Genomic DNA, 57,525 nt, shown 5'->3' with positions numbered 1-57,525 from the left:
AAGGATTCCATGTCAGTGCAATGGGCAGAAGCCATGACCATTTTTTAAAAATGATGGAAGAAATTTCTGTACCTGGAGACGTATCTTTTATACAAGCAGACTATTACAGTCCCGTCCAGTTCCAGGAAGGCTTGATCCAAGCTGTTCTGGACCGGGGGACGTTCGATTTGGCCGCCGTTTGGATGAGAAGCGATGCTTCGGACAGCTTCCAGTGGCTTTTGCAGTACATAGCGAAAGATGACAAGTTTACAGAGCTGTATGAGATTAAAGGCAGCCATGCTTCGAGGGAGCCTTTCAAAGGCCTGGAAACTTCCTCTCTCAAGTGGATGAGGATTATTCTTGGATTCCGTTTTGAAGGGGAAAAGGCCAGATGGCTTACCCATGAGGAAATTTCTGAGGGGGTGCTGAAGGCAATCAGCCTGAAAGCCTCCTTATTCACAGCGGGCGTGACGGAGCCTTGGGAGAAAAGGCCCTCATAGTGTAAATGCCATTAACATGCAGCGCGAATAAGAGGAGATGCAGACAGTATGTCAAAATTGGATTTGAGTAAATTTGAGAAGAAAATGATCATACGCAATACAAGGGCTGAAGATATTGATAAAATCATAGCCCTGCAGGAGCTATGCTTTCCCGGGATGGATCCGTGGAAGCGGGAGCATCTGGAGAGCCATCTGGAAGTCTTCCCGGAGGGCCAGTTTGTCGCAGAATATGATGGCGATATCATCGGGTCCTGTTCCAGCCTGATCATCAATTTCGATGAATATGATGACAGGCATTCGTGGAGCGATGTGACGGATAATGGCTATATTACGAACCATAATCAGGATGGGTATAATTTATACGGCATTGAAGTAATGGTGCACCCCGATTTCCGGCGCATGAAAATCGGCTACCGCCTGTATGAGGCACGGAAAGAACTGGTGCGGCAGATGAACCTGAAAAGCATCATCATTGGCGGCAGGATCCCGAACTATCATAAATATGCCGGGGAAATGAGCCCGCGCGAGTATGTAAGCGAGGTATCCCGCCATAAAATTTATGATCCGGTCCTCTCATTCCAGCTCCTGAATGAGTTCACTCTCATGCGGATCAATCCTAATTATCTGCCGGATGATGTCCAGTCCAACAAATATGCGACCCTGATGGAATGGAATAATGTCGACTACCTGCCAACAACGAAAAGATTCTATAAAACAAGCTATCCAGTAAGGATTTGTGTGGTTCAGTACATGATGAGGCAAATCAGTTCATTTGATGATTTTGCAAACCAGGTGGAATATTTTACAGACGTCGCCTCAGATGCAGGGGCCGATTTTGCGGTTTTCCCTGAGATATTCACCACGCAGCTGATGTCATTCCTTGATGAAAAGTCACCCAGCCTTGCAGTGCGGAGGGTTACAGAGTACACAGAAGAATATATCGAGCTGTTTACCGATCTGGCTGTCAGATATAATGTCAATATCATCGGCGGCTCCCATTTCGTCAAAGAGGATGATGATGAAATCTACAATATTGCCTATCTTTTCCGGAGAGATGGCACGATTGAAAAGCAATATAAGCTCCATATCACCCCGAATGAGCGTAAATGGTGGGGGATCAGCCGCGGGGATGAAGTGAAGGTATTCGATACAGACTGCGGAAGGATTGCGATCCAGATCTGCTATGATATTGAATTCCCTGAGCTTGCCAGGATCGCAGCAGATAAAGGCGCAAAGATTATTTTTACCCCGTTTTGTACAGAAGACCGCCAAGGCTATCTGCGTGTCAAGTACTGTGCACAGGCAAGAGCGGTCGAAAATCAAATCTATACGGTCATTTCGGGAACGGTCGGGAACTTGCCGCAAACGGAAAATATGGATATCCAATATGCGCAGTCAGGCATTTTTGCGCCGTCAGACTTTGAGTTTGCAAGGGATGGCATCGTCGGAGAGACCAATCCCAATATCGAAATGGTGCTGATCGGGGACGTGGACCTTGAAATCCTCAGGCGCCAGCGCCAGGACGGGACAGTCCGCCAGCTGAAGGACCGGCGCCATGATATCTATAAGATTCATTACAAAAAATAACATCAGCAGCCTGCCTTTCACTGGCAGGCCTTTTTCTATATAATATAATTGCGGAAAATTGTCGTGAAAGCTCGAAAGGTTTCAGGAGGAAATTCGCGGGCCGCAGCAGAATGTATAAAATAAACAGTCCCTGTGAAGGGATGAACAAGTACATAACAGAAAAGCAGAACGAGCGCCAGATGCTTTACTGCAATCAGCCTGTTGAGAGGCAGCCGGGAGGTAAAGAGATGGACTGGAAACAAAAAGCGGAAAAATGGCTTGGATATGCAAATATGGACAGCAGCCTGCAGCAGGAGCTGGCAGAGCTTCGCTTGGATGACAGCAGGATGGAGGATGCCTTCTATAAAGATCTGGAATTCGGCACAGGCGGCATGAGGGGAGAAATCGGCCCCGGCACGAACAGAATGAACATCTATACGGTCAGGAAGGCAGCAGCCGGACTTGCTTCCTATATTGAAACATACGGGGCAGAAGCTAAAAAAAGAGGCGCGGCAATCGCGTACGATTCGCGCTATATGTCAAAGGAATTTGCAATGGAGACGGCTAAAACGCTGGCAACGCGCGGAATCCGTGCTTATGTATTCAATGGTTTGAGGCCAACGCCTGAGTTATCCTTTGCGGTCCGCTATCTGCAGGCATTTGCCGGTGTTGTGATCACCGCAAGCCATAACCCGCCTGAATATAATGGCTATAAGGTATACGGCGAGGATGGCGCACAGCTGCCTCCTGAAAGCGCAGACATCGTCATAGAAAAAGTCAATGAAATTGAAAATGAGCTGCTGATAGAGGCGGCTGAAGAAGAAACTCTGCTGGAGCAGGGGCTCATTACGATGATCGGGGAGGAAGTAGACCAGGCTTATCAGGAAAAGCTCAAAACCATTTCTGAAAATCCGGCCCTCGGCAGTGAAACAGACATAAAAGTAGTATTTACCCCGCTGCATGGCACCGCCGGTAAGCCAGTGCAGGACATACTGGCAGCAATGGATTACAGGCATGTTTATACCGTTGAGGAGCAGGCTGTTCCGGACCCGGGCTTCTCAACTGTCAAAAGCCCGAATCCGGAAGAGCATGCCGCATTTGAACTTGCAATCAAGCTCGGCAATGAGGTTGGGGCAGATCTTCTGATCGCAACAGATCCTGACGCAGACAGGCTTGGAATCGCAGTCAAGGATGACAGAGGGGAATATACCGTTCTGACCGGGAATCAGACCGGCGCCATTCTGCTTCACTATATTCTGAACGAGAAGAAAGCAAAGGGAACGCTTCCTTCCAATGGAGCGATGCTGAAAACGATTGTTACATCGGAACTGGGTGCAAAAATTGCCGAGTCCCATGATGTAGAGGTCATGGATGTGCTTACGGGCTTTAAATTCATCGCTGAGAAAATCAATGCTTTCTATAAAGAAAACAGCTACAAATTCCTGTTCGGCTACGAAGAGAGCTATGGCTATCTGATCGGCGATTTTGCCCGTGATAAAGATGCCGTCCAGGCTGCCCTTCTGGCGACAGAAGCATGCGCTTTCTACAAGAAAAAGGGTATGTCGCTGTACGATGCACTGATGGCTATCTACAAGGAATATGGCTATTATCTGGAAGGGCTCAGATCTCTCACCCTTAAAGGGAAGCAGGGGGCCGAGCTGATCCAGGAAACGCTGGCTTCCTTCCGAAGAGATCCGATTGAAAGCCTGGGTGAATGGAAGGTCCTGAGGATGGAAGATTATCTGACAGGCCTTGCAAAGCCGGCCACAGGCGAGGAAGAACCAATCGGCCTGCCGAAGTCCAATGTCATCAAGTATCTTTTTGAGGACGGTTCATGGATCTGCCTGCGTCCTTCCGGAACAGAGCCGAAGATCAAATTCTATTTCGGAGTCAACAGCACAGGACTGGAAGAGAGCAGGGAAAAGCTGGCTAAGCTTGAAAACGAGTTCATGAATCTGATTGATGAAAAAATGAAAAAGCTTGAAGAGGCCAAGAAGGCCTGACCAAAGAAAAGGCGGCCGTTCTGCAGAGCAGAATCCGCCTTTTCTTCTGCGCATTTTTAATAAAGAAGCTGCAACTTTAGCCGCAGACGCTCCTCATCCAAAATGCGAAGGCCGAACTGTTCACAAAGCTTTATAATAAAGAGAGTAAAAATGGGAGGCACGACTATGACCATGGAAGACCGGCTTTCTGAAGTGAAAATATTAAAAGGAATCGCAGAGCTTCTCAATGAGGGGACGGATATAAAGTCAGTTTTGCCGGAAGTGCTGAAGAAGCTGCTTGAAGTGACAAATCTGGAAACAGGCTGGATCTTTCTGATTGATGGGGAAGGAGGATATCATCTTGCCGCAAAAGAGCGGCTTCCGCAGGCCTTGTCCTTAAATCACTATGCGCCAATGTGCCAGGGAGGCTGCTGGTGCGTTGACAGATTCAATAATGGCAAGCTGAATAAGGCGACCAATATTATCGGCTGCAAGCGGATTGAAGAAGCGATTGAAGAGGGGCGCGGAGATACGAATGGGCTGACCCACCATGCCAGTGTCCCCTTGAGGGCAGGGGAAGAGAGGTTCGGCATTCTTAATATCGGCTCCCCTCATAAAACCAGATTCTCTGATGGGGAGCTGGCATTGTTGGAATCAGTTGCGTTTCAAATAGGCACGGCCCTTAAACGGATTGCCCTGACCCAGAGGGAGCAGGAATTGGCTCTTACGGCTGAGAGGAACAGGCTTGCAAGAGACTTGCATGACTCTGTCAATCAGCTGCTGTTTTCTGTGAATTTAACGGCAAGGGGCGGGATGGAAATGGCCGAAGGGGCTGAAGTGAAGGAAACATTTTCTTACATACAAGATCTTGCCCAGGAGGCGCTCAGCGAGATGAGGGCACTGATCTGGCAGCTTCGCCCGCGCGGCCTTGAGAACGGGCTTGTCAGCGCCCTGAAGAATTATGGCCAGATGCTCGGCCTACAGGTAGAGGCAGAAGTAAAAGGAATCATTGCCCTCCCGGGGAAAATTGAAGAAGCATTGTGGAGAATGGGGCAGGAAGCCTTCGGAAACTGCAAGAAGCACTCAGGCAAGGATATGGTGCGGCTTTTTGTGGAGAAAGACAGCAGCAGAGTCACAATGATCATAAAGGATGCAGGCTGCGGATTCTACTATCATAAAGGAAAAGGCCTGCCTACTATGGGACTGAACAGTATGAAGGCAAGGACAGAAATGCTTAGCGGCAGTTTCTCTATCAAAACTGCGCCAGGCAAAGGGACAGAAATACAGATAAGCATACCAATTTAAGGGGGATTATGATGAAAGTGCGCGTGCTGGTGGCTGATGACCACAATGTTGTCAGAAGGGGTCTGATTTTTTTCCTTAAGACGCAGAAGGAGATTGAAATTGCGGGGGAGGCAAAGGACGGGCTGGAGGCAGTCGAGCAGACAGGGAGACTAAAGCCGGATATAGTCCTCATGGACCTGGATATGCCGAATATGAATGGGATAGAGGCAACAAGAATGATCAAACAGAAATACCCGGAAACAAAGGTTCTAATGCTAACCAGCTTTTCCGATCAGGACCATGTCATTCCGGCACTTGAGGCAGGGGCTTCCGGATACCAGCTGAAGGATATTGAACCGGATGAGCTTGTCAAGGCGATCGTCCAGGTTACGCAAGGGGAAAATCAGCTGCATCCAAAGGCAACCTCCCACCTGCTGTCACATCTGTCCAATAAGGATAAGAAGAAAAGCCCAATAGATGAACTGACAAAAAGGGAACTCGATGTATTGAAGGAGATAGCGAAAGGGAAAAGCAACAAAGAAATCGCTGCCTCCCTTTTTATCACAGAGAAAACGGTCAAGACACATGTATCCAATCTGCTGTCAAAGCTCGAGATCTCGGACCGGACGCAGGCAGCACTGCTGGCTGTGAGGGAGAAGCTTGTTTAATACGGCTCCATCCAAAGTTGTAGGTGCCTGAATTTTCAGTTAGACTAAATGTGTATGTAACATTAAAACAAAGCGACGATTTCCGCGGTGCAGTCTCTCCCTATAATAAGAACATAGAGAAGCTACAGAAAAGGAGAGAGAACTAGCATGAAAATTGCAGTATTTAGCGGAAGTCCACGAAAAAAGGGCAGAACAGGAATCGCTGCCCGTTATATTGCGAAAAAGTACGGAGCAGACCTGATTGATTTAAGCCTGGGTGAGATTCCCCTTTACAGCGGGGAGCAGCACCAGTACGAGCTGACGGCTGTAAAGGAGCTGCGCCAGAGGGCTGCAGAGGCAGACGGGATCGTTCTTGCTTCGCCTGAATACCACAGCGCCATGAGCGGCGTGCTGAAAAACGCCCTTGATTTTCTGAGCAGTGATCAGTTCGCACATAAGCCGGTTGCACTGCTCGCTGTATCCGGCGGAGGAAAAGGGGGCATTAATGCCCTGAATAATATGAGGACTGTTGGAAGAGGGGTCTATGCAAATGTGATCCCAAAACAGCTTGTGCTCGATCCTCACTGCTTTGATTATGATAATGACGGGCTGAACGAGGAGCCGGCAGCTCTCGTCGATCAGCTGATGGATGAACTGAAACTTTATGTAAATGGCTATGTCCAGATGAAAGGCAAGTAAGGAAAAAGCATGAATGGATTGTACCGCGATCGTCGCTTCTGCTTTATTGTTGCTGCCAATATTCTGTCTTCCATCGGGTCTGGGATTACCATGATTGCAATTCCCTGGCTGCTTGCATCCGGTGAAAACGGCGGGAAGGTTTTCGGTTATGCGGCCATAGCCATGACCATCATCAATTTTGCTGTTACACCGTTTTTTGGCCAGCTGATTGACCGCTTTTCCCGCAAAAGGATACTTTTGTTCGGGGAAGGAGCAGGCTTTATCATAATCGCTGCTTTTTCCGCAGCCGGCTATTTTGGACTCGATTATGAAACAGTCCATCTAATCATTCTGTACGGGGCTGGAAGCCTTTATTATACATTGTTTTATCCCGCCATCTTTGCATTCAACCAGGAAATTTTCGACCCTTCCCACTATAGAAGGCTCAATGGCGCCATGGAGATTCAGGGCCAGCTTTCAAGCGTGGCAGCGGGGGCGCTTGCAGCGGCCATCATATCCACTGTCCCTCTGGAGCGGCTGCTGCTGATTGATGCTTTGACCTATCTGGGAGCATTTGGGCTGTTTTGGCTGATTCCTTATACCTCAGGAGAAAATTCTGTTAAACAGCAGGGGAAAGTGAAAGCTGGAGGCGGTCTGCTGTTTCTTAAAGCAAGTCCGGTGCTGTTTGTCTTCCTTTTTGCTTCAATGATGCCTTTTATTGGCGTCATGGTGACCAATTATCTGTTCCCTGTTTATATCGCGGATATTCTGCAGGCTGATGCTTCGGTATATGGAACCCAAAGCATGATTTATGGGATAGGAGCCGCATTGGCCGGACTCGCTGTTCCGGCCATCGCTTCCCGGTGGGGCAATGAAAGGTCGATGATTCTGACGATCGGTGCCTATACAGCAGCCATTTCGGTCATTGTTTTTATAAAAGATGTTCCTGTCTTCTTGTCCTTAGCGATCTTCCTTGCCTTTGGCAATGCTGGAACAAGAGTGGCCAGGAATGCACTGATGATGGAAAGGGTGCCGAATCATCTGATCGGCAGGACAGACAGCCTTTTCCGGTCCATGGGGCTTTTAATCCGGACGCTGCTGCTGCTTGTTTTTACCGGGCTGTCAGGAGCCCCCAGCATAGCTTTCAGTTTTTATATTCTATCCTTCCTGCTTATTTTTTCCTTCGCAGCAGCTGTTATTGCAGGAAAGCTGCTCCAGGAAGGACAGCAGGAGAAAACAATAGGGGAAGCAAAGGAAAACACGGCCTGATTGACCGTGTTTTTTTTGGTGGAATTCTTTTTGTTATATTGACAAAGGCTCCTTGAACAGGCTGTCCTCTGAAATTTCATTTGCATGATCGATATATCTCAGCAAAGAATACAAATGCTTTTCGATCATGGAATAGTCTTTTTCAAAGTTATACGCATGCAGGAAATGCTCAATTTTCTTGGAAAGGAACTGGTCCTGGGTTCGGACCATTAATATCAGGAGATTATCCCATTCTGAACGGTGTGTGTAGTATAACGCCCGGTCATAATCGACTTTATTCATCTGGCTCACCCTCCTATGTTGAGGAGATGATATTAGTTTGCGCCCTTCAGTACAGATTTCTCTCAGCAAATCTTGGTCTTCCTGATACAGCGCGTCTTTCATCTTTTACCTGTATAGAACAAGCAGTGCAGGATACTTCTCGGCAGTAAATGACCATGCATAAAGTCTGCAGTTCTGAAGAAAGCTAATGAAAAAAGATGGAGGATTGAAAAATGAAAAAACATTTTCTTTCTATGCTGCTTTTTGGATTTTTATTATCAGCACTTGCTTCTCCGGCAGCCCTGGCTGTGCAGAAGCCTGATTATGAAAAATTCGGCCGCATAGCGACTTCCGTGATCAAAGAGGATTATCCCGGGGAAGAAGTCGTCGACTACCAGTACCAGGGGCGTCAGGCATTATCAGAGAATACGGCAGCAGATCTGTTCGAGTTTCAGGTAAAAGAAGGACAGAAAACAAAGACAGTTGTCGTAAGGGTGTCGCATGACACTGTCAATGATAAATTGATCAGCTTGTCGGTGGAAGAGAAAAAGTAGGCACTAAGGGACTCAGGATGCAGAGTCCCTTTTTATTGATTCATCAATCCCGTCCTTCTCTCATAAATTGAGATAAGAAGATGAAGGAGGAGAGATGATGAGAGACACCGACCGCAAAGGCCTTGAGCATGCCATACAGGAAATAACCGAGATTGCCACGGGTTTCGGCTTGGATTTTTATCCGATGCGGTATGAAATATGCCCTGCCGATATCATTTATACATTTGGCGCCTACGGGATGCCCACACGATTTTCCCACTGGAGCTTTGGCAAGCAGTTTTATAAAATGAAGCTTCATTATGACCTTGGCCTATCAAAAATATATGAGCTTGTCATCAATTCAGATCCCTGCTACGCGTTTCTGCTTGACTCGAATTCGCTTATCCAGAATAAACTGATTGTGGCCCACGTCCTGGCCCACTGCGACTTTTTCAAGAACAATATCCGTTTCCAGAATACAAAAAGGGACATGGTGGAGAGCATGTCTGCAACAGCAGAAAGGATCCGCCAGTATGAAATCGAGCATGGGAAGCATGAGGTGGAAACCTTCCTGGATGCTGTGCTAGCCATCGAGGAGCATATTGATCCAAGCCTGATGCGGCCGAAGCTTGCCTGGAGCGCGGAAGACTTTGAATATGAAGAAGAGGAAGCACCGGCTGCGACTCCTTACGATGATCTCTGGAATCTGGACAGCAGAAGCAAAAAGAAGCCTGAGAAGAAAAAGAAGCTGAAGAAAATTCCCCCGCAGCCTGAAAAGGACCTCCTGCTGTTTATTGAATCATACAGCCGGGAGCTTACAGACTGGCAGCGGGATATACTGACGATGATGCGCGAGGAAATGCTGTATTTCTGGCCGCAGCTGGAAACGAAGATCATGAACGAAGGCTGGGCATCCTTCTGGCACCAGAGGATCCTCCGCGAGATGGATCTGACCAGCGATGAATCCATTGAATTTGCGAAGCTTAACGCAGGGGTGGTGCAGCCTTCGAGGACTAATATCAATCCATATTATCTTGGCCTGAAAATTTTCGAGGATATTGAAGACCGCTATGACAATCCTTCAGAGGAAATGAAAAAGCGCGGCGTCCAAAGCGGAGCCGGCAGGGAGAAGATGTTTGAAGTGCGCGAAGTCGAATCAGATATCTCCTTCCTGCGCAATTACCTGACAAAGGATCTTGTCATGCGGGAGGATATGTATCTGTTTCAGAAGCAGGGGAAGGATTATAAGATCGTGGACAAAGGCTGGGAAGAGGTAAGGGATCAGCTTGTCAGCATGAGGGTCAATGGAGGGTTCCCATACTTAACAGTCGCAGACGGAGACTATCTGAAAAACGGGGAGCTGTACTTAAAGCACGGATTTGAAGGAATTGAACTGGATCTGAAGTACCTTGAGAAAGTCCTTCCTTATGTTCATCAGCTCTGGGGGCGCAGCGTCAATCTCGAAACGATCGTTGAGGGCAAGCAGATGCTGTTTACCTATGACGGGAAAGGGATACACAGGAAGTATTTGTAGGGATAAAAAAAACGGGGAGCCGTTCGGCTTCCTTTTCTTTTGGGCAAAATCCGTTTAAAAAAAAGGATTTACAGGGGAATTAAACGAAATGTGCTTCTAAGAAGAAAAATGGAGGTACAGATCCATGAGGAATAGGAGCTTATCTATTTTTGAAGCTGCAGTTCTACTGGCCATTTTATTCATCCTGACCAATCCTTCAAAACAGGACTATCTGGAATTTAGTGAGAAGCAAACTGGAGAACCGCCTCCGGCAATCGTTAAAGCAGAGAGAACGAATTTTCTTTTTTTCTCTTTCTATACGCCAAATGTCCACCATGAACAGGGTATCACACATTTGGGGATCTTCAGCGGTTTTCATCAGGTATCTGATGGTCAATTTGATGATCCATGGTGGATGAAGTTGCTTGATTTTTTCAAGTGAAATCCTTCTGCATGTCATTTCTTTTTTTCTGGCCCTCCATAAGGAAGAGGAAAGCATATTGACCAAAAATCCAACAAAACGAAAAAAGCTTCTATAAGTCCATCACTCATTTCCTCTCATGCTGCCGGTTTATTAAAAAGATATGAGAGCAATTGGCTGCTAAATACATCAGGGCCTGCTGGCTTTCTTTTTTTTTTTTTTTTTTTAAAAATACTTGTAAATTTCAACTAAAAGTATTATAAATTAATTATAAGTATTTTATTTATACATAAATTTACTCAATTTTGTAAACTAAAGGAGAGGTTATTATGTTGGATGTCATCATTATTGGTTCTGGGCCTTATGGAATTTCACTTGCTGCCCATGCATTGGGAAATGGTCTTTCTTATAAAATTTTTGGATATCCTATGGATTTTTGGAAAAATCAAATGCCGCAGGATATGTTTATCCGAACCCCGCATGATTTTGTGAGTTTTTCTGATCCTGAGGATAAGTGGACAGTACATCAATTTGCAGCGGAAACAGGGATACAGCTTGTGACTCCTCTTCCGCGTACGATTTTTACACAATATGCCAGCTGGTTTGCGGAGAAAGCAGGAATCATATTTACTCCTCAATTAATCACTCATGTTTCCTTTAAGGAAGGCATCTATGAAGTTGTTTCAGATTCAGGCGAAAAGCATTTTGCCAGAAATGTAGTTGTTGCAACGGGAGTTGAACATTATAAATACTTGCCGGAAATGGTTAAAAATTTTTCCCCGAAGCTGGTTTCCCATACTTCCGGATACACAGACTTCTCCGCTTTTAAGGATAAAAAGGTTATCGTGCTCGGAAGCGGACAGAGTGCATGGGAAGCAGCCGGTCTATTAAAGCGTGAAGGAGCAGAGGTGGAGCTGGTGTACAGAGCCGCATCACCTAATTATGCCGGAAGCAGAGAAGCTGAGATAGAACTGAGGGATCTGGGTAATGTATTCTTCCATCTCACTGAAGATGAAAAGAAAGAAGAATGGGGCCAGTCGCCAGGGAGTATTGCCCATTTCTTAAAACCATATGTCGACGGAATCGTTCCCCAAAGGGCAAATGTACAAATTCAACAGATAAAAGAACAGGATGGCCAGTTGCTGTTAAAGTTGTCTGATGGGACAGAAAAGCTGGCGGACCATCTCCTGTCAGCTTCAGGGTTTCATATCGATTTAGACAAAGCCTATTTTATCAATGCCGAATTGCGTGAGCAAATTGACAGGGAACAAGGTTTTTCCCAGTTCCCAAGATTGAGTGAGTCATTTGAATCGAATATACCTGGACTTTATTTTGCAGGTCCCCTTTCATCCCATAGTCATGGTCCGACATTCAGATTTATATTAGGCCTTAGAAAAACAGCTTGCTCCATCATTTCCGGCATCACGGAAACGAAGGAAAAAAAGATTGCATTGATATAGGGAGGGACTAGCATGAGAGAATCATTTCAATCCATTACCAGAAGCTTTGGACTGCTGAACAAAGTGTGCTGTTCTGTAGATGGAATAGATGTATCCGCGATTCAAAGCCATATCCTTTATGAAATAAGCGTCAATCATAATCCGTCCATGCAGTATGTCGCTGATCTTCTGGGTGTGGAAATTGCCACTTTTTCGAGGCAGATTCAGACATTAAGCAAAATGGGGCTGGTTGAAAAGCTTCCATCCAAAGAAGATAAAAGGGCGAGCATCCTTTCATTGACAGACTCAGGAAAGAAGGTTGCAGATGGCATTGATGAGCAGGTGAATACCTATCTGGAAGATGTCTTTGCCCGTATGAATGATTTTGAGCGGGATATTGTCCAGCGATCCGTCCGCCTTCTGGCGAATGTCATGACAGAATCCCCGGTATGCTGCGGAGACAGGAAAGACAATAAAGGCTGTTAAAAATTTTGCTTAAATAGAGGAGGACATATGATGAAGAGGGTTAATGAGGGGCAATTGCCTGTTGCGATTATTGGAGGAGGTCCGGTCGGTCTTGCAGCAGCAGCCCATTTAGTGAAAAAAGAAGAGCCATTTATATTATTTGAATCCGGTGATGGTGCGGGTTCCAGCATAAAGGAATGGAGCCATGTCAGAATGTTCTCCCCCTGGCAGTACAATGTGGATGCTGCAGCGAAGGAATTGCTGGAGGCATCAGGATGGGAAGCTCCGGATGATCAAGAGCTGCCTGCAGGCAAGGAGCTTATCGAGCGGTATCTGCTTCCTTTAAGCAGCCTTCCGGCCATAAAGAAAAACATTTTATTACAAGCAAAAGTCACCGGTATCGCAAGAAAAGCACACGATAAACTCAAAACGGGAAAGAGGGACAGCGCTCCATTTCAAATCTATGTGGATGTTGAAGATTCCACAGAATTATTCGAAGCGAGAGCCGTAATTGACTGCTCAGGTACATGGACTAATCCCAATCCTATATTATCGAATGGAATCTGGACGAAGTCAGAAAGAACGCTGAGAGACCGCATTCATTATGGTATCCCTGATATTCAAAAGCAGGGAAGCAAATATAAAAATAAAACCATTGCAGTGGTGGGCAGCGGCCATTCTGCCATTAACGGCCTCCTTGAACTGGCGAGGCTTAAAGAAGAATATCCTGATACAGCTATTCACTGGATACTTCGAAAAAAGCATATAGCTGAAGTGTATGGCGGGCAGGAAAACGATGGGCTGCCTGCCCGCGGAGAACTCGGTATCAGAATTCAGCAGCTTGTGGAGTCCGGGGCTGTGAAGGTTTTAACTCCGTTTCATATCAGCAAGGTCCAATCAGTCAACGGTAAACTAGCCTTAATCGGAGAACTGAATGGAGAAGAGATGTCCATTGGGGATATTGATGAAATTGTGGCGGGCACGGGGTTCCGGCCGGATACAGCATTCCTGCATGAGGTGAGGCTGCAGCTGGATGCTGCAGTAGAAAGTGCCGGGGAACTTGCACCGCTGATAGATCCGAATATCCATAGCTGCGGGACCGTCCGGCCGCATGGGGAAAAGGAACTGCGCCAGCCTGAGAAGGACTTCTATATTGCAGGCATGAAGAGCTATGGCAGGGCCCCGACTTTCCTGCTTGCGACAGGCTATGAACAGGTCCGTTCCATAGTAGCGTATCTAACCGGCGATAAAGAAGGCGCAAAAGAAGTGCAGCTTGAGCTGCCCGAGACAGGGGTATGCAGCACGAATATCCAATCAAGCTGCTGTGTGTCTGACACCATGGCTGCGAGCGCCGGCCAGGAATCTTGCTGCGGACCTGCCGTTGTCGCTTCGCTGGAATTAAAAAATTTATAAGTCAGCACAAAGGACCAGCCAAACATGACTGGTCCTTTTGAAAGGGGAGGGCAGAATGCAGACTGACAGGCAGACTATAATAGGCATGGCCCTTTTGACCGCAATCTGTATGGCTGGTGATTCTATGCTTTATATTGTTTTGCCGGTCCATTGGAAAGAAGCGGGGCTTTCATCTTTGATCCAGGTCGGCGTATTACTTTCTGTTAACCGCTTTGTGAGACTGCCGCTGAATCCGCTCATTGGTTTTTTCTTTAAAAAGGTCACATTTCGAAATGCGATGTACATAGCTGTTATTTTTAGCGGCATCACGACCTTAGGATATGGTGTGGTGAAAGATTTTGAATTGTGGATTCTTCTTCGGTCAATCTGGGGGTTCTGCTGGTCCATATTTAAGATTGGAGCTTATTTATTGATATTACAGCTTGCAGCGGACAGCAATCGGGGCCAGCTCATGGGGTTGTATAACGGGCTGTACAGGCTCGGAAGCCTGTTCGGCATGCTTCTAGGGGGTCTGTTTGCTGATTTGTTCGGGATGTCAGCCATCAGTATGATATTAGGGTTTTCTGTTTTCATCATTCTTCCTTTCCTGCATCTATTTCTTCCTGAGGCTCTGCATACAAATACGCCAAAACAAACAGGACCAACCATATATGAAAATGTGAAGCTGCTTAAGGAACCAGAATTAATCAGGATTTTTCTGACAGCCTTCCTGGTGATGATGCTTCTTGATGGGATGCTGACAGCAAGCTTAAGCCATTTGATTGAAATTCAATACTCAGATCAAGTCAATATCCATGGGCTGGCCATAGGGGCAGCTGCTTTAGCTGGCATTATGCAGGCAATCAGATGGGGAATTGCTCCTTTCGTCGTGTCAAAAGTAGGATCTGCATTGGACAGAACAGATGAAAAACACAAGATACTGCTGTCATTTTTAGGTGTGGCTGCGATTCTTCTGGCGGTGATTCCCCTGCATCTGCCGATTGCAGTATGGCTGCCTTTTTTACTTTTGCATCTGCTGACCTCTTCAAGTCTTATTACCGTGATGGATACACTTATGTCTCAATATTGTTCTAAGTCTTCAGGGAAAGTCTTTTTTATGACATCTTATACAATCGTAATTGATCTGGGAGCAGCTGTAGGGCCAATCTCTGGATATTCGTTAGAAAAAGCAATAGGAATGGCAAATGTTTTTTGGCTGGCTTCAGGCATCATGCTGCTAATCATCTTTATGTGGAAATTTTTTAAACCCACAGAATTATCCTGTGCCAATTGAGGCAGGTTAACGAAAGGTAGGTAAGCATGTGCGTGATGAGATAGGAGATCGCATCAAGCGGTTCAGCGAAACTGGCGTTTGAGTCAAGCGCAGGTCTTGGCTTAAGTAAGAAATGTGAAAATGAAAGCAGCTCCTGTTAAAATTCAAAAATAGAAAGCACACATCTGCAGTTTCAGATGTGTGCTTTTCCTTTGCCGCCAAAGCTTTTACACTTCAGGCATTGGGGTAGGAGTTGATTCAATCCCTGTCCCTTTATATTTCTCATCGATCATTGTACGGATATCCTTAAGAGGTGTCCCTTTATTAAACTCTGATTTAGCCTCACGGGCTATGTCTACACAGACCCCTCAGCCAAAGCCCATTGTATCAAGGGAAACGGTGCTGCCGCTGACACTGTCAACAAAGCAATTGGTATTGCTTTCGTGGCCATCTTCCTCGTAGCAGCCGCAATAGCATGGCATATAATTAAGTACCTCGGGATGCTCGACTGCAAACTGATAAGCTTCCAGTATTTCCGGGCTGTCTGTGTAAGTGGTCACGGCCGCCCAATCATTGCTTCCCAGGGTATAAGTTAATTCTGGAGCACCCTGATCCTTATGTTCATCTGAATGGCCTGCATGTGAGGAATCCTCCTCTGCAGAAGAACATCCTGCCGCAAGCGTAATAGCAGCAAGAATCGGAAAAATAGATCTCTTCATCGAACCTCCCTCTCTCTTTAAATCTTCTTTTACTATGCTAGCATACAAAAAAACCTCTCAATGAAACAATCCTTATTGAACAAATGTCAGAAAGGATTTTTGCTTTTTCAAAAAATAGACACATACTTCACAGAAATTTTCCCGGAACATTCAAACAATTATTTGACCGTTTGCCAATAATTGCATAAACTAATAATCAAATACATGTTTGAATGTTGAGGTGAAGCTATGAAGCAGAATGACATTTGTGAAGTAAAATGTGTGGATGAAGTAAAAGTTAAACGTATAAAGAAAAGCATTGAAAAAGAAAATACACAGGCAGTTGCGCAAATATTCAAAGCGCTGTCCGATGATACCAGGGTCAAGATTGCTCTTTCCCTTTGCCATGAACAGGAGCTGTGCGTATGTGATGTAGCCAATATTGTCGGCAGTACGACTGCTACAGCCTCCCACCACTTGCGCCTGCTGCGCAATCTTGGTTTGGCAAAATACCGCAAAGAAGGCAAGCTCGTTTATTATTCCCTGGATGATGAGCATGTGAAGCAGCTGATACGGATTGCCTTCGAACATCAAAAGGAGGTGGCCGGCCAATGAGTGAGTCTTTGGGGAAATCTATTGATAAAACGGTCTATAGAGTGCAGGGCTTTTCCTGAGCAGGCTGTGCAGCTAAGTTCGAAAAGAACGTAAAACACCTGGATGGTGTTTCTAATGCAAATGTAAACTTTGGCGCTTCAAAACTGACTGTATACGGAGACGCCACGATTAAGGAACTGGAAAAGGCCGGTGCCTTTGAAAACCTGCGGATCATCCCTGAGAATCAGCGGTTTGAAGAAAAGAAAGAGCCTTTTTGGCAAAAGCATTCTTATGTTATAGCTTCCTTCGTCCTGCTGATTATCGGCTGGGCAGCTGGACACATGAACGGCGAGGAAAGTTTGTTCTCTGCCCTGGCGTACGCAGCTTCAATAGCAATCGGCGGCTGCCGTCTTTTTATTACAGGCTTAAAAAACCTTTTCCGCCTCCAGTTTGATATGAGGACGCTGATGACCATAGCGGTCATTGGTGCAGCATTTATAGGTGAATGGGGGGAAGGGGCCACTGTTGTCATATTATTTGCCATCAGTGAGGCCCTGGAAACCTATTCAATGGATAAAGCACGCCAGTCGATCCGGACGCTGATGGATATAGCCCCTAGGGAAGCGCTGATCCGCAGGGGAAATCAGGAACTGATGGTTGAGGTGGAGGATATCCAGCTTGGCGATATCATGATAGTAAAGCCAGGCCAGAAAATTGCGATGGATGGAACAGTGGATAAAGGCTTATCTTCTGTTAATCAAGCTGCCATTACGGGTGAATCTGTCCCTGTGTCAAAAACAAAGGGAGATGAAGTATTCGCTGGGACGATAAATGAAGAAGGTGTCCTTGAAATTAAGGTGACCAAGCGCGTAGAAGATACAACAATAGCCAAAATCATTCATCTTGTTGAAGAAGCCCAGGCCGAAAGAGCCCCTTCACAGGCATTTGTCGACAGATTTGCCAAGTACTACACACCAATTATTATAATGGTGGCATTCGGTGCGGCAGTTGTTCCGCCTCTATTTTTTGGTGCTGATTGGAGCGAATGGATCTACCAGGGGTTGGCAGTGCTGGTGGTTGGCTGTCCGTGTGCCCTGGTCATTTCAACTCCGGTTGCCATTGTGACGGCGATTGGCAATGCTGCTAAAAATGGAGTACTGATCAAAGGCGGAATCCATCTGGAGGAGATGGGGGGCATAAAAGCCCTGGCATTCGATAAAACAGGGACCCTCACAAAAGGGAGTCCCGCTGTTACAGATTTTATCCCTTCTCCAGGGACTGACTCCAAACAGCTGCTTTCTGCTGTGGCTGCCCTTGAGAACGGCTCCCGGCATCCATTGGCATCAGCCATCATGAAAAAAGCGGAGCAGGAAGGGCTGGACTATCAAAACATTGAAGTGGAGGACTTTGCCTCCATCACGGGAAAAGGAATTAAAGGCAAGATAGGTGGTGAAACCTGCTATGTCGGCAGTCCAAATCTTTTTGATGAAGTACTGCAGAATGGAATTCCTGAAGAATTAAGAACGGTGATACTGGACCTGCAAAACCAGGGCAAGACAGTGATGGCAGCAGGAACTCCAGCTGGAATAATGGGAGTGATTGCTGTTGCAGATGTGCTGAGGGAAAATAGCAGGGATGTCATTCAAAAGCTTCATGCATTAGGAATTGAGAAAACTATTATGCTGACAGGTGATAATCTTGGAACGGCAAAAGCCATTGGAGTCCAAGCGGGGGTAACCGACATCAAAGCCGAATTGCTGCCTGCAGACAAACTTTCCTATATCAAAGACTTGCGGGAGAAATATAAACGTGCCGGCATGGTGGGAGACGGTGTGAATGATGCACCTGCACTGGCTGCTTCAACAGTTGGGATTGCCATGGGAGGCGCTGGTACGGATACAGCTCTTGAAACGGCTGATATTGCACTGATGGCTGATGACCTCGGGAAGCTGCCTTTTACGGTTAAGCTGAGCAGAAAAGCAATGACGATCATCAAGCAGAACATTACATTCTCGCTGGGCATTAAGCTTGTGGCCCTGCTGCTCGTCATTCCCGGCTGGCTTACTTTATGGATTGCCATCTTTGCTGATATGGGCGCAACATTGATTGTCACGCTGAATGGGCTGCGGCTTTTAAGAATAAGGGACAAATAGATCTGCAGGAAGCTTCCCAAGTCATGAGGGAAGCTTCCTTTTTTACAGGGAAGTGTCAAGTGGCCAGTTGCAGGTGCCTGTTATAAATAAGGATGAAAAGGGTACGGAACAATAGAAACTGTTATTGGAGGTTGATCATAATGGAAAAGGTAGTAATTCTTGGAACTGGACCTGCCGGCCTGACTGCAGCAATCTATTTGGCCCGTGCCAATATGAATCCGGTAATCATTGAGGGCGATCAGCCTGGAGGACAGCTGACACTGACGACAGAGGTCGAGAACTTCCCGGGCTTCACCGATGGAATCATGGGTCCTGAGCTGATGGATAATATGAGAAAGCAGGCTGAACGCTTTGGTGCGGTCTTTAAGAGAGGATGGGTGACAGAAGCAGATTTTTCAAAAAAGCCGTTCAGGATGAAGGCAGACGGTATTGGAGAAATAGAAGCAGAATCAGTCATTCTTTCAACCGGCGCCTCTGCCAAGCTTTTAAACATTCCCGGCGAGAAAGACAATATAGGCAAGGGAGTCAGCACCTGTGCCACTTGTGATGGGTTCTTTTTCCGCGGGAAAAAGGTCCTGATCATCGGCGGCGGGGACTCTGCCATGGAAGAGGCCAACTTCCTTACTAAATTTGCTGACAATGTAACCATTGTCCACCGCAGAGATGAGCTGAGGGCTTCAAAGATTATGCAGGACAGGGCCAGGGAAAATCAGAAAATCAGCTGGAAACTGAACAGGACTCCTGTAGAGGTCCTATCAGAATCTGATAAGGTGACCGGCCTTAAAGTGCTGAATAATGAAACCGGAGAGGAAGAAGTCCTGGAAACAGACGGCATTTTTGTTGCCATCGGCCACAGGCCCAACACAGGATTCCTCGGCAGCCAGATCGACCTGGATGAGTCTGGCTATATCACTGTAAAGCCTGGCACGACAGAGACCAATATCAAAGGTGTGTTTGCCTGCGGCGATGTCCAGGATAAAAGGTACAGGCAGGCCATCACAGCTGCAGGAACCGGCTGCATGGCGGCCCTTGACGCCGAAAGATATCTGGAAGGTGACGCCATCCTTGATTGGAGCGAAACCCTCAACCAGGGCCAGTAGAAGATTTTGCCTTTAAAAATGCTGGGAAATCAGCTATAAATCAACAGGGAAAAGGCAGGATAAAAGATGGATGCGTTATTTTATGAACCTGCTATAATGAGTGAAAAATCATTATTAGGGTGGTTTTGCATGGGAAATACAAGCTGCAGATATGTCATTAATGCTTCAGGAAAAAGCGGTGAAATGTATCATACAACATGCGAAAATAAGATGGAAGTCAAAAGATGGATCGAGGAAAACCAGGAAAAGATTCTGGCAGACAGAATAAAAGTGACTGACAAGAAAAAACGTCCTTTTTCCGGGCTTCTGTTTTTTATAAAATAATCATCCAGGGGGTGCCGCGATTGCCGCGGCATTCTTTTTTTGTATAAAGTTTTGTAAACTGGTGAATATAATAGCATGGTGCCTGTAGCTCAATGCAAAGAGCAGCCGGTTTTTACTACTGTGAAAAATTGTGCATTTTGCGGGTTGAAATCCCGCCAGGTCCATTGAAGCCGCATCCCTTTGGGGGTGCGGCTTTTCTGCCGGAAGCTAATCAAATGAAAATTTAAAAATGCTATTTTCAAATTGACATTGAGAATCAATATCAATTATAATAAACTTAGTGATATTGATAATCAATATCACTTAAAGCGGGACTGACCTGCCAAACCCCCTCTGCAGTCCCGCTTTAATACATATCTTAAAATTTTTGATAGGAGGGACTGATATGAATCATCAGTTTGCGGTATTGGAAGCTTTCAGGCATGAATATCCTGTCTGCAGGGCATGCTGTGCGGCTAAGGCGCCTGGACCGCTCGATTTGAAAAAGGGCGATGTTCTGGCCATAACGTGTGAGAAAAAGTATGTTGACCTTCTGGGATGGTTCTTTTTAATCAATATTAACGGAGAGCGGCAAGTATATATGTCTATATCTGACTTAGAAGATTATTATTTAACCGGAAAGATATGCTCTTTCTTTGACCTGGCATTAAAGATGAACCATTTGAGCTATAAAGTCAATCAGTCCCTGGACTGCAGGAATAAAAAAGAGTTTGGTATGTATTCTGAACAGCTGAGGCAATGGAAGGAATTCCAGGAGTCCGTTTACGAGAAAGATAAAGAAAGGGTATAAAGGCAGGAAAATGCGTCATTGATGCATTCTCCTGCCTTTTTTTTATGAAGCCTTTTCGGGGGGTGAGTCAATGCTCTTACACATCCCTCCCAATCCATCACAAGTTTATATGGAAATGCGCTGCAATCACAGAAATATAGGAATCAAATTCCTGGATTCCCTTGAAGTTGGACAGCATGCCCTGAATGACTGGAACCCTTGGGCTGCTGCTCAATATTTCCGCTTCCAGCACTTCCATGGACACTGCCAGATCTTCTTTATGCCTTCCTGACAACGCTTCCTTTTTCATGCTTTTCACCGCCGAAGTTAAATTACCCTTGTGCCCGGCAAGCATTTTTTTTGCTGCTTCCAGCAGAGCTGCATTTTTTTCCTCAGAGATGATCGGCTCTTCCTCGAGGATGCCGCCGACAATGCTGTCCATCCTTCGCATGATATATTCAGCAACCCCATCTGCTTTAAAGTTTTCAGGATCGTGCATAAGAATTTTAAAGAACGGGTGGAACATACCTTCGATCATCATGGAGAGGTCCCAAAGATATGGAGTGATTTTTTCACCATAGATGGAAGACAGGCCATTTCTGTAAAATTGATGCACCTCTATGATCCGTGCAAATATAAGTTCCTTTAGTGCTTCATCCCTTGGCAGCGCCTGCTCCCGGGTAAGCATGATCATAAAGTCTTTATGAGTGGCAAATGTATTGAAAAGGGAACCCAGCTGGCTGATGAATTTTTCGCGGGGCTCCAGTTCCCTGTTTTCATATACAAAAATTTCTGCATGCAATTCATCGAAGCTATTGTCGAAAATAGCATGAAGGAGTTCTTCCTTTGATTTGAAATAAAGATAGAAGGCTCCCTTTGACATGCCTGTGTCATTGACGATTTCCTGGATGGAGGTTGAGCTGAAGCCCTTTTTTGCAAATAGTTTCTTAGCGGAATCAAGTATCAGTTTTTCTTTTTCCTTCAATTGATCAGAACCTCCCTGTCTGGGTCTCTTAAAGCCATTTATAGATACTGCAGCGTTCTGCTGCCAGTCACAATATCGCCACATTTTAAACCTGTGGTAAAACTTGACGCATGACCGGTCAGTCAGTTATGCTAGGCACTGTAGTGACCAGTCAGTCACATCATAATACAAAAAGTCAATTAAATCAATTATAGCAAGGAGAGGAAGTATGAAAAGCATTATCCAGTTTTCCCTGAAGAACAAATTTGCTGTCTGGCTTCTGACAATTATTATTACGGCAGCAGGCTTGTATTCCGGGCTGAACATGAAAATGGAAACCATCCCGAGCATTTCGACCCCGCTTGTTTCGGTGATGACGGTCTACCCGGGTGCCACTCCGGAACAGGTGGCAGATGAAATTTCAGAACCGATTGAAAAGAGGGTCCAAAACCTTGAAGGAGTATCAGTGGTAAGCTCTTCTTCCTTCCAGAACGCTTCATCGGTTCAGATACAATACAATTTTGACAAAGATATGGATAAAGCACAGGATGAAGTGAAGGAAGCGCTGGACAGCATTGAATTTCCAGACGGTGCCCAGGAGCCCGGTGTTTCCCGCCTCAGCCTTGATGCATTCCCAATCATGTCCCTGAGCATCTCTGATGAGAAAAAATCTCTGCCTGAGCTGACTAAAACGGCTGAAGACCAGATTGTGCCTGCGATTGAGGGGATAGAAGGAGTTTCTTCTGTCCAGATATCCGGCCAGCAGCTTCAGGAAGCACAGCTCACCTTTGACCAGGAAAAGATGGCTGAATTTGGGCTTGATGAAGAAACAGTCAAGAACATCATCAAAGGTTCTGATGTTTCTTTCCCGCTCGGATTGTATACATTTGAAAACACTGAAAAATCGGTTGTTATTGATGGAAATATCGCTACAATAGATGACTTAAAACAGCTGAAGATTCCAGCTGTTCCGCAGGGAGCCGGCCAGCAGGCCCAGGGTGCTCCGGCTGAAAGCGGCCAGCAGGCTGCAGGACAGCAGCAGGGTGCTGCCCCTGGTGCAGGTGCACAGCAGGGCGCTGGCCAGGCTGGTGCAGCTGCGGGAATTCCGACTGTTGAGCTTCAGGATATCGCCACTATTGAAGTGGTCGGCAAAGCCGAATCGATTTCAAGGACTAATGGAGAAACATCAATCGGCGTACAGATTGTTAAAGCCGCCGATGCCAATACGGTTGAAGTTGTCAATGATGTAAAGGCACAGCTTTCAGAGCTTGAAAAAGACATTGATGGCTTGAAGGTAACGCCAATCTTTGACCAGGGAGAGCCGATCGAAGAATCTGTAGAGACGATGCTGAGCAAAGCTGTATTTGGGGCAATTTTTGCGATGATCATCATTCTTCTGTTCCTGCGCAATTTCAGGACGACGATCATATCGGTCATTTCAATCCCATTATCGCTGCTTATTGCGATACTTCTGCTGAAGCAGATGGATATCACGCTGAACATTATGACATTGGGTGCCATGACTGTGGCCATCGGCCGTGTAATCGATGATTCAATTGTCGTCATCGAAAATATTTTCCGCCGCATGAGCCTTAAAGGTGAAGAACTGTCAGGACGGGAACTGATTGTTTCGGCAACAAAGGAAATGTTTATGCCGATCCTGTCTTCGACCATTGTCACCATTGCGGTATTCCTCCCGCTTGGACTGGTTAAAGGCACGGTTGGGGAACTGTTCCTTCCGTTTGCTCTTACCGTGGTATTTGCCCTGCTTGCATCGCTGCTTGTAGCGATTACGATTGTGCCGATGATGGCCCATACGTTCTTTAAGAACGGATTGCCGGCCAAGCATCAGCATCAGGATGAAGAAAAGCCCGGCAAGCTTGCTTCAGGCTACCGGAAGGTCCTTAACTGGGCATTGAACCACAAAATCATCACCTCGGGGATTGCCGTACTGATGCTGGTCGGAAGCTTGTTCCTTGTACCAGTAATCGGCGTCTCTTTCCTGCCTGCCGATGAGCAGAAAATGGTGATTGCCACATACAAACCAGAGCCGGGCCAGACACTTGAAGAGGTAGAGGAAATTGCCGGCCGCGCAGAAGAGATGCTTCTCGACAGAGACGGAGTGAAAAACCTGCAGTTCTCTGTGGGCGGAGAAAATCCGATGAACCCCGGCCAGTCCAATTCCGCTATGTTCTTTGTAGAATATGAGGATAGCAAAGAGAATTTTGATAAAGAAAAAGAAGATGTGATTGAAGAGCTGAAAGGTTTGGCTGATAAAGGGGAATGGGGAAGCCAGGACTTCTCCGGAATGGGTTCAAGCAGTTCGCTTTCCATGCAGGTATACGGAGAGAGCATGGATGATATTGAGCCGGTCATCTCCGAACTTGAAGGCATCTTTAAAGACAATGATTCTTTGACAAATGTTAAAACAAGCATCTCAGATACGTATGACGAATACACGCTCGTAGCTGACCAGGAGAAATTGAGCAGCCTGGGGCTGTCTGCAGCACAGATCGGAATGGGCCTTTCCAACACAGGCCAGCGCCAGGTGCTGACGACGGTTGATTATGATAACGAAGAAGTCAACGTATATGTTGAAATGGAAGCAGAATCTTACCAGGATATCGATGACCTTACAGACCAGACGGTTCAGTCTCCACTGGGAATTGAGGTTCCGATTAAAGATGTGGTCGAAATTCAGGAAGGTACGACTTCCGATACGATTACAAGGCAGGACGGCCGGATTTACGCGAATGTCAGCGGAGAGATTACATCGAAGGATGTTGCAAAAGTTTCTGCAGATGTGAATGCGGAAGCTGATAAGCTTGAGCTGCCTTCTAATGTTGAAATTTCAATGGGCGGTGTAACGGAGGATATCAATGAATCCTTTACACAGCTTGGGCTTGCGATGCTTGCTGCCATCGCGATTGTATATCTCGTTCTGGTCATTACTTTTGGCGGAGGGCTTGCTCCATTTGCCATCCTGTTCTCACTGCCGTTCACGATCATCGGTGCTCTTGTCGGGCTATTGATTGCAGGGGAGACCTTGAGCGTATCTGCCATGATCGGGGCATTGATGCTGATCGGGATTGTCGTGACCAATGCAATCGTTCTGATTGACCGCGTCATCCATAAGGAACAGGAAGGCCTGCCGACACGGGAAGCGCTTCTGGAAGCAGCCGGTACAAGGCTTCGTCCAATCCTGATGACAGCCATCGCAACCATCGGTGCATTGGCGCCGCTGGCTGTAGGACTTGAAGGAAGCGGCCTGATTTCCAAAGGACTGGGAGTAACCGTAATAGGCGGACTCACAAGCTCCACGCTTCTCACATTGCTGATTGTGCCTATTGTGTATGAGAGCTTAATGAAGCTGAAGAGAAGAGGAAAAAAGAAAACAGCAGCTGCTGAATAAGCAGACTGAAGAGGCAGCGGGAATCCCCCGCTGCCTCTTTTTTTTCTGTTCAACTGAAGTATTCCATCTAGAGAAGCCCTAATAAAGCACCGCCGGCTGCCCCGGTTAGTACGACGATCCATGGAGGCAGCTTCCAGTAGGCAAGCATGGCAAAAAGGATGCTTGCGAATGCGAAGTCTGCCGGCGCCAGGATGGAGCTTGTCCAGATTGGATTGTAAAAGGCAGCAATCAGAATGCCTACCACTGCTGCATTGACCCCCATCAAGACACTGGCAGCCTTTGGGTTGCTGCGCAGTCTGGCCCAGAATGGCAGCGCGCCGGCAATCAATAAAAAGGCGGGGAGGAATATAGCGGCAGTCGCCAGGAGACCCCCCTGCCAGCCGCTGATTACGGCTCCGATATAGGAAGCAAAGGTGAAGAGCGGGCCCGGCACCGCCTGGGCAGCGCCATATCCGGCAAGAAAGGCTTCTTCTGTCAGCCAGCCGCCCGGCACAAACTCCCGTTCAAGGAGGGGAAGTACAACATGACCGCCGCCAAATACGAGTGAACCGGAGCGGTAAAAGCTGTCAAACATCGCAATCCAGTTTAAGGAAGTGGCTTCCCGAAGAACCGGAAGGATGATGAGCAGGCCGAAAAATAATGCCAGTGCCGCTGCGCCTGTCTTTTTTGAAATCGGAAATGGCATTGGTGCCTTTTTTTCCTGTGAGTGGTTTCTATAAAGGACAAAACCGGCAATTCCCGCGGCTAAGATAATCGAAATCTGCGAAATGGCAGTTTGCCACAAAAGGGCTGCTGTCAGGGCAAGAAGGACGATGGCCTTCCTTTTCAGATCAGGTGCAAGCTTTGACGCCATTCCCATGATGGCATGCGCCACCACAGCAGTGGCTACAATTTTCAAACCATGGATCCACCCGGAATTGGCTGCGTCCAGGCCATCCATGAGAAGTGCAAAAAGAATCAGCGCTACAACGGAAGGGAGGGTAAAGCCTAAGAAGGCAAGAAAACCGCCAATCAGGCCACCTCTGGCAAAGCCGATTCCCATGCCTACCTGGCTGCTTGCAGGGCCGGGCAGGAACTGGCAAAGAGCTACAAGATCAGCATAGCTTTGCTCATCCATCCACTTCCGCCGTCTTACATACTCTTCATGAAAATAGCCCAAGTGGGCAATAGGACCGCCAAATGATGTCAGGCCAAGCTTGGCCGAAACTAGCAGTATCTCAATAAAAGTATGAATGGTATATTTACTTTCTGTATTCATCTTTTCGTCTCTCCTTCCGTTAATCAATCTTTGATTTCTTTAAAAAGCTCATAAGCCTTTTTCCTGGCTTCTTCCAAAACCGTCTGCCCTTTTGGAGTAGCCGTATAGTACTTCCGGATTTTACCATCCACATTCCGGTTTTCCTTCATAAGCAGGCCATCTGATTCCATCCCGTGAAGAATGGGATACAATGTGCCAGAGCTTATCGAGTAGCCATGCTCTTTCAGCTCTTCCAGCATCCATGCTCCATAGATCGGTTCTTCCAATGCATGGTGGAGGATGTGGATCTGGATAAAGCCCAAGAATAATTTGCGCAGAATTTTATCTTCCACTTCCCAGCCCCCTATCGTTATATCGAAGTTCAATATCGGATTCCGATAACGGTAGTATAACAATATCTGAATGGAATTTAAGTACCTTTACATAATCTTTACAAAAAGATAAGGGAATGAAAGATTCACTCTAATTTTTTCCATTCATGGATTTGTTTATTAGAGGTAAAAATATATCCAAACATAAAAAGGAGTGAAGAACATGTTAAAAAAGCTTAGCATCATGCTACTCTGCGCACTTTTTCTTGGGCAGGCTGCTGGAATGGTACAGGCAGAAGGTACGGACAGCGGACAGCGCAAACAGCTGACAGAGGAGCAGGTAAAGGAAATTGAGGCTCTTCAGGCAGATGTCCTGGAGGCGAGGAAAAAGGTCATCATGAAATATGCAGACTTTGGGGCAATCACTGCTGACCAGGCACAGGAAATGGTGAAGCATCTGGAAAAAAGGCACGAAAAAATGAAAGAAGAAGGCTTCATGCCCCACTGGCTGAATCGTAAGCACTGCCCGCATTGCCATTAATAGATGGCTTGTGGAGGCTGTTTGACTTAAACAGCCTTCTTTTGTAAAATAAGTCTATATAAATTGATTTCCTTTTTTAAAAGGGGAGTAGCAGATAAGCACAGTCGTCAATACGGGCAATAGCCCCGGCTATGCTGGCAATCTTTAATTGTTTGCGAGACCTTTACCACGTTTGTTTGGTATGGGTCTCTTTTGATTATTGAGGCATTATGACCAGGCAAAAGGTCATGATGCCTTTTTTGTCGTTTGAAGGATGCTGTCTGGTTATTAGTATCAGCTAGACTATTGAGAGAAGTTCGGGAATACATCTTTACTAGGAGGGGGCAGGCTCTGCCATTTTGCAGAGTCTGTAAAACAGGAGGAGGAACTTCTATGCCGCAGAAAAAGTATAAAAGGCTCGCTGAAAGCGTCCTTATTGCCGAAAATCCAATCAGATATATACAAAAAGACGAAGCCCTCCTTCATGCTGGAACGGGCAGAAGTGCAGCTGTTTTCAAGATTGCCGGGACAGAAAAGGCACTCAAGGTATTTGCCCCTGCTTTCAGCCACATTGCCCTGGAAGAGGCTGAGATTTATGGGCAGCTCGAAGGAGGCGTATTTTATCCGCGCCTGCATGAAAAAGGGGATAACTATATTGTCATTGACTATATTGAAGGTCAAACCTTTTTTGAATGCCTTACAAACGGAACCAAAATCACACCGGACGATATTGCAAGAGTGGATGCAGCGCTGGAGCTTGCCCGTGCTAAAGGGCTGAATCCTTCTGACATCCACCTCAGGAATTTATTTAAAACGTCAGCTGGGGAAATCATGCTGATTGATGTGGCAAGATTCAGGCAGGCCAGCTTCTGCAGGCAATGGGAAGACCTGAAATATTTTTTCTGCAAGTTCTATTTCAAGCCATTGTTTCCAAAAAGGTTCCCCGAACCTGTATTAAATGGGGCAGCTTATGTGTATAAAAGGTTATTGAAGCGGCGCAGCTGCTGACGGGAATGGGCAACTCTGGTTTAGCCATAGCTTACTGTGTGGTAAAGGCATAAAAAAAGCCAGGAGTTGAGATGATGGAAGAGAAGAAAGATTATTATATTGATATCGAGAATGGCCAAATCCATCCGGGAAAAGCAGAAGGAGAGGACTGGCAATTCAGGGTCTTTGCAGATGATGAGGAAATCCACCAGCTGGCAAAATATTTAAATATCAACTATGATGCGGATTTAAAAACATTCGTACGCTCACATATTCCTTTCCTTGAATATCATAAAGATCCTCAGAATGATGAATATGATGCCACGATTGAACAGGCATATGCACTGATCTACCAGCTTGGAGATGAAGAAGCAAGGGCGCATGTAAAGAGCATGGGCATCTTATCCGAGGAAGAACTGGACAGACGCTGATAACATCCAGGCAGCCGGAATTTGGCTGCCTGTTTGTTTTATTTCTTTTTAAAGTGGTAACAGAGTAGAAAAGAGAATGGAGGGATTCAATTGGAAAACTCAGTTTATGAAGAATGTATACAGGCCTGTCTTGAATGTATGGATGCATGCAATATGTGCTTTGATGCCTGTCTGAAGGAAGAGGATGTAAAGATGATGGCCCGCTGCATCAGGCTTGACAGGGAGTGTGCCGATTTTTGCGCGTTTGCGGCTAAGGCAATGCAATCTGACAGCCCATTTGCAAAACAGATCTGCGCTGTCTGCGCTGATATTTGCGAGGCATGCGGAGAAGAGTGCAAAAAGCACGATCATGAGCATTGCCAGAGATGCGCAGATGCCTGCTTAAAATGTGCTGAAATCTGCCGCAGCATGGCAGCGTAAAAGGAATGTGCAAACTGTTTTCCGGCCTCCGGGCAAAATGCCGGCTGAGCCTGGAACAGGCATTTGAAGTGTAAAAAAACAGATCTTAAGATCATCTGAAAAAGCCGGGCTGAACCGGCTTTTTTCATGAAGAAAAAAGTACAGGCAGCTGCAGACATTTGAGTTGATTTTATACCTGAAGGCGTATATGATCGAAGTGCCGATACACCAATCTAATGTGAAACTAAGGGGAATATCACCAACTTCAGTGAGGTACAAAAAAGATGATATATATGCTGATCGTTTTCTTGTTTTTGCTAGCGGTTCCTTTCTATAATCGTTATATTCCAGTCCTCAAGGTGCCGTGCCGCAGGGTGGATGAAATCCCCGGGGACCATGTGATCCTTGATATCAGGGATTACAATGAGGGCTATGAAGAACGGATTCCGGGTGCTGTAAATCTTCCTGTCCCTTATATTGTCCGAAATCTTGACGATATCCCTGCAAGAAAGATCCATCTTATCTGCGCCTCCCCGCTGGAGCGGAATATGGGAGTCCGTCTGCTTCAAAAAAATGGCTTTCAAGTGGCCGGATTCACTTTGTCCAATAAAAAATGTGGCGGGAAGGCGCTGGCCTGCTGCCATAAATATTAAAGAATCCCCCCACTGTGAGAATGGGGGGATATCTTTATGTTTAGGGTATTTTTAAAATATAAGTCTTCGTCTTGAGGCCCAAAAAGGATGTGGTGTATGCAGACGCTGGCACAGGACACCGCGTACTTAGTCTGCATGCCTAAAGGGTGATCAAGAAGCTTGCGTTTTAGTTCAGGCTAGGAGATGTGCGGAATCTTTATTTTAACTTCAAAAGATTGTCCTTTATGGGTATAATCCAGGAAGCCATTGTAGGAAAGGACAATATCTTTAATGATTTTTGTGCCAAGCCCTTCATGGTCCCCCTCCTTAGTAGACATGCCGAATCTTTCAAACAAGGAGTCTATGATGGACTGTGGGACAGGCAGCGTACTATTGGAGCAGGTCAAAATCATAAGTCCGCTTCTTTTGTAAAACTGGAGCCTTGCGTATGCATCATCAAAGCCGGAAGCTTTATAGTCAGCTGCAGCCTCAATGCTGTTGGACAGGATATTGCCCGCTAATGCCGCAATATCCTCATCTTTCATGGGGAGAGAAGACAGGGGAAGCTCCAGGTCGTAATGGATGCTTATGCCTTCTGCCGAGGCCTTTTTCTGCATATGATGCAGCACACCGGCAACAGGGCCGTTTTCCCCTTTGATGGCCAGATTCACTTCTTCATATCCGGACAAGAGCCCCCCGAAATACGCTTTTGCTTCGCTGAATTGCCCTTTATCCAGCATATATTGGACAGCCGAGACATGCTTCAGGAAATCATGCCGCTGCTTGCGAACAGCGAGATAGGTATCATTGAGCTGCCGCACCTCCATCTCCTTTTCTTTGAGGCGTGCACCTGATGATAAAATGATCTTCCCGCTGTACCATCTGGCTGTTTCTGCCAGCACTGCTGCTCCTGCTGCAGCTGCAATAGCAGCCTTTGAGCCGGACAGGACTGCAGCCAGAAGGACTAGCAGCTGAAAAACCAAAAATAACGCTCCAAGGGCTGGGTGGAAGCTGGAGGAGTTCAGTTTTACCGAAAAGAAAAGGATGGCAGAAAAAATCATGAATGCCAATGCACCTGTCATCAACGGCTTCCACTGCGGTGCCAGGAGTATAAAGCAGCCGGCTCCGGCAGCGGATAATAGCACCGAATACAGGAGGGCAGGCGCTGAGCTGTTTATCTGAGAGCGCAAAATCCATCTTCCCCTTTTCAACTAAAATAAAGGCATAGCCTGTTAAAAATAGTGATCCTGCAAAAAATCTATCTTCTCTTTTGTAATCATTGCCTTCTCTGTTGTCCCATCAAAAAAAACAACATAGGAGTTTTTGGCGTACAAAGAAAAGTTCTTTACATAATGGATATTGATAATGAATGAACGGTGCGAGCGGATAAAATCTCTTTCACGGAGCTCGCCTTCAAGCTCATTCAGCGTTTGGTATGTTTTAATTTGTTCCTGCTTTGTATGTATGGTGGTTGATCGGCCGGAACGCTCAATAAAGATAATATCTTTTTTCTGGATGATATGAATATCGCTTTTTTGCCTGAGAAACAGCCGGCCGGAAATTTCCGGTGTCCGGTTTTTTTCAATATATCGGAGGACGGCTTTTTCAAGCCTGTCTTTTGTGAATGGCTTCATAATATAATCATGGACATTCAGTTCAAAGGCATGGACCGCGTAGCCGCTCGTGCCAGTCACGAAAATGACGGCAATATTGAGGGCATACGTATGGATAATATCGGCCAGTTCGTATCCTGAAAGGCCAGGCATTTCAATATCGGCAATCAGGAGGTCAATTTCTTCCCTTTTGACCCTTTCATAAGCCTCTTCTGCAGAGGTGGTTGAAAACACAATTTCTGTCCCTTCCATCTTGGATATAACTCCGTACAGCTTGTCTAAATCAATCGGCCGGTCATCCACCAATCCCACTCTTATCATAGTTTCGCCTCTCGTCAATTAAATTACGTATCTATTTTACCATCTATTGGACAGAAAACATCCTTTTCACGACATGAAATGGCATTTTCGCGACAGAATCGAAGCGGTGATGCGATCAGACAGGTAAGATTAAGCTACAAAGAGAGCAGGAAAGGAGCAAAAAAGATGATCGAGATAAAGGAAGTAACGAAAAGATTCAAAGATAAAAAGGTGCATGTAACTGCATTGAAGCATATATCATTTTCAGTCAGGGAAGGCCAGGTGGTTGGCCTCCTCGGAGAAAATGGGGCAGGGAAAACAACACTACTGAGGACGATTGCCACACTGTACACGCCGACAGAGGGTGCCGTTTCAGTCGGCGGCTTTGATACCGTTAAACAGCCAGATGAGGTAAAGAAGCGTATGGGCGTTCTGTTTGGCGGGGAAACCGGATTATATGACCGCCTTACGGCCAGGGAAAATCTTGAGTATTTTGCATCTCTTTACGGCCTTGGACGCCATGAAACAAAGGTCAGAATCGATGAGCTTGCAGTGATGTTCGGCATGAAAGACTATCTGAACAGGAAGGTAGGGGGATTCTCCAAAGGGATGAGGCAAAAGGTTGCCATTGCGAGGACCCTTATCCATGACCCGGAAATCATTTTGTTTGATGAACCGACAACCGGCCTTGATATCACTTCTTCAAATGTATTCAGGCAGCTTGTCAGCTCACTTAAAAGGCAGGGGAAAACAATCATCTTTTCCAGCCACATTATGGAGGAAGTGAAGATGCTCTGCGACTCAGTAGTCATGATTCATAAAGGTGAAATGGTCTATAAGGGCGGACTCGAGGATCTATACCGTGAAGAGGGAAGCTCAGATCTGAATTATATTTTTGAATCAAAATTGGTGAGGGGGAACGATTATGCTTCGTAATATTTATATAAAAGAAATGAAGGATATCTTGAGGGACCGGAGGACATTACTTTTGAGCGTCCTGCTCCCGATCCTTCTGCTGACGGGCCTTACCTTATTTTATGAGAAAATGATGTCTGATGATGGTTCAGAAACCTATACCCTAGCCATCAGCGATACTGCAGGCGAAGAAGTTAAGGAGCTTGTGTCAGGCATTCCTAACCTTGAGGTGAGTGAGTATGCCAACCCCGGGAAGGCTGTAAAAGATGGGAAGGCTCATGCAGCCATTGAATTCAGCGGCCAATTCTTTGAAAATCCGGAAGGCGGGGAGCCGGGTACCGCAGTCATTAAAGGTGACTCTCTCAGCCAGAACTCTGCTTATGTGATGTCACAGCTGGAAGGGGCTTTGAATGCGTACAGCGATACACTGGTTTCGGAAAGGCTGACAGCTGCAGGGTTGGATCCACAAGTTACTCAACCGATCGTTGTTCAGGTAACTGAAATCAATAATGAAGATGAAAATGCTGCTTCTGTCGGAATACTTGCGGGCTTCCTGCCAATGGTCATTACGATTGCAATCGCATCCGGTGCATATCCTGCTGCTTCAGATTTATTTGCAGGAGAGAAAGACAGAAAGACAATGGAGGCATTGCTGATGACACCGGTCAGCAGGATCAAGCTTCTGTTTGCCAAATGGCTCGCAATCTCCACAATCGGCATGATTGCAGGCATTGTATCAGTAGCCGCAATTGTACTGGAAACCATTTTCCTGACCGAAAAACTCAAGGCTGCCCTGGAGTTTGGGGACAATACGTTCACGATTATCGCTGTGACAATTGTGATCACCCTGCTGTTCGCCTTGTTCATGGGTGCCCTGCAAATGGTCGTCAGCATCATTGCGAAGACGGTAAAGGAAGCGCAGAATTATATTTCACCGATCATGATGCTTGCAATTGTGCCGACTCTATTCCTGAGCGGCGTAGGCATCAATGAATTGACTATGAAACATTTTCTGATCCCGTTTGTGAACATCCATGCGCTGATCAATGAACTGCTCCACGGGAGTGTCAATATGGAGAATATCCTTCTGACGCTTGCAAGTACGGCTATCTCCATTGTCCTTGTATTCATCATCTCCCGCTCATTATTCCTTAAAGATAAATGGGTGCTGAACTGATATAGTTACAGAAAGGGCGCTGCAGCTGCAGCGCCTTTTGTTTGTTTTTCAGGCATTGTGGAAAATAATATGAAAATCTGTTTCCAATATCAGATTATTTCGGTATGATAATATTTAGTATAGCGAAATATTCAAAAGACGAAAGAAGTGGAGTGGATGAATCAGGAACAGGCAGCAAAGAGAAATTTAATGATTATGTGGTTTGCCAACTTTTTTGTGGCAGCCAGCATGACAATGGTTTTGCCATTTATCTCTTTATATATAGAAACCTTCGGGGACTTTTCAGAGGAATATGTCCAGCAATGGTCAGGATGGACATTTGCAATCACTTTTGTGACTGCTTTTCTCTTTTCGCCGATTTGGGGAAGGATCGGGGATAAATACGGGCGAAAAAAAATCCTGCTTATCTCCGGCTTTGGCATGGCTGTCTCTATCTTTATGATGGGATATGTCACCAGTGTATGGCAGCTTTTCATGCTTCGATTGTTTATGGGGATGTTTACAGGCTTTATTTCCCTTTCCCAGGCGTTCATTTCTACCCAGACGCCGCAGCAGATTGCAGGAAGGGTCCTCGGCACCCTGCAGACAGGAAGCATTACCGGATCGCTGCTAGGCCCGATGCTCGGTGGGGTCCTTGCTGACTCGCTCGGATACGCGACAACCTTTCAGTGGACCTCGATTTCCATTTTTATCTCAGCAGTTCTCGTTATTTTTACGAAGGAATTCAAGGTTGACCTCAAAAAGGGTTCGAAAACGAGCTATTCCAGCAAAGAGGTCATCAAGCATATAGCGGCAAATCCGGTCCTTTTGACTGTACTCTTTATCAGCATGCTCATTCAGATTGCGCACTTCAGCATCCAGCCGATACTATCATTGTATGTGAATGAGCTTCACGGCCATGAGAACATTGCTTTCTTCTCGGGAATTGCCTTCTCAGCCGCTGGTCTTGGAAACCTGCTCATGGCAAGAAAATGGGGGAAGATCGGTGATCAGTCCGGGTATCTGAAAGTGCTGGTATTTCTGCTGTTCATGGCGGCTATCGTTTATCTGCCAGGAGCCTTTGTAACGAATATCTGGCAGCTCGTGGTCATCCGGTTCCTCCTGGGCATTGCCATTGGCGGAATCATCCCTGTCAGGATTGCCTATATACGCCAGGAAGCACCTGTCAGCATGCAGGGGGAGGTGCTGGGATATAATACAAGCCTCCGCTTTCTCGGGAATATTATCGGGCCGGTTCTTGGCGGCTTCCTTTCCGGATATTTCGGGTTTTCGTCTGTCTTTTATGTCACAAGCTTTTTATTGCTGATAAGCGGCGTGCTTCTCATAGCAGCGATGAACCGGAACCCTGAATTAGCGAACAACCATTAGACTCTCCTTTCAGGGGAGTTTTATTTTGGTTTTAGAATAATATTAGAATAATTTACCAATCAACGAAACTTATTAATCATCCAATTATTTCTTATATTTTTAGGGGAAACTAGGTATTTTAAATTATATGAATATATAAATAATAGTGCGAATGATTCATTGTTCGAGCCTCGAAATAAAAGTATACTCGTTATTAGACAATTTCGACTTCTAGATTTGTCAGAATAATTAGAGGGGGCTATCACATTGAAAAGAAGAAAGAAAGCTGCTTCTGCTGTATTGGCTGCAGCCATGGGGCTGAGCGTATTTTCAGCCGGTGCCTTTGCACCAGTCCAAAAAGCTCAGGCTTATAATGCTGTATCCAGCCCATATGCAGGAGCGCAGGCAGATTTAGGCATCGCCAATGATGAAAGATTAATAGAGCTTTTGAAAAAGCAGGGAAAGATTTCGAACAATGCTACCCATTCAGAAGCTGATAAGGCACTAAAAAAATTCCTGAAGGCCAAAGCAGAGAATGCAGCTAAGGTCCCTGCCGGCAAAGTAGGAAAAGAGCTGGATGTTTCTGAACAGCAGGAAAAAGGCAAATCAGGAAACGGTTTGAAAAACGGCAAGGGCAACAAGCTTGGACAAGCTAAAAAAGCGCATGTTGATCCTGTACAAAAGGAAAATTATGAAGGGGATACAAGAGAAGATAAAGTTCTTGTCCTTGCCATCGAGTTCTCGGATTATAAGCACAGCTCGATTACCAAAGAAGAATCAGACATGTTCTATGAAGATTATCCTTTAGAACATTTCCAGGATATGATCTTCGGAGAGGAAGGCTATGAAGGGCCTTCAGGCCAGAACCTCGTATCCATGAAGCAGTACTATGAACAGCAGTCCGGCGGAAGCTATACCGTGGATGGAAAGGTTGCCGGCTGGTATACAGCCGATCACCCTGCTAAATATTACGGCGAGAATGTGCCGGCACCGGACGGTAATGATAAAGCCGCCAGAAGCCTTGTAATGGAGGCATTGAATAAAGCGGCTCAGGATCCGAATGTGAACCTGACTGAGTATGATCAGTGGGACCGTGACGATTATGATGGGGACGGCGTTTATAACGAACCGGACGGCCTTATCGACCATCTTATGGTCATCCATGCAGGTGTTGGAGAAGAAGCAGGCGGAGGATCGCTTGGCGGGGATGCCATCTGGTCTCACCGTTCAAAACTTGGATCAGGCCCGGTAGCGGTTAAAGGAGCTAAATCCGACAGCGACCGCTGGGGCGGCGTATTGGGAGCCTGGGACTACACGATTGAACCTGAGGACGGGGCAGCGGGTGTGTTTGCTCACGAATATGGACATGACCTCGGCTTGCCTGATGAGTATGACACACAATATACAGGGCAGGGAGAGCCAGTAGCCTACTGGTCAATCATGTCGAGCGGAAGCTGGGCAGGAGATGTTCCTGGAACAGAGCCTACAGGATTCAGTGCCTACGCAAAACTGATGCTTCAGAATTGGCATGGGGGCAACTGGCTGTCTGGTGCGACCATTTCCTCGGAGGATGTAAATTCTAAAGGTGTGGAAGTTCTTCTTGATGAGGCTGTAACGAAAGGAAATAATAATGATGCGGTCAGAATCGATCTTCCGCAGAAAGAAAATATCGTCAATACACCAGCGAGCGGTTCATATGAGTATTTCAGCGGCAGCGGCGACGAGCTGAATAACTCAATGACAGCTTCAATCGATCTTACCGGCGCTTCGGAGGCTGAGCTTTCCTTCAAGGCCTGGTATGACATTGAAGAAGATTGGGACTACGCTTCTGTCCAGGTCCGTGAGCAGGGGACTGAGGAATGGGTATCCATTCAGGGCAATCTTACAACAGATACAGACCCGAATAACCAAAATCCGGGCTTTGGGATTACAGGGAATTCAAATGGCTGGAAGGATGGCAGCTTTGACCTGTCTGCATTTGCAGGAAAGAAAATTGAGGTTAAATTCCATTACTACACAGATGTTGCTGCCACAATGCCAGGTTTCTATGCAGACGATATCCTTATAACAGCCGATGGAAAGGAAGTCCTGAAGGATGATGCAGAAGGAGAATCTGCATTTTCGCTGGAAGGATTCACTAAAGACCAAGGGAAATTTTATTCAGACCATTACTATCTTCTCGAATGGAGATCTCATAATGGAGTGGATGCAGGACTTGCCCATGTGCGCCGCGGCGACAGCCTGATCAGCTATGATAAAGGCCTTGTCGTATGGTATGTCGATGATTCATTCACAGATAACTGGACTGGCATTCATCCAGGCGAGGGGTATCTCGGCGTTGTGGATGCAGATCAGCATGCATTGAAGTGGAACGACGGTTCAGTTGCCAACAACCGCATTCAGATGCATGATGCAGCATTCAGCCTGAACAAATCAAGTAAAATGCTGATAGAGTATTTAAACCAGGGGCTAAGCCTGAAGGACAACCAGACAAAACAAACGCCGTTATTCGACGACAGCGCTGACTACAGCAATCCAGGGCTCGTAGATGTGGGGCGGAAGGTGCCTCAGGAAGGGCTGAAGTTCCGTGTTACAGGAGAAAGTGCTGACGGAACAGTCGGAAAGGTCCTGATCTTTAAATAATCATTTTTGAATCCAGCCTGAAGCCAGGCTGGATTTTTTTGTTATTAAGGAACTTATGAAATTTGTACAGCTAACACGCGGAATAGTGAATTCCTGAGTATACTGCAGCTGCGCATGGCCTGCAGTTTTTTGCAGAGGGAGGCATAGCGGGGTTCCCTCCAGAGTATTTCTGGTAATACATTGGAATATAAAATAAGGCGGTTAGCGGCCGGCATTAGAGGGAAAAGGACAATAAATCATAATCCCCATTTAAGCGGGCTGGCAGGAGTTGATGAATCACAAATGAAAAAAATGATAGCGTATTTAAAAAAACTTGGAAAGGAAATAAAAGATGACAGGGCAACAGGACTCGCAGCTGAACAGGCATATTATTATATGCTCTCCATATTCCCGATCCTCATTCTGCTGCTGTCCATCGTTCCTTATCTGAATATTGATCCGCAAAAGGCCATTTCCTTTCTGCAGACCGTCATGCCTTCCGAAACCGCAGCTGTGTTTGAAGAAAATGTCGTGAACATAGTGACACAGCCAAGCGGCGGCCTGCTGACTTTCGGTATTATTGGTACATTATGGTCGGCATCCAACGGGATGCAGGCTTTCATACGGGCGATGAATCAGGCATTTGACGTCGAGGAGACCCGTTCCTTCATCAAGGCAAGACTCATTTCGATCGGCCTTACACTCGGCCTTATTTTTTCACTGATCGTTGCCTTGGTTCTCCCGGTATTCGGAAATGTAATTTTGGATCTTGTCCAATCTTTCATCAATATCCCGGATGAAATGCAAATCCTGTTTTCGGTTCTGAGATGGGTTGTCGCCATAATCGTCATAGCGGCTGTACTTTCTGTCCTCTACAAGCTGGCGCCGAATAAGCATTATCCTTTCAAGCATGTTATACCGGGGGCGATTGCAGCAACCGTCATCTGGCAGCTGATCTCCCTTGGACTTTCCATCTATATTGGCAATTTTGCCAATTACTCAGGTACTTATGGAAGCCTAGGGGGAGTCATCGTGCTTATGCTCTGGTTCTATCTGACGGGTCTTACCCTTGTGGTAGGCGGAGAAATCAATGCTATCTATCACCGGGAGCGCGTAAGCCCTACAGTACGGGCAAAGAAGAAGGCTGCCGCTTCCTTCAACTGAAGCATAAAAAAAGGAACCTTGGAGGTTCCTTTTTTTATGGATTAATTAAACTTGTTCACATAAGGGATGCGTTTCGTCCAAAGCTTTTTAAACAGCTTTGGAGTTTGTTTTGCCTGTACAACAACATGGTTGACTTTTTCCTTTTTCGCCTGGATATCCTGCTGAATTTCCTTTTGGTGAGCCGTGAGCTCAGTTGTCTGAGTTTTAATGTTCTCAGTCTGTTTCTGCAGCCTTGCAGCAGTCTCTGTCAGGTTTTGGATAGCGGGCTTGGAATCCTTATAAATTTTAAAGGCGCTGATGCCGAGATAAATAAGGGCTCCGGCAAAAATGGCTAAACTGATGTAGACGATGATCAAATTCTGCACCTTCCTTTCTTTATAAATTTAGTCCTTATCACTTTAATACCCATTCTGCTCCGGGTTTAACAGTGAATATGCACTGCCGTTCTGTAAAATTCAACCACGGGACGGTGCTGGCCCCGAAAACGATATCAGTAGTCTGAATTTATTTTTAAATTGACGCTTGCGGATTCTGCTTGTTAGAATGGCAACATTATATTCATAAAATATTTATTACTGTATATGTCCGGAAATAAGGTCTGGACGTTTCTACCAAGCTGCCGTAAATGGCTTGTCTACAGGTTAAGCTTTTCCCCGTATTCTTTTTTGGGGCTTCCTGTATATTTGCGCCGCGGCTTCGCTTGTAAAAGCGGGGCTTTTTTTGTTTCAGTTCTGGACAACAATAAGCCTAAAGAGAAACAACTTCAAAAATAATTCCTGCAGGAGGAGCCAAATGTCCAATTTCTTTCAATTCACTTCAAGAGGCACCACATATAGACAGGAGACGGTTGCCGGCATCACTACGTTCTTATCCATGGCTTATATCCTGATCGTCAATCCTATTATCCTGAGCCAATCCGGGATGGATAAAGGATCTGTTTTCACAGCTACAGCTCTTTCTGCCATCATTGGTTCGCTTTTGATCGGCCTGCTTGCCAATTATCCTATCGGGATAGCGCCAAGCATGGGGTTGAATTCGTTCTTTACTTTTTCTGTATGCATCGGGATGGGAATTCCTTGGCAGACAGCCTTGACAGGCGTATTTGTATCTGGTGTGCTGTTTGTTATCTTAAGTCTCCTGAAAATCCGCGAAAAAATCATTAATGTCATTCCAGGGGACCTGAAGCATGCCATTGCTGCGGGAATCGGCTTCTTCATCGCTTTTATCGGGCTGAAAAACGCCGGACTGATTGTGGGAAATGAAGCAACATTCGTATCGATCGGCAATCTGAAATCACCTGCTGTCCTTCTGGCAGTTTTCTGTTTCATCCTTACTGTTATCCTGCTTGTAAAGGGCATAAAAGGCGCAATCTTTTATGGAATGGTCGTTTCTGCTGCTGCGGGTATGATTTTTGGGGTGATTGAGTCCCCAACGCAAGTGGTTGGGCCTATCCCAAGCCTCGGACCGACCTTCGGGGAAGTGTTCTTGCATTTGGATCAGGTGTTTACGCCGGAAATGCTTGCCGTCATCTTCACATTCCTGTTCGTTGCTTTCTTTGATACCGCAGGAGCCCTGATTGCCATCGCGAGCCAGGCGGGACTGATGAAAAATAACGAAATCCCAAATGCCGGCCGGGCGCTTCTGGCTGATTCTGCTTCTACGGTTGTTGGTTCCGTCCTCGGAACTTCCACGACAGCATCCATGATTGAATCCAGTTCAGGTATTGCGGCTGGGGGCAGGACCGGATTCACTTCTGTCATCATTTCCGGGTGTTTTGCCATTGCTTTGTTCTTTTCGCCGCTGCTCGGTGTCATTACGGCTGAAGTAACCTCTCCGGCCCTTATCATTGTGGGGGCCCTTATGGCATCCGAAGTGCGGCTGATTGACTGGACCAGGCTTGAAATCGCCATACCTGCGTTTGTAACAATCCTTATGATGCCGCTCACCTTCAGTGTTGCAACAGGGATTGCATTAGGCTTCATATTATATCCGGCCGCCATGCTTGCCCTGAAAAAAGGAAAAGAAATCCACCCAATCATGTACGGGCTGTTCGTGGCCTTTCTGGCATATTTCGTCTATCTTGCCTGATGGGAATAGGGAGCATGCTGCCTGGATATAGTAAGGGGGCCGCTGTGAGCGGTCTCTATTGCTATATTTTGCCGCTGTCTGAAGTGGAGTTGCTTGACGGTAAATATTTTCTCATTATAATATCGAGGTTGTATGAACTCGATTCTTTTTTAGGAGTGGAACTTAATGGCACAGCAGACAGCAGATTTTTTTGAAATAGCAGCCGGGCGCAGGTCCGTTAAAAATTATGACCCAGAAAGCAAGCTTACGAAGGGTGAAGTGGAAGAGCTTATTGAATTGGCGGCAAAAGCGCCGTCAGCATGGAATCTGCAGCATTGGAAATTTCTTGTTTTTCATGGTGGGGAGGCACAGCAGCGCCTGCTGCCGATCGCTTACAACCAGCAGCAAATCGTGGAGGCCTCAGCTGTTTTTGCCGTGCTGGGGGATTTGGAGGCCAATAAAAACGCTGAACCGGTCTTCAGCCAGGATGTTTCTGACGGCCTTATGACGGAAGAAATCAAGCAGATTCTCATCAAGCAGGTTGAGGGAGCTTATAAAGATAAAAGTAAAGCCAGAGATGCAGCATTCAGCAATGCTTCACTGGCGGCCATGCAGCTGATGCTGGCAGCAAAAGCAAAGGGCCTGGATACGTGCCCGATCGGCGGCTTTAATGTGCAGGCATTTATTGAGGAGTTCAGTGTGTCAGACCGTTATGTCCCGATCATGCTGATCACTGTCGGAAAAGCAGCAAAGCCGGGACGGCCAACCAACCGTCTTGCCGTAGAACAAATATCAGAGTGGATTTAAGGGCCGCATGCAGAAGGACGACGCTTTTTGAGCATCGTCCTTTTTATGTATCGGCGTCTGTCGAGGAGATTCCTGTGGAGGCGGTGGCTGCACCGATAATTTTGCCTTCACCGTTCAGTAAAGGGCGGGCAAAAACGACATAGGTCAATTCTCCATCTGAGAGGGGAAATGTAATCTCCTCACGAAAACTCTTTCCGGTCTCAATCACTTTCTGCTTAAGCTGCATAAGCGCCCGGGTCCCGCTGTTGTCGGCCAGCTCATCATCGCGCATCCCAATCGACTCTTCTGAAGAAAAGTCAGCATGAGGATTGAATAGCCAGGTATATCTTAAATCAAGATCGCAGTGGGCGATGACCATGGGGGCCTGCTCCATAGCAAAACGGAAGGGACTCTCGTCTGCAAGAATGAAAGTGGAAGGGTGAAAGTCAAGGATGCCGGCTATTTTCTGTCTGATTTCTTCACTGGGATTTCTGTCGCCATTCTCAATCTGTGCATAGTACGCCCTGTCAATGAAGGATTTAGAAGCAATCTCCTCCTGTGTCATTCTTTTTCTTTTTCTCAGTGTAGTCAGCCATGTCCGGGCCTTTGATTTCTGCTTTTTCATAAGTTAACACACCATTTCCTAGGTTAGCAGTAATATTGAGAGGAGGGCTTCACTGAGGTCCTCCTCTAATTTTTCCTTATAATCCTTTTCTTATAGCTTTATGAAGACTATTGATATATTTGGCTTCAAGCCCAGGGAAATTATTGTGGATGAATTTTGCCTGCTCAGGGCTGATGCCTATCAGGACGGATTCTGCACCCAGCAGACTGAATTGGGAAAGGAGCTGCTGGAAAAGGATCAGTCCGTCACGCGAGATGCTGCCGACACCGTTGAAGTCAATTAAAATACGATTCACATTTGAATCATACAGCATGTCAAGCAGCCGATCTTTATTCTGGTTGATCAGCTGTTCCGAGAGCTCTCCAAAGAGCGGGATGAGCACAAGTTCGTCTGATATATGGATGAAAGGGCTGGAAAGCTCAAGCACCTTTCTGTATGATCTTTCAGCGCTTTCCTTGCTCTCAAGCAGGTCCAGGTTAGTTTCAGCAAGCCGCTGCCTGTGCTTCTCCACTTGGCCGGCAAGAATATTTATCTTATCATCTTCCTCAATCAGCAGAAGGTGGGCAGTATCCCCGTTCCAGCTGATATGCACTGTAACTAAAGCAAAAGGGGAAGAGTGGGTTTTCATATTCAGCTCTGTCCGCTTCTTCTTTTTATTCAGGAGGACATTCTTCGCTTTTTCTGCACTTTCATCATCAATCAGCTCCAGCAGATTTCCGGCAGGCAGAAACAAGCTGGCTGTCTCAGCAGAGCTTTCGAGTATATCAAGTTTTTCATTTATTTTAAAATAGGGCAGGGGCAATAGCTTATTATCTTGCATTCAATTCCTCTCCAAAAGGTAAAGTTGGAATCCACTGCTCAATGTCTATGAGCTCTTTCAACAGCGTTGTTTTGCTGGAGCAATGGCTGGTAAAATCGTAATATTTGAGCAGCCGGCCCCCGACAAATACCGCAGGCGAGTGCGTAAGGCTTTCAAGTTCTTTTACATAAAAGGAAAGCTTCTCGGCATGGTTGATCATGGTGAAGGACAGTCCTATTACATCAGGCTGCCACTCTTCTGCCGACTCTTTTCCTTTCTCTAAAGGAACGTTCGGGCCCAGCAGCTTTGTTTCCCATCCTTTTTCCTCAAAGATGATGGCTGCCATCTTCAAGCCAAGAAAGTGCTGTTCATTTTCAAGGCAGAAAAACATCGCTTTCCTTCCTTTTTTCGGATGGACTTCCCTGGAAACCTGATGCCTGTACCGCGAAAGCACAAAATCACATGTTGTGGTGGCTAAATGTTCATCGGCAACGGAGATTTCGTCATTCTGCCAAAGCTCGCCGACACGCTGCATGGATTTGGTAATCAGCTTTTCAAAAATTTCAAGTGTATTGGCTGAATGTTTGTGCTGGCCATATATAATCTCCCATGCTTCATCCTGGTCTCCTGACAGCAGGGCATCAGTAAGCTGTTTTGCGTATTGTTCCATTATGACCACCTTCTTCGATAAATATTGGTCGCGTGGCAAGGAAGTTCTGTCGGCTGTTCCTTCGCTGGTGCTCCTGTGCCAAATCTGTGGAAGGTGGGAGTTCAGCGTTGAAAATGTGTTAATATAATTATATTTTAAGGGCTTTATAAAGGAAACAAATAAAAGTATTGAAAGTCTGGGTTCTTAATGTTAATCAGTGTAACATATTTCTGTTCTTAATGCGGGATGCAGGATTTTACAGCAATACATTTATTTTATCTAATTGGCGAAGCTGGAAACAACTCTGATACATTCTCCAGGTGTGGCTCTCCTGCACCATAATGGAAGGCGAAAGATTCCACACGGGCTGAGGAATTGGATATGGAGAATTTTTTGGTTTAATATGAGTATAAAAGCCCGGAAGTACAGGGAGGATGTCCAGCATTGAAAGCATCCTGATTTCTATCGTTTTATCAGAGATTCGGCTGCAGTCTGTACTGATGTGCTGCAGAGTCTCATTATATTAACGGGCGGTTGTCCGGGGATGGTGTTTGAAGATGAAAATATTGGTAGTTGAAGATAATGAAAGTGTCTGCTCGATGCTTGAAATGTTTTTTATGAAAGAAGGCTATACAGGCAGGTTTGTCCACAGCGGCCAGGAGGGCTTTGATGCATTCAATAAAGAATCATGGGATCTTGTCATCGTCGATTGGATGCTGCCTGTCATGGATGGTGTTACACTCTGCCGGAAAATCAGGGAATTGAGCACAGTCCCCATTATCATGCTGACAGCGAAAGACAGTGAATCAGACCAGGTGCTCGGCCTTGAGATGGGAGCGGATGACTATGTGACAAAGCCATTCAGTCCGCTTGCCCTTATGGCCAGGATCAAGGCTGTTACAAGAAGATATCAGGCTGATTCCTCCAAGCAGGAAGAAGCAAACTATATCTCAAGCCAGTTTTTCAAAATCAGCAAGGATACGAGAGAAGTGCTCTACAAAGGCCAGCCTTTGAATAATCTTACGCCAAAGGAATTTGACCTGCTTTATTATTTTGTCAAAAACCCGCGGCAGGTTTTTTCCAGGGAGCAGCTCCTCGACCGGGTATGGGGATATCAATTTTATGGGGATGAAAGGACAGTCGATGTGCATATCAAGCGCCTGCGCAAAAAAATCGGCACCACATCCCAGCCGTTCATCCATACGGTATGGGGAATAGGCTATAAATTTGATGAATCGGAGGCCGCAGGTGAAAATTAAATATTTCTATCAGCTTCTGATCAGCCATATCAGCATCCTGATCATGGCTTTCCTGTTATTGAGCCTGCTTTTTACCCAGTTCGTCCAAAATTATGTTTTTCAAAACAAGACGGAGGAGCTGAATGCATATGGCGAACAGGTGCTGAAGGAGCTTTCTGTCAGGCCGGTGGGCAATGAGCGGTTTCTGGAAGAGTACAGTCAGCTGCTGAGGGCGCGCAATATCAATTATTATCTATTTGATGCAAATTACGGTGTCATCTATCCCCAGACGAGGGGGCTCAGTTTATTATTCACAGAAGAGGAGCGGCAAAGGCTTGCCGGCGGTCATTCAATCTCAATCAAGCATGACATCAAACGGTTTGAGCAGGAAGTGACCCTTGTAGCTATACCATATATGCATGACGGCAGAATGACAGGGGGGATTCTCCTCATGTCGCCGATTAGCGGTGCACTCCAGATGGCCAGCCAGCTGAATAAATTCCTGCTGTATACCATTGTCATCAGTCTGACCGCGACAATCCTCCTCAGCTGGGTGCTGTCCAAAAATCTTCTCAAACGCATTAAAGAATTGAGGAACGCGACCTCGATGATTTCCAAGGGGGACTATAATGTTAATATCAAAAACACCCAGTTTGATGAAATAGGGGAGCTTGCAGAAGATTTCAACCATATGGCCGCAAAGCTCAGATCATCCAATGAAGAAATCGAACGGCTTGAAAACAGGCGGAGAACGTTCATTGCAGATGTATCACATGAAATGCGGACGCCTCTCACGACCATCAGCGGCATGGCAGAAGGCCTGAAGAACAATCTCATACCTGAGCAGGAAAAGCAAAAGGGCATGGATTTGATTGACCGTGAAGCGAGAAGGCTGATCAGGCTTGTGAATGAGAATCTTGATTATGAGAAGATCCGCTCCAACCAGATCAAGCTGGACATCGGCAATATCCAGGTACTGGATCTGTTTGAAGTAGTCAAGGAGCAGCTTGATATCCAGGCTGAAGAAAAAGGGATTGAAATCGTGCTTGATGCAGATGAGGAGCTATATGTAAAAGCAGATTATGATCGCATCATCCAAATCATCATCAACATTGTCAAGAACAGCATCCAATTCACCGATGGGGGAACTGTATGGCTGAGAGGGCGGAAAGGGAATGAAGAAACTGTCATTGAGATAGAAGACACTGGGATCGGCATCGATCCAGGGGAAATTGAATCGATCTGGCACCGCTTCTATAAAGCCGATCTGTCAAGGACAAGCAGCACCTTCGGAGAATTCGGGATCGGCCTTTCCATCGTCAAACAGCTCGTCCAGCTTCATAATGGGGAAATTGAGGTAGAAAGCGAAAGAAATCAAGGGACACTCTTTAGGATCAGTTTTCCGAAATGAAGTGGTGTGACGTTGACTCCGCGAAGGGTGATAGTGGGCATATTTTGCTGCGGCTTGCATCCGGGAGTCCGGCTGGGGAACAGGAACAGTCGAAGGGAAGCTAAGTCATGCATCCGAGAGACCAGCTGGGATACATGACAAGTTGAAAAAAAGCCCAGTCATGTGCGAGAGCCCGTCTGGGATACATGAGTGGTCGAAAAAAAGCCCAGTCATGTATGCGAAAGTCCAGCTGGGATACATGACCAGCCGGAAAAAAGCCCAGTTATGTATGCGGGAGCCCGTCTGGGGTACATGACAAGTTGAAAAAAAGCCCAGTCATGTATGCGAGAGACCAGCTGGGATACATGACCAGCCGGAAAAAAGCCCAGTCATGTATGCGAGAGACCAGCTGGGATACATGATCAGCCGGAAAAAAGCCCAGTTATGTATGCGGGAGCCCGTCTGGGATACATGAGTGGTCGAAAAAAAGCCCAGTCGTGTATGCGAGAGTCCAGCTGGGATACATGATTAGCCGGAAAAAAGCCCAGTTATGTATGCGGGAGCCCGTCTGGGATACATGAGTGGTCGAAAAAAAGCCCAGTCATGTATGCGAGAGCCCGTCTGGGGTACATGACAAGTTTAAAAAAAGCCCAGTCATGTATGTGAGAGTCCAGCTGGGATACATGATCAGCCATAAAAACCCCAGTCATGTATGTGAAAGACCAGCTGGGATACATGAACAGCCGAAAAAAAGCCTGGGTCATGATCGAGAGACCGGTGGGATACATACCCAGGCAAAAGAAAAGCCAGCTGTGCTCACGTGACCAGCCTTTTTCACAATTTCCCAATAAACCAAACAAAAAACCTTTCCCGCATTGGGAAAGGTTTTTTTTCTAGGAAAGGACCTCCGACTTAGCCAGCATAATCTGCTCAGTCTGCTGTTCGACCGGCTCAGCCTGTTCCTGGAGTTTCTTTACTTCGATATACTTGATATGATGTTCTTCCATTTCAAGGATGGTGAAGTCATAGGAGTCAAAATGGATCGTATCGCCCTGCTTCGCTTCATAGTTCTCTGTCAGGATCCATCCGCCCATTGTGTCCACATCTTCATCATTAATTTCTAGTCCAAGGAGATCGTTCACTTCACTCACAAGAACTTTGGAATCAAAGATGAAATGCCCTTCATCCATTTTCCGGACCATGGGGACCTCATCATTGTCAAATTCATCGCGGATGTCGCCGACGATTTCTTCTATTATATCTTCGACGGTCACGAGGCCTGAAGTCCCGCCGTATTCATCCATCAGTATGGCCATATGGATCCGGTCTTTCTGCATTTTCACCAGAAGGTCATGAATCGGAATCGTATCGATGACCCGGATAATCGGCCGTGTATATGCTTCAAGCGTCTTGGAGGTTATTTCCCGGTCTTTGATGAAGTCAGTGATGATTTCCTTTATGTTGACCATCCCGATAATATGGTCTTTATCTCCATCGATAATCGGATACCTTGTGAACTTTTCGTCATGGACGAGCTGCAGGAAGGTTTCGAGCGTATCATCCTTGGCAAGCGAAACGATTTCCGTCCGCGGGACCATGATTTCCTTGGCAATCCTGTTATCAAACTCGAATATCTTGTTTACATACTTAAACTCAGACTGGTTGATTTCACCACTTTTATAGCTTTCGGATAAAATGATGCGCAGCTCCTCTTCAGAATGTGCCAGGTCATGCTCGGAAGCCGGCTTTAATCCAAAGAAGCCAGTGATTAAGCGTGCAGAGCCATTCAGCGCCCAGATGAAAGGGTACATGATTCTGTAGAAACCGATCAGCGGACGGGAAAATGCAAGCGTAATCCATTCAGCTTTTTGAATAGCGAGAGTCTTTGGCGCAAGTTCCCCGATCACTACGTGGAGGAACGTGATGAAGCCAAAAGCAATAGAAAAAGAAAGTATATGTGATACAGATTCCGGGATGCTGAGGTTCGTCAGCACCGGCCTTAAAATATGCTCGACTGTTGGTTCCCCGAGCCACCCAATTCCCAGCGCGGTCACGGTAATGCCAAGCTGGCAGGCGGACAGATAGCCATCCAGGTTTGTAATCACTTTCTTTGCAGCAAGTGCAGAACTGCTGCCTTCTTCTATAAGCTGGTCAATCCTTGAGCTTCTCACCCTGATGATCGCAAATTCCGAAGCGACAAAAAATGCCGTAAAAGCAATTAAAATGGCTATAATAACCAAGTTTAATATGTCCAATAAGTTTCCTTATCCCGCGTGAACGAGTAAGGAGTCACCTCCTGATAATACAAAAATATTTTAGCTTGTTAAGGTTTTAAGAGACTGGATCAAAGCCAACCCTTCCGTACTCAGCTTTTTGGAGATGTTGTTTTTTTCTTCCCCGTCCAGCTTTTGAATGAGCGGAAGGAGGGAGGAAATCTCTGTATGAAGGTGCCTTATCTGCTGTGTAACATCAAGAATCTGCTTCTCGACGGTCCCTGATGCCGCTTTCCCATCTTTCTTCAATTCCAGCTTTCTCTTAATCTCTTCAAGCGGGATGTGCAGTTTTTTGCATTCTTCAATGAATGTAAGGTCAAGGAGCACATCTTCAGAATAAAGCCTGTAATTCGATTTCGATCTTTCAGCCTTTATCAGGCCCAATGCAGTATAATAGTCAATCGTTCTTTTTGATACATTTGCAATCGCTGCTAGTTCACCAATGCGATAGAATGCCCCATCTTATCACCTCGGTATCAGATTTAAATTCTTCATTATGATGGTTTGGCTGTTCAAAAAACAAGATGTATATTTTCATAAAATTAACCATAATTATACGGTAACTTAAACCGTACAGTCAAACGTTGCGGTTGAAATGGAGTGATTACTCTTATTTTATGAGAATATATACAGCTTATGAACAATTATGAATCAATTTATCGGAAAATACAAAAAATTACACCGTAAATTCTCCGGTTTTTTTGTTCCAAAGGCTCGTTGGTCTTCTGTGCTGATTCGGGCCCATTCAGCGGCAGTTCTTAAAAAGAAGGACATCCTGGGAAGCCGCTTGTCTTGTATCAAAGTGAGTATATTCCTAATAAAATCCCGGCTTTATGGCAAAGCCTTTTGCAGAGGGATAAACCATGTGGAAGAGCTTGAAATTTCCAATGAAAAAACAGGCTGCGGATGTTTCCGGCAGCCTGTCCTCCATGATCTATTTTTGCTGGCGCTGAATGACCGGCTGCAGCTGGATCCTCAAGTCTGCCAGCAGGTCGTTCACTGTCAGCTCAGCCTCGCTTTGGCCTTTATCAAAGGCATGCTTAAGCACATCGGCAAAGCCGGGTAATTCTTCCTGTATCATCCGGAGATTTTTATCATTCATTATTTTCATGCACCTTTTCTATGGATTTCTCTTTTATTTCCCGCCTGCAGCAAAGGTTAAACTGCTATTCCCTGCAGAAAATTAGACATCGTCCCATTTAAAGTATAAATTTATAGTATAGGAAATGGCAGAAACCAGGATAGTAAGAAATAATCTCTGACTATTCTTGATATGTATTAAAGATAAGGGGTAGAGCAATGAAGTTAAATGAACTGCCGGACAGCAAACCTTCTATTAATGTACATGGCCTCGATTTCCAGTGGGATTTCAATAATGGCCAGTTCATCTTTGAAGGGGAAGACGCCGTATTATTTTGGATCAATTCAGCGATGAAGACTTTCTTTGACACCATTGAGGAAATTTCCGGTGAAGAAGCAGCCAGCGTGGTGCTGGAGACAACAGGCTACCGGATGGGACAGGTGGTCGGAGAGTATTTCGAAAAACTTAAAACTGTATCTGTTGAAGATGCAACAAAGCTGATTCCCAACACCTACGCGTCTGCTGGCTGGGGAAAAACCGTTGTAACAGAGCTTGATGAAGAGGCAAAAACAGTTACGGTGCAATTGCAGGATACGTGGGAACATAAAATCAATCTTGCCCAAAATAAAAAAACGGGCGGAACCTTCCTGCCTGCCCATTATGCCGGGATTTTTACCGGGCTGTTTGGGGAGAATATCTGGTATGAAGTAGCAGCCAGCCAGATAGAAGGCCATGACTATACCGAAGTCAAGTATTTTCCTTCTGATGTAACGGTGTCCCACAACATCCATGAGCTTTCCAGAAGGAAAGAGTCCGAGCAAATACGGAGTCTTGAGGAACTTGTCGCAGAACAGACGATGGAGCTGCATGACCTGGTCAGGCAGCTGTCTTCCCCAATCATTCCGGTTTTGGAAGGCATTGTGGTTGTACCGCTGATCGGAAAATATGATGAGAGCCGTTCAGAAGATCTGCTGACAAAGACCTTGAACAACTTGCCTAAATACCAGGCTAAATATCTTGTCCTCGATCTGACCGGACTTGATAATGATATCAGCAATTTTACAGGTGATTTCATTCATAAGCTTGGATCTGCCGCATCACTCATCGGCACAGATACCATCCTTGTCGGCATATCAGCTGAACTGGGAGTGGCCATCACTCAGTCCGGCATCAAGCTTTCGAAATATGATTGCTTCCAGACCCTTCAGCACGGCATCTATTTTGCGCTGTCCCAGATAGGCCGGAGGATTATTTGATAATGGAAAAAGCCAGCATTGCTGGCTTTTTGTTTTGCCGATTAATATTTCCATTCTTCCGCTAGAAGCCCGTAAACCACCAGATCGTGGTAATGCCCATTAAGGAACTCTCCTTGCCTGATGATTCCCTCCTGTGTGAACCCCAGCCGCTCAGGGACAGCCCTGCTCTTATGGTTCCTGATCCCGCATCTGATCTCAATCCGGTTCAAACGCAGGTCATTAAAAGCATAATTGATCATTGCCTGGACTGTCCTTGTCATGATTCCTTTCCCCTGAAATCCTTCGGCCAGATAATAGCCTATGCTCATTTGCCTGCTTGCCCAGTCAATTTGGTGGATGCCGGCGGCTCCTGCCAGTATCCCCTTATACCTTATACCAGTGTTGAAGCCATTGTTTTCGGCAAATTGCTTCAGCCACAAAGGGATGATGCTGTGATATTGCATGGGAGAGGTCATGCTGTCTACCCAGGGAAGCCATTCCCTTAGATGGTTCCTGCTGCCGTCCACCAAACCATAAAGCTCGTCGGCATGATGCAGCTGAAACAGCTGAAGCCGGATTTCATTATCAACTTCTAGTGTAAACAAATCTTCGCCCCCCTTTTTTTCTAAAGTTTGAATTATCCGGTAGCATTGCCTGACAATCCAATCATACACAGGAAAGCGGAGCAGCGTAAATTTTCTTTCATTTATTCGCAGCCGGAATCTGCTGCTCTTTCGCCGGTATGCAGAGGCAGAGTCATGCTGAAAATGGTTTGATCATAGTCTGATTCACAGGAAAGGAAGCCTTTATGCTTTTCAATGATTTCCCGGCAGACAAAAAGTCCCAGCCCGGTTCCCAGTTTTTTGGTCGTAACAAAAGGTTCAAAAATGGAACTTAGCAGATGCTCAGGTATTTGCGGGCCATTATTTCTGATTTCGAGCCGTACATAAGAGTCTGAAGTCATGAATGAGATAATTTCAATGAGCGGATCTTCCCTATAGGGGTTCAAGACATCGATGGCATTAAAGATGATATTGATAAGCACCTGGCGGATTTCATCTTCATAGCCGCAAAGATGGGTGCTCTCATCGACTTCCTTTATAATACGGACTTTGGCATCCAATATGCTTGGATACAGGAAAATCAGTACCTCTTCAACCAAACTGTTCAGGTTGAAGGTAGTTTTTTCCTTTCCGATAAGCTCCTTCTTGGATAATAGCAGGAATTGCGAGATACGGAAATTGAGCTGTTCAAGCTCATTTGAAATGATATCTAAATAATTCATGGGAGGGTTTTCAGCTTTAAGCAATTGAACAAAACCCTGGATGGAAGTCAGCGGATTCCTGAATTCATGTATAAAGCTGGATGTCATTTGTCCCAGAAGAGTAAGGCGGTCTTTATGGGTTGAATTGATGAATTCCGTTTTTTCATCAATGATCTTATTCTTGGCATCTGTATAATGGCTGACAGCATAATAAAGAAATTTGTCAAAACATACATTGATCCTGTCAATCCATTTCTGCAGATCATCCCAGTGGACGTCAACCCGGTTGAGATTTTTATAGATGATGGAACGGCCCATATTTACATTGTAGACAAATTCGCCGATGTTGATATTGGCCTTTACACGCTGAGAGGCAATTTTGATGGCGAGCTGCTGAAGATAGACATCCAGATCCTGTTCTGACTTGGACAAACTGGTCAAGATCAGGCTGAACATGGCTTCACCGTTTTCTCTTATATAATCTTTGAAAGGATCTGTCTCTGTTAAGACAATCTCTTTATTCCATTGCTCCAGAAGAATATGCTTCTCTCTTTCAAGAAAGTCAAGCAGCTTTTGATTTGATAGTGATAACATTTTACCCTCCGCCTATCTTTTTGACTATTAACCTTGCTGTAATAACATTCGCCTATAATGGGATAAATCCTCCGGAATTTTCTTGGGAATTTACAGAAATTTATCGAAAGATCGGGGATTGGATGACAAAGTGTAAAATTATGATAGTTTATGTAAAATACTGGATGGCTGGTGTGTCCTATTAAAAAAGCCTCAGTTTAATCTGAATGGTGAAGGGCATAAAAAAGTACAGGCATTTATCAAATTCATAAATATAAAAGTTATACCTGCTTTTATAATGTGTTAGAATTGGTGTAATATTACACTTGAAAAGGGTGGCGCGAATATTGACACGAGAAGAGATTATCATGAAGGTTTCAGAAAAGCTCCGCCTTATTCGTACAGAGGCAGGCTATACCCAGGATAAGATGGCGGAAATTATCGGGATCTCCAAAAAAACACTTGTTCAGATTGAAAAGGGCAGAGCTTATGCGGGCTGGTCCACAGTAGTGGCTGTCTGTGCCCTGTTCCGTGAAACCGAAACCGTGCAATTTCTATTTGGAAACGAACCGCTTGAAGTGCTTGAAACCATTGCAAGGGAAGGTATTGATTATCGTAAAGAAAAAACCCTTGGAGGCAAAATATGGTGGAGAGAGGTCGAAAAAAGAGGCAGATTTATGCTTCAGCAGAATATCATCAGCCAGCATTTCCGGATTATAGATGAAGACCTGTACAGAGTCTACAGCAGTTTTGATGAAGAAGAATCAAAAGAGCGTTTTTTCGAGATTGCAAGAGGGGCAGATGCGGACAAGTAACCCTGACTGTGCCTGTGAATGGAGAGAGAAAGAAACGCTAAGATACTGGGTATCTTAGCGTTTTTTGTATGAGCCGGAAATGATTATTTCGCAATCAGCACAGGGCACGGAGCCTGTTTGGCGATGTTGCTGCTGACGCTTCCCAGGAACATCCGCTTCAGCCCGCCTTTGCCGGAGTTTCCGACAATGATCAGATCGGCTCCTTCTGCCGAAGCGTAATCACAGATGCTTTCTGCAGGGCTGCCGTCAAGAGAATCATATTTTGCCTGGATATTATGGGGTTCAAGCTCCTGTTTGGCTTTATAGAATGCGTCATCCACGCTGTTTGAGATAATGGCGTGTGTTGGCGGGTTGGGATCATCATGCCTGATCGACATAGGCGGAATCTGGATCCCTTCCAGCATATATCCGTTTGTTCTTACCGGCTCCACTCTCTTTTCATTATCAGTCATTACGTTTTCTACCTTTTCGTCATAGACATTTGCAACCAGTACATGTGCCTCCGGGTTTCCTTTTGCCATCTGAACGGCAAGCTGCAGTGCCTTATTGCTGCCTTCGGTATCATCATAGCCGACTACAATCCGATTGAATTGGTTCATTGTCATCATCCTTTCTTAATAGGAGAGTTGTGAATATTTTCTATTTACCCATATTTCCGATAAAAGAATCCTGCCTGTTTGAGCGGCATCAAAATTTTGTACCCCTATAAAAGGGGGAACACTTTCGGATTATATAAAAGTGCCCAAACTGCTAATAAGGATAATTATGGTTTATATCCCATCATTTTTGAGTAAAAGTCTTTAAGAAAATTGTTTACAGTATGATAAGAAGTCACCAAGACAGTTTCAATAAAGGTTGTGATTAAATGAGCAATACAAGAGAAGGCAGAAATAAACAAAATCGAATTTATAGAATAAAACGGATTTTACAAATCGTCCTTTTATTTTCTTCTACATCGATCCTCGGCTTCCTTAGTTTCTTTTACTTTCAAGGCAAGGACGCGGATATCAGCAATCTGGAGGACGGGATGTCACAGCCCACGGTCATTTACGATTACAGCGGGGAACAGGCAAGCAAAATTTCAGCAAGCAAAAATGAAGGCCTCCGTGCCGACCAGATCCCTGACAGCCTGAAAAATGCCGTGGTCGCAATAGAAGATAAAAGATTTTATGAACATAGCGGCATTGACTACAAAGGCATTATGAGAGCGCTGTTCACTAATATCAAAGCTGGCGGTGTGGTCGAAGGCGGGAGCACCATTACACAGCAGCTGACGAAGAATGCGCTGCTCACCCATGAAAAAACATACAAGCGGAAGATGGAAGAGTTTTTCCTGGCAAGGGAAATAGATAAGAAATATTCAAAGGAAGAAATCCTTCAGATGTACTTGAATCAGATTTATTTCGGGGAAGGGGCATGGGGGGTCAAAAATGCTGCCCTTAAATACTTTGGCAAAGATGCCGAAGATCTGACCATAAGCGAGTCGGCCATTCTGGCGGGAATCATCAAGGCCCCCTCTGCCCTGAATCCAATCGGCCATCCTGAAGAGGCGGTAGAACGGCGGGATACGGTCCTGCTTCAAATGAAGGAGCAGAACTATATTTCTGCCAGTGAATTTGAACAAGCCAAAGCAGAGCCGCTTGCTCTCAATGACAGGGGCGGCGATCCACTGAAAGGAAAGTTCCCTTATTATGTTGATCATGTTCTGGATGAAGCAATCGAATTATATGGACTGACACAGGATGAATTATTGACAGAGGGATACAGGATCTATACTGAACTTGATCCGGAAATGCAGGCAGCCGCAGAAGAAATCTACCAAAGAGATGATCTTTTCCCGCAAGGAAAAGAAGATCAGATCGTCCAGAGCGGAGCTGTGCTGGTGGATCCTGAATCAGGCGGTGTCCGTGCTTTGGTCGGCGGACGCGGCGAGCATGTCTTCAGGGGCTTCAACCGGGCCACCCAGCTGAAGCGCCAGCCCGGCTCAGCTATGAAGCCTTTGGCTGCTTATGCGCCGGCTCTGGAAGAGGGATGGAAGGCAACAGACCAGGTAAAAGATGAGAAAATGAGCTTCGGCGGCTATGAACCAGGCAATTATAATGGACAGTACCGCGGGCAGGTGCCAATGTACGAGGCCGTCAAAGATTCGCTTAATCTTCCGGCGGTATGGATACTTAATGAAATCGGCATTGAAGCGGGGATTGAAGCATCCAAGCGGTTTGGAATCCCTCTGGAGGAGAGCGACAGAGATCTTGGGATTGCTCTTGGGGGATTGTCATCAGGTGTGTCTCCGCTGGAGATGGCCGGTGCTTATGCGGCATTTGCCAATGACGGTGTAAGGGAAGAGGCCCATGCAATCATAAAGATCGAAGATGCCCAAGGAAATGTAATAGCCGAACGGGAAGAAAAGTCTGTGCAGGCAGTTTCTAAAGAAGCAGCAGAACAAATGACAACCATGCTTCTGGGGGTAGTGGAGCAGGGAACCGGGAAGGCAGCAGGCATTCCTGGAAGGGAGACGGCCGGGAAGACAGGCTCGACCCAGGTGCCGATAGAGGGGATAGATGGCGTAAAGGACCAATGGTTCACCGGCTATACACCTCAGCTTGCCGGTGCTGTATGGGTCGGTTATGACCATACAGATGAAAACCACTATTTAACAACGACAAGCAGTGAAGGCGCGGCCCCGATCTTCCGGGAGCTGATGGCGGCTGCTCTTGAAGGGCAGGATGCTGAATCCTTCAATGTTCCGCATATCTCTTATTATATTGAACAAAAAGAGAAAGAAGAAAGATGGAAGAGGGCCAGAGAATGGGAGGAGAATTTAAGGAAGGAAGCCGAGAAGTGGCAGGAAAAGCTGCGTGAAGAAAAAGGGAAATGGGAAGACCGCTTAAAGGGCAGGGATAAGGAAAAAGAGAAAGAGAAAGAGAAAGAGAAAGAGAAAGAGAAAAAGCATGAAGATTAAAATAAAAAAGAGCCGGTCGGCTCTTTTTTTTGCTGTCGTTAGAACAGCCAGCTTACAAGTGCGCCAATCACAACGATGGCGCCGATTATCATAAGAATCGTCCGGATCATTATAGGTTCACTGCCTTTCTGGGAATTAAACGGTTTCCGTCATTAATGGCTGGTCAGCCTTTTTGAATGCAGATACACGGTTTGCGCAAGTTTCCTTGATTTTAGCGAGATGCTTCCTTGCCTGCACCCCTTCGACAATCACTTTAATGGATGTATTCGCCTTTTGGGTCAGCAGGAAGGAAACCAGCTTTGGCATATTGGAAGCATCAACAGACTTCTGATTGCAATAGATGATTGTGTTGCCTTTATATTGCTTAGCGGCCTGATAGATTTCAAGCATATCTTTCATTGTAAAATGTCTATCCAGGTTAATGTTTGTAGAGATGATTTCTTTCATAATGGTTCAGTTCTCCTTTATAGTATATTTATAGTTTTTGTTTGTTTTTTTATCGTTTATTGTTACTTGAGATTTACCCCGGCTCCCGAAGTCTAAACATGTCAAAATGATGACAGGGCTTCTCTATTTTTCCAGTAGAAGCTGCTGGATAAGGCATAAGATTTGCCGGCTGGTGAAGTCAGGTTTAAGATAAATGCATAATCATTCTGAATAATGAGGCATTTATCATGGAGGGGGACAAGAGGTTGCTGACTCTCATCAGAAACGGGAATGTATATGCACCTGATCATATAGGAAAGAAAGATATACTGCTTACAGGGAATAAGATTGGCTATATAAAGGATCATATCGATCTGCCTGAAGGCTTTGCAGATATCAGGATAATAGAGGCAGAGGGAAAGCTGGTAGTACCCGGCTTCATTGATGCCC

56 protein-coding genes and 1 riboswitch (2 of these 57 running past the window's edge) are annotated in these 57,525 nt (G+C 45.9%); of the genes, 38 read left to right on the top strand and 18 right to left on the bottom strand.

Translation table 11 applies throughout. The features are described from left to right. The 7 genes from ABU165_RS12355 to ABU165_RS12325 all read left to right on the top strand — a co-directional run. On the top strand, positions 1 to 479 hold the 3' portion of the coding sequence (locus tag ABU165_RS12355; protein WP_101551062.1) for a Rossmann-fold NAD(P)-binding domain-containing protein. The gene continues 70 nt to the left of window position 1, outside the view; only the last 479 of its 549 coding nucleotides appear in the window; the start codon falls outside the window, past its left edge; the stop codon is at positions 477 to 479. A gap of 48 nt (positions 480 to 527) precedes the next feature. Further along, positions 528 to 2,066 (top strand): carbon-nitrogen hydrolase family protein, encoded by a 1,539-nt coding sequence (locus ABU165_RS12350; RefSeq protein WP_009795062.1) that lies wholly within the window; start codon positions 528 to 530, stop codon positions 2,064 to 2,066. Positions 2,067 to 2,293: 227 nt separating this feature from the next. Further along, positions 2,294 to 4,048: a phospho-sugar mutase gene (locus ABU165_RS12345; protein WP_035403176.1), complete on the top strand. Its 1,755-nt coding sequence runs from the start codon at positions 2,294 to 2,296 to the stop codon at positions 4,046 to 4,048. Between the two features lie 165 nt (positions 4,049 to 4,213). Next, positions 4,214 to 5,332 carry a GAF domain-containing sensor histidine kinase gene (locus ABU165_RS12340; protein WP_022543533.1) on the top strand — a complete coding sequence of 373 codons (1,119 nt, stop codon included), beginning with the start codon at positions 4,214 to 4,216 and terminating at the stop codon, positions 5,330 to 5,332. Positions 5,333 to 5,343: 11 nt separating this feature from the next. Then, positions 5,344 to 5,979, top strand: coding sequence for a response regulator (locus tag ABU165_RS12335; RefSeq protein WP_009795065.1), 636 nt, complete (start codon positions 5,344 to 5,346; stop codon positions 5,977 to 5,979). A 147-nt stretch (positions 5,980 to 6,126) separates the two neighbouring features. Continuing rightward, on the top strand, positions 6,127 to 6,657 hold the full coding sequence (locus tag ABU165_RS12330; RefSeq protein ID WP_009795066.1) for an NADPH-dependent FMN reductase: 531 nt from the start codon (positions 6,127 to 6,129) through the stop codon (positions 6,655 to 6,657). Between the two features lie 9 nt (positions 6,658 to 6,666). Beyond that, entirely contained in the window at positions 6,667 to 7,905 is a 1,239-nt protein-coding gene (locus ABU165_RS12325) for an MFS transporter (protein WP_101551058.1), read from the top strand. 33 nt (positions 7,906 to 7,938) lie between these two features. Here the strand turns inward: ABU165_RS12325 and ABU165_RS12320 are convergent, their stop codons facing one another. Next, a complete protein-coding gene (locus ABU165_RS12320) occupies positions 7,939 to 8,187 on the bottom strand; it encodes a YhdB family protein (RefSeq protein ID WP_022543534.1) in 249 nt (82 codons plus the stop codon). A 212-nt stretch (positions 8,188 to 8,399) separates the two neighbouring features. On the opposite strand from ABU165_RS12320, the gene ABU165_RS12315 reads away from it, so the two are divergent. The 7 genes from ABU165_RS12315 to ABU165_RS12285 all read left to right on the top strand — a co-directional run bounded on the left by ABU165_RS12315 (position 8,400) and on the right by ABU165_RS12285 (position 15,223). Next, positions 8,400 to 8,720, top strand: coding sequence for a DUF3889 domain-containing protein (locus tag ABU165_RS12315; protein ID WP_009795069.1), 321 nt, complete (start codon positions 8,400 to 8,402; stop codon positions 8,718 to 8,720). 97 nt (positions 8,721 to 8,817) lie between these two features. After that, positions 8,818 to 10,233 carry a SpoVR family protein gene (locus ABU165_RS12310; RefSeq protein ID WP_318060261.1) on the top strand — a complete coding sequence of 472 codons (1,416 nt, stop codon included), beginning with the start codon at positions 8,818 to 8,820 and terminating at the stop codon, positions 10,231 to 10,233. Between the two features lie 124 nt (positions 10,234 to 10,357). Beyond that, positions 10,358 to 10,654 carry a hypothetical protein gene (locus ABU165_RS12305; protein WP_318060186.1) on the top strand — a complete coding sequence of 99 codons (297 nt, stop codon included), beginning with the start codon at positions 10,358 to 10,360 and terminating at the stop codon, positions 10,652 to 10,654. Between the two features lie 308 nt (positions 10,655 to 10,962). Continuing rightward, positions 10,963 to 12,093 carry an NAD(P)-binding domain-containing protein gene (locus ABU165_RS12300; RefSeq protein ID WP_318060187.1) on the top strand — a complete coding sequence of 377 codons (1,131 nt, stop codon included), beginning with the start codon at positions 10,963 to 10,965 and terminating at the stop codon, positions 12,091 to 12,093. Between the two features lie 12 nt (positions 12,094 to 12,105). After that, positions 12,106 to 12,558: a MarR family winged helix-turn-helix transcriptional regulator gene (locus tag ABU165_RS12295; RefSeq protein WP_009795074.1), complete on the top strand. Its 453-nt coding sequence runs from the start codon at positions 12,106 to 12,108 to the stop codon at positions 12,556 to 12,558. A 27-nt stretch (positions 12,559 to 12,585) separates the two neighbouring features. Further along, on the top strand, positions 12,586 to 13,950 hold the full coding sequence (locus ABU165_RS12290; RefSeq protein WP_318060188.1) for an NAD(P)-binding domain-containing protein: 1,365 nt from the start codon (positions 12,586 to 12,588) through the stop codon (positions 13,948 to 13,950). Positions 13,951 to 14,005: 55 nt separating this feature from the next. Further along, entirely contained in the window at positions 14,006 to 15,223 is a 1,218-nt protein-coding gene (locus ABU165_RS12285) for an MFS transporter (protein ID WP_318060189.1), read from the top strand. A 206-nt stretch (positions 15,224 to 15,429) separates the two neighbouring features. Here the strand turns inward: ABU165_RS12285 and ABU165_RS12280 are convergent, their stop codons facing one another. After that, positions 15,430 to 15,921 (bottom strand): PCYCGC motif-containing (lipo)protein, encoded by a 492-nt coding sequence (locus ABU165_RS12280; protein WP_269147780.1) that lies wholly within the window; start codon positions 15,919 to 15,921, stop codon positions 15,430 to 15,432. Between the two features lie 228 nt (positions 15,922 to 16,149). Here ABU165_RS12280 and ABU165_RS12275 point away from each other — a divergent pair, with 228 nt between their 5' ends. The 5 genes from ABU165_RS12275 (at position 16,150) to ABU165_RS12255 (ending at position 20,861) form a co-directional block, all read left to right on the top strand. Next, on the top strand, positions 16,150 to 16,515 hold the full coding sequence (locus tag ABU165_RS12275; RefSeq protein WP_009795078.1) for an ArsR/SmtB family transcription factor: 366 nt from the start codon (positions 16,150 to 16,152) through the stop codon (positions 16,513 to 16,515). Continuing rightward, complete coding sequence (locus ABU165_RS12270; RefSeq protein WP_148950893.1) at positions 16,512 to 18,647, top strand: heavy metal translocating P-type ATPase; 2,136 nt, start codon at positions 16,512 to 16,514, stop codon at positions 18,645 to 18,647. The genes ABU165_RS12275 and ABU165_RS12270 overlap by 4 nt, the downstream gene beginning before the upstream one ends. A gap of 140 nt (positions 18,648 to 18,787) precedes the next feature. Beyond that, complete coding sequence (trxB, locus tag ABU165_RS12265; protein ID WP_009795081.1) at positions 18,788 to 19,747, top strand: thioredoxin-disulfide reductase; 960 nt, start codon at positions 18,788 to 18,790, stop codon at positions 19,745 to 19,747. A gap of 129 nt (positions 19,748 to 19,876) precedes the next feature. Next, entirely contained in the window at positions 19,877 to 20,071 is a 195-nt protein-coding gene (locus ABU165_RS12260; RefSeq protein ID WP_009795082.1) for a hypothetical protein, read from the top strand. A 385-nt stretch (positions 20,072 to 20,456) separates the two neighbouring features. Beyond that, positions 20,457 to 20,861 (top strand): hypothetical protein, encoded by a 405-nt coding sequence (locus ABU165_RS12255; protein ID WP_009795084.1) that lies wholly within the window; start codon positions 20,457 to 20,459, stop codon positions 20,859 to 20,861. A gap of 97 nt (positions 20,862 to 20,958) precedes the next feature. Here the strand turns inward: ABU165_RS12255 and ABU165_RS12250 are convergent, their stop codons facing one another. Continuing rightward, positions 20,959 to 21,825, bottom strand: a complete 867-nt coding sequence (locus ABU165_RS12250) for a TetR/AcrR family transcriptional regulator (protein ID WP_101551047.1) — start codon at positions 21,823 to 21,825, stop codon at positions 20,959 to 20,961. Between the two features lie 208 nt (positions 21,826 to 22,033). On the opposite strand from ABU165_RS12250, the gene ABU165_RS12245 reads away from it, so the two are divergent. Further along, complete coding sequence (locus ABU165_RS12245; protein WP_101551045.1) at positions 22,034 to 25,216, top strand: efflux RND transporter permease subunit; 3,183 nt, start codon at positions 22,034 to 22,036, stop codon at positions 25,214 to 25,216. Positions 25,217 to 25,283: 67 nt separating this feature from the next. Here the strand turns inward: ABU165_RS12245 and ABU165_RS12240 are convergent, their stop codons facing one another. Both ABU165_RS12240 and ABU165_RS12235 read right to left on the bottom strand, forming a co-directional pair. Beyond that, positions 25,284 to 26,474 carry a chromate transporter gene (locus tag ABU165_RS12240; protein WP_094768341.1) on the bottom strand — a complete coding sequence of 397 codons (1,191 nt, stop codon included), beginning with the start codon at positions 26,472 to 26,474 and terminating at the stop codon, positions 25,284 to 25,286. 23 nt (positions 26,475 to 26,497) lie between these two features. After that, positions 26,498 to 26,806: a PadR family transcriptional regulator gene (locus ABU165_RS12235; RefSeq protein WP_009795088.1), complete on the bottom strand. Its 309-nt coding sequence runs from the start codon at positions 26,804 to 26,806 to the stop codon at positions 26,498 to 26,500. Positions 26,807 to 27,008: 202 nt separating this feature from the next. Between ABU165_RS12235 and ABU165_RS12230 the strand changes: the two genes are divergently transcribed. The 5 genes from ABU165_RS12230 to ABU165_RS12210 all read left to right on the top strand — a co-directional run bounded on the left by ABU165_RS12230 (position 27,009) and on the right by ABU165_RS12210 (position 29,775). Next, the gene (locus ABU165_RS12230) at positions 27,009 to 27,326 is read left to right on the top strand and encodes a YckD family protein (protein WP_306009405.1); all 318 of its coding nucleotides are present in this window, start codon (positions 27,009 to 27,011) and stop codon (positions 27,324 to 27,326) included. A gap of 372 nt (positions 27,327 to 27,698) precedes the next feature. Beyond that, positions 27,699 to 28,313: a serine/threonine protein kinase gene (locus ABU165_RS12225; RefSeq protein WP_009795090.1), complete on the top strand. Its 615-nt coding sequence runs from the start codon at positions 27,699 to 27,701 to the stop codon at positions 28,311 to 28,313. A gap of 74 nt (positions 28,314 to 28,387) precedes the next feature. Continuing rightward, positions 28,388 to 28,723 carry a hydrolase gene (locus ABU165_RS12220; RefSeq protein ID WP_336993360.1) on the top strand — a complete coding sequence of 112 codons (336 nt, stop codon included), beginning with the start codon at positions 28,388 to 28,390 and terminating at the stop codon, positions 28,721 to 28,723. 90 nt (positions 28,724 to 28,813) lie between these two features. Beyond that, a complete protein-coding gene (locus ABU165_RS12215; RefSeq protein WP_009795092.1) occupies positions 28,814 to 29,143 on the top strand; it encodes a four-helix bundle copper-binding protein in 330 nt (109 codons plus the stop codon). Between the two features lie 263 nt (positions 29,144 to 29,406). Next, entirely contained in the window at positions 29,407 to 29,775 is a 369-nt protein-coding gene (locus tag ABU165_RS12210; protein ID WP_009795094.1) for a rhodanese-like domain-containing protein, read from the top strand. Positions 29,776 to 29,951: 176 nt separating this feature from the next. Here ABU165_RS12210 and ABU165_RS12205 read toward each other — a convergent pair whose 3' ends face one another. After that, the gene (locus tag ABU165_RS12205; protein WP_022543541.1) at positions 29,952 to 30,944 is read right to left on the bottom strand and encodes a sensor histidine kinase; all 993 of its coding nucleotides are present in this window, start codon (positions 30,942 to 30,944) and stop codon (positions 29,952 to 29,954) included. A gap of 42 nt (positions 30,945 to 30,986) precedes the next feature. Continuing rightward, positions 30,987 to 31,688 (bottom strand): LytR/AlgR family response regulator transcription factor, encoded by a 702-nt coding sequence (locus ABU165_RS12200; RefSeq protein ID WP_009795097.1) that lies wholly within the window; start codon positions 31,686 to 31,688, stop codon positions 30,987 to 30,989. A 165-nt stretch (positions 31,689 to 31,853) separates the two neighbouring features. Between ABU165_RS12200 and ABU165_RS12195 the strand changes: the two genes are divergently transcribed. From ABU165_RS12195 to ABU165_RS12175, 5 genes are all read left to right on the top strand, one after another. After that, positions 31,854 to 32,603: an ATP-binding cassette domain-containing protein gene (locus tag ABU165_RS12195; RefSeq protein ID WP_022543542.1), complete on the top strand. Its 750-nt coding sequence runs from the start codon at positions 31,854 to 31,856 to the stop codon at positions 32,601 to 32,603. Then, positions 32,593 to 33,759 (top strand): ABC transporter permease, encoded by a 1,167-nt coding sequence (locus tag ABU165_RS12190; protein ID WP_009795099.1) that lies wholly within the window; start codon positions 32,593 to 32,595, stop codon positions 33,757 to 33,759. The genes ABU165_RS12195 and ABU165_RS12190 overlap by 11 nt, the downstream gene beginning before the upstream one ends. 156 nt (positions 33,760 to 33,915) lie before the next feature. After that, positions 33,916 to 35,127 (top strand): MFS transporter, encoded by a 1,212-nt coding sequence (locus ABU165_RS12185; protein ID WP_306009404.1) that lies wholly within the window; start codon positions 33,916 to 33,918, stop codon positions 35,125 to 35,127. A gap of 291 nt (positions 35,128 to 35,418) precedes the next feature. After that, positions 35,419 to 37,749 carry an immune inhibitor A domain-containing protein gene (locus ABU165_RS12180; RefSeq protein ID WP_165352675.1) on the top strand — a complete coding sequence of 777 codons (2,331 nt, stop codon included), beginning with the start codon at positions 35,419 to 35,421 and terminating at the stop codon, positions 37,747 to 37,749. Between the two features lie 282 nt (positions 37,750 to 38,031). After that, positions 38,032 to 38,892: a YihY/virulence factor BrkB family protein gene (locus ABU165_RS12175; protein WP_094768457.1), complete on the top strand. Its 861-nt coding sequence runs from the start codon at positions 38,032 to 38,034 to the stop codon at positions 38,890 to 38,892. 41 nt (positions 38,893 to 38,933) lie between these two features. Here ABU165_RS12175 and ABU165_RS12170 read toward each other — a convergent pair whose 3' ends face one another. Continuing rightward, positions 38,934 to 39,248 (bottom strand): DUF948 domain-containing protein, encoded by a 315-nt coding sequence (locus ABU165_RS12170; RefSeq protein WP_022543543.1) that lies wholly within the window; start codon positions 39,246 to 39,248, stop codon positions 38,934 to 38,936. A gap of 199 nt (positions 39,249 to 39,447) precedes the next feature. Continuing rightward, positions 39,448 to 39,549: riboswitch (purine riboswitch) on the top strand. Positions 39,550 to 39,684: 135 nt separating this feature from the next. On the opposite strand from ABU165_RS12170, the gene ABU165_RS12165 reads away from it, so the two are divergent. Both ABU165_RS12165 and ABU165_RS12160 read left to right on the top strand, forming a co-directional pair. Continuing rightward, positions 39,685 to 40,980, top strand: a complete 1,296-nt coding sequence (locus tag ABU165_RS12165) for an NCS2 family permease (RefSeq protein ID WP_318060190.1) — start codon at positions 39,685 to 39,687, stop codon at positions 40,978 to 40,980. Between the two features lie 165 nt (positions 40,981 to 41,145). Continuing rightward, positions 41,146 to 41,766 (top strand): nitroreductase family protein, encoded by a 621-nt coding sequence (locus tag ABU165_RS12160; RefSeq protein WP_009795107.1) that lies wholly within the window; start codon positions 41,146 to 41,148, stop codon positions 41,764 to 41,766. Positions 41,767 to 41,809: 43 nt separating this feature from the next. Here ABU165_RS12160 and ABU165_RS12155 read toward each other — a convergent pair whose 3' ends face one another. The 3 genes from ABU165_RS12155 to ABU165_RS12145 all read right to left on the bottom strand — a co-directional run bounded on the left by ABU165_RS12155 (position 41,810) and on the right by ABU165_RS12145 (position 43,839). Next, complete coding sequence (locus tag ABU165_RS12155; protein ID WP_009795108.1) at positions 41,810 to 42,370, bottom strand: helix-turn-helix domain-containing protein; 561 nt, start codon at positions 42,368 to 42,370, stop codon at positions 41,810 to 41,812. A 76-nt stretch (positions 42,371 to 42,446) separates the two neighbouring features. After that, positions 42,447 to 43,190: an STAS domain-containing protein gene (locus ABU165_RS12150; protein WP_318060192.1), complete on the bottom strand. Its 744-nt coding sequence runs from the start codon at positions 43,188 to 43,190 to the stop codon at positions 42,447 to 42,449. Then, on the bottom strand, positions 43,180 to 43,839 hold the full coding sequence (locus ABU165_RS12145; RefSeq protein ID WP_101551030.1) for a cobalamin B12-binding domain-containing protein: 660 nt from the start codon (positions 43,837 to 43,839) through the stop codon (positions 43,180 to 43,182). The genes ABU165_RS12150 and ABU165_RS12145 overlap by 11 nt, the downstream gene beginning before the upstream one ends. Before the next feature lie 536 nt (positions 43,840 to 44,375). On the opposite strand from ABU165_RS12145, the gene ABU165_RS12140 reads away from it, so the two are divergent. Then, positions 44,376 to 45,077, top strand: coding sequence for a response regulator transcription factor (locus tag ABU165_RS12140; protein WP_009795111.1), 702 nt, complete (start codon positions 44,376 to 44,378; stop codon positions 45,075 to 45,077). After that, positions 45,067 to 46,467, top strand: a complete 1,401-nt coding sequence (locus tag ABU165_RS12135) for a sensor histidine kinase (RefSeq protein ID WP_022543545.1) — start codon at positions 45,067 to 45,069, stop codon at positions 46,465 to 46,467. Before ABU165_RS12140 ends, ABU165_RS12135 begins: the two co-directional genes overlap by 11 nt. Positions 46,468 to 47,339: 872 nt before the next feature. On the opposite strand, the gene ABU165_RS12130 is transcribed toward ABU165_RS12135, so the two are convergent. The 3 genes from ABU165_RS12130 to ABU165_RS12120 form a co-directional block, all read right to left on the bottom strand. Next, complete coding sequence (locus ABU165_RS12130; protein WP_022543546.1) at positions 47,340 to 48,701, bottom strand: hemolysin family protein; 1,362 nt, start codon at positions 48,699 to 48,701, stop codon at positions 47,340 to 47,342. Between the two features lie 60 nt (positions 48,702 to 48,761). Next, positions 48,762 to 49,163, bottom strand: a complete 402-nt coding sequence (locus ABU165_RS12125) for a MerR family transcriptional regulator (protein ID WP_083783130.1) — start codon at positions 49,161 to 49,163, stop codon at positions 48,762 to 48,764. Between the two features lie 490 nt (positions 49,164 to 49,653). Then, positions 49,654 to 49,821 (bottom strand): YwzD family small protein, encoded by a 168-nt coding sequence (locus ABU165_RS12120; protein ID WP_022543547.1) that lies wholly within the window; start codon positions 49,819 to 49,821, stop codon positions 49,654 to 49,656. 197 nt (positions 49,822 to 50,018) lie between these two features. Between ABU165_RS12120 and ABU165_RS12115 the strand changes: the two genes are divergently transcribed. Next, entirely contained in the window at positions 50,019 to 51,056 is a 1,038-nt protein-coding gene (locus tag ABU165_RS12115) for an STAS domain-containing protein (RefSeq protein WP_101551026.1), read from the top strand. Between the two features lie 41 nt (positions 51,057 to 51,097). On the opposite strand, the gene ABU165_RS12110 is transcribed toward ABU165_RS12115, so the two are convergent. After that, positions 51,098 to 51,640, bottom strand: a complete 543-nt coding sequence (locus ABU165_RS12110) for a GNAT family N-acetyltransferase (RefSeq protein ID WP_101551024.1) — start codon at positions 51,638 to 51,640, stop codon at positions 51,098 to 51,100. 101 nt (positions 51,641 to 51,741) lie between these two features. Next, positions 51,742 to 52,893 carry a histidine kinase N-terminal domain-containing protein gene (locus ABU165_RS12105; RefSeq protein WP_129613566.1) on the bottom strand — a complete coding sequence of 384 codons (1,152 nt, stop codon included), beginning with the start codon at positions 52,891 to 52,893 and terminating at the stop codon, positions 51,742 to 51,744. A gap of 326 nt (positions 52,894 to 53,219) precedes the next feature. On the opposite strand from ABU165_RS12105, the gene ABU165_RS12100 reads away from it, so the two are divergent. Continuing rightward, entirely contained in the window at positions 53,220 to 53,687 is a 468-nt protein-coding gene (locus tag ABU165_RS12100) for a helix-turn-helix transcriptional regulator (protein ID WP_035403123.1), read from the top strand. An 83-nt stretch (positions 53,688 to 53,770) separates the two neighbouring features. Here the strand turns inward: ABU165_RS12100 and ABU165_RS12095 are convergent, their stop codons facing one another. Then, a complete protein-coding gene (locus ABU165_RS12095) occupies positions 53,771 to 54,286 on the bottom strand; it encodes a universal stress protein (protein ID WP_022543549.1) in 516 nt (171 codons plus the stop codon). Positions 54,287 to 54,552: 266 nt separating this feature from the next. Here ABU165_RS12095 and ABU165_RS12090 point away from each other — a divergent pair, with 266 nt between their 5' ends. Beyond that, entirely contained in the window at positions 54,553 to 56,649 is a 2,097-nt protein-coding gene (locus tag ABU165_RS12090) for a transglycosylase domain-containing protein (RefSeq protein WP_318060193.1), read from the top strand. A 135-nt stretch (positions 56,650 to 56,784) separates the two neighbouring features. Here the strand turns inward: ABU165_RS12090 and ABU165_RS12085 are convergent, their stop codons facing one another. Next, positions 56,785 to 57,096, bottom strand: coding sequence for an HPr family phosphocarrier protein (locus ABU165_RS12085; protein WP_009795126.1), 312 nt, complete (start codon positions 57,094 to 57,096; stop codon positions 56,785 to 56,787). A gap of 245 nt (positions 57,097 to 57,341) precedes the next feature. On the opposite strand from ABU165_RS12085, the gene iadA reads away from it, so the two are divergent. Then, positions 57,342 to 57,525, top strand: partial view of a beta-aspartyl-peptidase gene (iadA, locus tag ABU165_RS12080; RefSeq protein ID WP_224949907.1) — the 5' portion only. It continues 989 nt past the right edge of the window; 184 of the gene's 1,173 nt are visible here — the first part of the coding sequence; its start codon is at positions 57,342 to 57,344; its stop codon lies beyond the right edge, outside the window.

This window comes from Cytobacillus sp. T106 (assembly GCF_040492155.1).
Taxonomy (GTDB): domain Bacteria; phylum Bacillota; class Bacilli; order Bacillales; family Cytobacillaceae; genus Bacillus_AB; species Bacillus_AB infantis.
The sequence above is the reverse complement of the archived record's forward strand: the minus strand, read 5'-3'. Positions and strand labels throughout refer to the sequence as shown.

What these genes read in the sequence shown, in the direction of transcription:
- ABU165_RS12260 (WP_009795082.1), top strand. Translation starts at nt 19,877, where the DNA reads ATGGGAAATACAAGCTGCAGATATGTCATTAATGCTTCAGGAAAAAGC.
- ABU165_RS12245 (WP_101551045.1), top strand. Translation starts at nt 22,034, where the DNA reads ATGAAAAGCATTATCCAGTTTTCCCTGAAGAACAAATTTGCTGTCTGG.
- ABU165_RS12230 (WP_306009405.1), top strand. Translation starts at nt 27,009, where the DNA reads ATGTTAAAAAAGCTTAGCATCATGCTACTCTGCGCACTTTTTCTTGGG.
- ABU165_RS12345 (WP_035403176.1), top strand. Translation starts at nt 2,294, where the DNA reads ATGGACTGGAAACAAAAAGCGGAAAAATGGCTTGGATATGCAAATATG.
- ABU165_RS12350 (WP_009795062.1), top strand. Translation starts at nt 528, where the DNA reads ATGTCAAAATTGGATTTGAGTAAATTTGAGAAGAAAATGATCATACGC.
- ABU165_RS12340 (WP_022543533.1), top strand. Translation starts at nt 4,214, where the DNA reads ATGACCATGGAAGACCGGCTTTCTGAAGTGAAAATATTAAAAGGAATC.
- ABU165_RS12290 (WP_318060188.1), top strand. Translation starts at nt 12,586, where the DNA reads ATGATGAAGAGGGTTAATGAGGGGCAATTGCCTGTTGCGATTATTGGA.
- ABU165_RS12175 (WP_094768457.1), top strand. Translation starts at nt 38,032, where the DNA reads ATGAAAAAAATGATAGCGTATTTAAAAAAACTTGGAAAGGAAATAAAA.
- ABU165_RS12195 (WP_022543542.1), top strand. Translation starts at nt 31,854, where the DNA reads ATGATCGAGATAAAGGAAGTAACGAAAAGATTCAAAGATAAAAAGGTG.
- ABU165_RS12255 (WP_009795084.1), top strand. Translation starts at nt 20,457, where the DNA reads ATGAATCATCAGTTTGCGGTATTGGAAGCTTTCAGGCATGAATATCCT.
- ABU165_RS12335 (WP_009795065.1), top strand. Translation starts at nt 5,344, where the DNA reads ATGAAAGTGCGCGTGCTGGTGGCTGATGACCACAATGTTGTCAGAAGG.
- ABU165_RS12115 (WP_101551026.1), top strand. Translation starts at nt 50,019, where the DNA reads ATGAAGTTAAATGAACTGCCGGACAGCAAACCTTCTATTAATGTACAT.
- ABU165_RS12150 (WP_318060192.1), bottom strand. Translation starts at nt 43,190, where the DNA reads ATGCAAGATAATAAGCTATTGCCCCTGCCCTATTTTAAAATAAATGAA.
- ABU165_RS12305 (WP_318060186.1), top strand. Translation starts at nt 10,358, where the DNA reads ATGAGGAATAGGAGCTTATCTATTTTTGAAGCTGCAGTTCTACTGGCC.
- ABU165_RS12240 (WP_094768341.1), bottom strand. Translation starts at nt 26,474, where the DNA reads ATGAATACAGAAAGTAAATATACCATTCATACTTTTATTGAGATACTG.
- ABU165_RS12285 (WP_318060189.1), top strand. Translation starts at nt 14,006, where the DNA reads ATGCAGACTGACAGGCAGACTATAATAGGCATGGCCCTTTTGACCGCA.
- ABU165_RS12085 (WP_009795126.1), bottom strand. Translation starts at nt 57,096, where the DNA reads ATGAAAGAAATCATCTCTACAAACATTAACCTGGATAGACATTTTACA.
- ABU165_RS12200 (WP_009795097.1), bottom strand. Translation starts at nt 31,688, where the DNA reads ATGATAAGAGTGGGATTGGTGGATGACCGGCCGATTGATTTAGACAAG.
- ABU165_RS12145 (WP_101551030.1), bottom strand. Translation starts at nt 43,839, where the DNA reads ATGGAACAATACGCAAAACAGCTTACTGATGCCCTGCTGTCAGGAGAC.
- ABU165_RS12295 (WP_009795074.1), top strand. Translation starts at nt 12,106, where the DNA reads ATGAGAGAATCATTTCAATCCATTACCAGAAGCTTTGGACTGCTGAAC.
- ABU165_RS12095 (WP_022543549.1), bottom strand. Translation starts at nt 54,286, where the DNA reads ATGAACCAATTCAATCGGATTGTAGTCGGCTATGATGATACCGAAGGC.
- ABU165_RS12120 (WP_022543547.1), bottom strand. Translation starts at nt 49,821, where the DNA reads ATGAATGATAAAAATCTCCGGATGATACAGGAAGAATTACCCGGCTTT.
- ABU165_RS12180 (WP_165352675.1), top strand. Translation starts at nt 35,419, where the DNA reads ATGGGGCTGAGCGTATTTTCAGCCGGTGCCTTTGCACCAGTCCAAAAA.
- ABU165_RS12225 (WP_009795090.1), top strand. Translation starts at nt 27,699, where the DNA reads ATGCCGCAGAAAAAGTATAAAAGGCTCGCTGAAAGCGTCCTTATTGCC.
- ABU165_RS12300 (WP_318060187.1), top strand. Translation starts at nt 10,963, where the DNA reads ATGTTGGATGTCATCATTATTGGTTCTGGGCCTTATGGAATTTCACTT.
- ABU165_RS12315 (WP_009795069.1), top strand. Translation starts at nt 8,400, where the DNA reads ATGAAAAAACATTTTCTTTCTATGCTGCTTTTTGGATTTTTATTATCA.
- ABU165_RS12140 (WP_009795111.1), top strand. Translation starts at nt 44,376, where the DNA reads ATGAAAATATTGGTAGTTGAAGATAATGAAAGTGTCTGCTCGATGCTT.
- ABU165_RS12275 (WP_009795078.1), top strand. Translation starts at nt 16,150, where the DNA reads ATGAAGCAGAATGACATTTGTGAAGTAAAATGTGTGGATGAAGTAAAA.
- ABU165_RS12220 (WP_336993360.1), top strand. Translation starts at nt 28,388, where the DNA reads ATGGAAGAGAAGAAAGATTATTATATTGATATCGAGAATGGCCAAATC.
- ABU165_RS12155 (WP_009795108.1), bottom strand. Translation starts at nt 42,370, where the DNA reads ATGAAAAAGCAGAAATCAAAGGCCCGGACATGGCTGACTACACTGAGA.
- ABU165_RS12185 (WP_306009404.1), top strand. Translation starts at nt 33,916, where the DNA reads ATGAATCAGGAACAGGCAGCAAAGAGAAATTTAATGATTATGTGGTTT.
- ABU165_RS12320 (WP_022543534.1), bottom strand. Translation starts at nt 8,187, where the DNA reads ATGAATAAAGTCGATTATGACCGGGCGTTATACTACACACACCGTTCA.
- ABU165_RS12165 (WP_318060190.1), top strand. Translation starts at nt 39,685, where the DNA reads ATGTCCAATTTCTTTCAATTCACTTCAAGAGGCACCACATATAGACAG.
- ABU165_RS12325 (WP_101551058.1), top strand. Translation starts at nt 6,667, where the DNA reads ATGAATGGATTGTACCGCGATCGTCGCTTCTGCTTTATTGTTGCTGCC.
- trxB (WP_009795081.1), top strand. Translation starts at nt 18,788, where the DNA reads ATGGAAAAGGTAGTAATTCTTGGAACTGGACCTGCCGGCCTGACTGCA.
- ABU165_RS12105 (WP_129613566.1), bottom strand. Translation starts at nt 52,893, where the DNA reads ATGTTATCACTATCAAATCAAAAGCTGCTTGACTTTCTTGAAAGAGAG.
- ABU165_RS12190 (WP_009795099.1), top strand. Translation starts at nt 32,593, where the DNA reads ATGCTTCGTAATATTTATATAAAAGAAATGAAGGATATCTTGAGGGAC.
- ABU165_RS12090 (WP_318060193.1), top strand. Translation starts at nt 54,553, where the DNA reads ATGAGCAATACAAGAGAAGGCAGAAATAAACAAAATCGAATTTATAGA.
- ABU165_RS12310 (WP_318060261.1), top strand. Translation starts at nt 8,818, where the DNA reads ATGAGAGACACCGACCGCAAAGGCCTTGAGCATGCCATACAGGAAATA.
- ABU165_RS12330 (WP_009795066.1), top strand. Translation starts at nt 6,127, where the DNA reads ATGAAAATTGCAGTATTTAGCGGAAGTCCACGAAAAAAGGGCAGAACA.
- ABU165_RS12160 (WP_009795107.1), top strand. Translation starts at nt 41,146, where the DNA reads ATGGCACAGCAGACAGCAGATTTTTTTGAAATAGCAGCCGGGCGCAGG.
- ABU165_RS12210 (WP_009795094.1), top strand. Translation starts at nt 29,407, where the DNA reads ATGATATATATGCTGATCGTTTTCTTGTTTTTGCTAGCGGTTCCTTTC.